At 57.5% G+C, this 57,671-nt stretch carries 45 protein-coding genes and 5 tRNA genes (1 of these 50 running past the window's edge); 40 read left to right on the top strand and 10 right to left on the bottom strand.

The window, feature by feature from the left end; genetic code table 11:
- The first annotated feature begins 12 nt into the window (after positions 1-12).
- The 3 genes from def (at position 13) to ABHT90_RS01050 (ending at position 3,229) form a co-directional block, all read left to right on the top strand.
- Positions 13-549 (top strand): peptide deformylase, encoded by a 537-nt coding sequence (gene def / locus ABHT90_RS01060; protein WP_346981322.1) that lies wholly within the window; start codon positions 13-15, stop codon positions 547-549.
- Positions 550-911: 362 nt separating this feature from the next.
- Complete coding sequence (fmt, locus tag ABHT90_RS01055; protein ID WP_346981321.1) at positions 912-1,832, top strand: methionyl-tRNA formyltransferase; 921 nt, start codon at positions 912-914, stop codon at positions 1,830-1,832.
- Entirely contained in the window at positions 1,829-3,229 is a 1,401-nt protein-coding gene (locus ABHT90_RS01050; protein ID WP_346981320.1) for an RsmB/NOP family class I SAM-dependent RNA methyltransferase, read from the top strand. Before fmt ends, ABHT90_RS01050 begins: the two co-directional genes overlap by 4 nt.
- Before the next feature lie 449 nt (positions 3,230-3,678).
- Here ABHT90_RS01050 and ABHT90_RS01045 read toward each other — a convergent pair whose 3' ends face one another.
- The 7 genes from ABHT90_RS01045 to glgB all read right to left on the bottom strand — a co-directional run bounded on the left by ABHT90_RS01045 (position 3,679) and on the right by glgB (position 17,058).
- Positions 3,679-3,915, bottom strand: coding sequence for an FmdB family zinc ribbon protein (locus ABHT90_RS01045; protein WP_148331383.1), 237 nt, complete (start codon positions 3,913-3,915; stop codon positions 3,679-3,681).
- Between the two features lie 88 nt (positions 3,916-4,003).
- Positions 4,004-7,300, bottom strand: a complete 3,297-nt coding sequence (locus ABHT90_RS01040) for a 4-alpha-glucanotransferase (protein ID WP_346981319.1) — start codon at positions 7,298-7,300, stop codon at positions 4,004-4,006.
- Between the two features lie 218 nt (positions 7,301-7,518).
- Positions 7,519-9,801, bottom strand: coding sequence for a glycogen synthase GlgA (gene glgA / locus ABHT90_RS01035; protein WP_346981318.1), 2,283 nt, complete (start codon positions 9,799-9,801; stop codon positions 7,519-7,521).
- Between the two features lie 90 nt (positions 9,802-9,891).
- Positions 9,892-11,019: a glucose-1-phosphate adenylyltransferase subunit GlgD gene (gene glgD / locus ABHT90_RS01030; RefSeq protein ID WP_346981317.1), complete on the bottom strand. Its 1,128-nt coding sequence runs from the start codon at positions 11,017-11,019 to the stop codon at positions 9,892-9,894.
- 4 nt (positions 11,020-11,023) lie between these two features.
- The gene (locus tag ABHT90_RS01025) at positions 11,024-12,172 is read right to left on the bottom strand and encodes a glucose-1-phosphate adenylyltransferase (RefSeq protein WP_346981316.1); all 1,149 of its coding nucleotides are present in this window, start codon (positions 12,170-12,172) and stop codon (positions 11,024-11,026) included.
- Positions 12,173-12,278: 106 nt separating this feature from the next.
- On the bottom strand, positions 12,279-14,705 hold the full coding sequence (locus ABHT90_RS01020; RefSeq protein WP_346981315.1) for a glycogen/starch/alpha-glucan phosphorylase: 2,427 nt from the start codon (positions 14,703-14,705) through the stop codon (positions 12,279-12,281).
- A 94-nt stretch (positions 14,706-14,799) separates the two neighbouring features.
- Complete coding sequence (gene glgB / locus ABHT90_RS01015; protein WP_430393357.1) at positions 14,800-17,058, bottom strand: 1,4-alpha-glucan branching protein GlgB; 2,259 nt, start codon at positions 17,056-17,058, stop codon at positions 14,800-14,802.
- Between the two features lie 331 nt (positions 17,059-17,389).
- On the opposite strand from glgB, the gene ABHT90_RS01010 reads away from it, so the two are divergent.
- The 20 genes from ABHT90_RS01010 (at position 17,390) to ABHT90_RS00920 (ending at position 38,720) form a co-directional block, all read left to right on the top strand.
- A complete protein-coding gene (locus tag ABHT90_RS01010) occupies positions 17,390-18,079 on the top strand; it encodes an HAD family hydrolase (RefSeq protein ID WP_346981314.1) in 690 nt (229 codons plus the stop codon).
- 9 nt (positions 18,080-18,088) lie between these two features.
- The gene (locus tag ABHT90_RS01005) at positions 18,089-18,730 is read left to right on the top strand and encodes a thiamine diphosphokinase (protein ID WP_346981313.1); all 642 of its coding nucleotides are present in this window, start codon (positions 18,089-18,091) and stop codon (positions 18,728-18,730) included.
- A 70-nt stretch (positions 18,731-18,800) separates the two neighbouring features.
- A tRNA-Ala gene (locus ABHT90_RS01000) sits at positions 18,801-18,876 on the top strand.
- Between the two features lie 773 nt (positions 18,877-19,649).
- Entirely contained in the window at positions 19,650-20,195 is a 546-nt protein-coding gene (loaP, locus tag ABHT90_RS00995) for an antiterminator LoaP (RefSeq protein ID WP_346981312.1), read from the top strand.
- A gap of 66 nt (positions 20,196-20,261) precedes the next feature.
- Complete coding sequence (locus ABHT90_RS00990) at positions 20,262-21,011, top strand: sugar transferase (RefSeq protein ID WP_346981311.1); 750 nt, start codon at positions 20,262-20,264, stop codon at positions 21,009-21,011.
- Positions 21,011-22,177, top strand: a complete 1,167-nt coding sequence (cps2T, locus tag ABHT90_RS00985) for a beta 1-4 rhamnosyltransferase Cps2T (protein WP_346981310.1) — start codon at positions 21,011-21,013, stop codon at positions 22,175-22,177. The genes ABHT90_RS00990 and cps2T overlap by 1 nt, the downstream gene beginning before the upstream one ends.
- Positions 22,178-22,180: 3 nt before the next feature.
- A complete protein-coding gene (rfbA, locus tag ABHT90_RS00980) occupies positions 22,181-23,080 on the top strand; it encodes a glucose-1-phosphate thymidylyltransferase RfbA (RefSeq protein WP_346981309.1) in 900 nt (299 codons plus the stop codon).
- Between the two features lie 12 nt (positions 23,081-23,092).
- Positions 23,093-24,112: a dTDP-glucose 4,6-dehydratase gene (rfbB, locus tag ABHT90_RS00975; protein ID WP_346981308.1), complete on the top strand. Its 1,020-nt coding sequence runs from the start codon at positions 23,093-23,095 to the stop codon at positions 24,110-24,112.
- A gap of 11 nt (positions 24,113-24,123) precedes the next feature.
- Positions 24,124-25,605, top strand: coding sequence for a sugar nucleotide-binding protein (locus ABHT90_RS00970; RefSeq protein WP_346981307.1), 1,482 nt, complete (start codon positions 24,124-24,126; stop codon positions 25,603-25,605).
- Positions 25,602-26,714 (top strand): glycosyltransferase, encoded by a 1,113-nt coding sequence (locus tag ABHT90_RS00965; protein ID WP_148346688.1) that lies wholly within the window; start codon positions 25,602-25,604, stop codon positions 26,712-26,714. The genes ABHT90_RS00970 and ABHT90_RS00965 overlap by 4 nt, the downstream gene beginning before the upstream one ends.
- Before the next feature lies 1 nt (position 26,715).
- A complete protein-coding gene (gene wecB, locus ABHT90_RS00960; RefSeq protein WP_148346689.1) occupies positions 26,716-27,849 on the top strand; it encodes a non-hydrolyzing UDP-N-acetylglucosamine 2-epimerase in 1,134 nt (377 codons plus the stop codon).
- Complete coding sequence (locus ABHT90_RS00955) at positions 27,846-29,183, top strand: glycosyltransferase WbsX family protein (protein WP_346981306.1); 1,338 nt, start codon at positions 27,846-27,848, stop codon at positions 29,181-29,183. Before wecB ends, ABHT90_RS00955 begins: the two co-directional genes overlap by 4 nt.
- Positions 29,180-30,535, top strand: coding sequence for a glycosyltransferase family protein (locus ABHT90_RS00950; RefSeq protein ID WP_346981305.1), 1,356 nt, complete (start codon positions 29,180-29,182; stop codon positions 30,533-30,535). The genes ABHT90_RS00955 and ABHT90_RS00950 overlap by 4 nt, the downstream gene beginning before the upstream one ends.
- A complete protein-coding gene (locus tag ABHT90_RS00945; protein ID WP_346981304.1) occupies positions 30,532-31,818 on the top strand; it encodes a hypothetical protein in 1,287 nt (428 codons plus the stop codon). Before ABHT90_RS00950 ends, ABHT90_RS00945 begins: the two co-directional genes overlap by 4 nt.
- A gap of 8 nt (positions 31,819-31,826) precedes the next feature.
- Entirely contained in the window at positions 31,827-32,906 is a 1,080-nt protein-coding gene (locus tag ABHT90_RS00940; RefSeq protein WP_346981303.1) for a polysaccharide pyruvyl transferase family protein, read from the top strand.
- The gene (locus ABHT90_RS00935; protein ID WP_346981302.1) at positions 32,899-34,404 is read left to right on the top strand and encodes a lipopolysaccharide biosynthesis protein; all 1,506 of its coding nucleotides are present in this window, start codon (positions 32,899-32,901) and stop codon (positions 34,402-34,404) included. The genes ABHT90_RS00940 and ABHT90_RS00935 overlap by 8 nt, the downstream gene beginning before the upstream one ends.
- A 9-nt stretch (positions 34,405-34,413) precedes the next feature.
- Positions 34,414-35,628: a Coenzyme F420 hydrogenase/dehydrogenase, beta subunit C-terminal domain gene (locus ABHT90_RS00930; protein ID WP_346981301.1), complete on the top strand. Its 1,215-nt coding sequence runs from the start codon at positions 34,414-34,416 to the stop codon at positions 35,626-35,628.
- A gap of 200 nt (positions 35,629-35,828) precedes the next feature.
- Complete coding sequence (locus tag ABHT90_RS00925; protein ID WP_346981300.1) at positions 35,829-36,779, top strand: macro domain-containing protein; 951 nt, start codon at positions 35,829-35,831, stop codon at positions 36,777-36,779.
- Entirely contained in the window at positions 36,733-37,281 is a 549-nt protein-coding gene (locus tag ABHT90_RS09980) for a TIR domain-containing protein (protein ID WP_430393355.1), read from the top strand. The genes ABHT90_RS00925 and ABHT90_RS09980 overlap by 47 nt, the downstream gene beginning before the upstream one ends.
- A gap of 296 nt (positions 37,282-37,577) precedes the next feature.
- Positions 37,578-38,720, top strand: a complete 1,143-nt coding sequence (locus ABHT90_RS00920; protein WP_346981299.1) for a hypothetical protein — start codon at positions 37,578-37,580, stop codon at positions 38,718-38,720.
- Positions 38,721-38,872: 152 nt separating this feature from the next.
- Here the strand turns inward: ABHT90_RS00920 and ABHT90_RS00915 are convergent, their stop codons facing one another.
- The gene (locus ABHT90_RS00915; RefSeq protein ID WP_346981298.1) at positions 38,873-40,393 is read right to left on the bottom strand and encodes a hypothetical protein; all 1,521 of its coding nucleotides are present in this window, start codon (positions 40,391-40,393) and stop codon (positions 38,873-38,875) included.
- A 170-nt stretch (positions 40,394-40,563) separates the two neighbouring features.
- Here ABHT90_RS00915 and ABHT90_RS00910 point away from each other — a divergent pair, with 170 nt between their 5' ends.
- Positions 40,564-40,773: a hypothetical protein gene (locus ABHT90_RS00910; RefSeq protein WP_195503976.1), complete on the top strand. Its 210-nt coding sequence runs from the start codon at positions 40,564-40,566 to the stop codon at positions 40,771-40,773.
- Between the two features lie 7 nt (positions 40,774-40,780).
- Here the strand turns inward: ABHT90_RS00910 and ABHT90_RS00905 are convergent, their stop codons facing one another.
- Complete coding sequence (locus tag ABHT90_RS00905; protein WP_346981297.1) at positions 40,781-41,578, bottom strand: hypothetical protein; 798 nt, start codon at positions 41,576-41,578, stop codon at positions 40,781-40,783.
- A complete protein-coding gene (locus tag ABHT90_RS00900) occupies positions 41,571-42,686 on the bottom strand; it encodes an AAA family ATPase (protein WP_346981296.1) in 1,116 nt (371 codons plus the stop codon). The genes ABHT90_RS00905 and ABHT90_RS00900 overlap by 8 nt, the downstream gene beginning before the upstream one ends.
- 528 nt (positions 42,687-43,214) lie before the next feature.
- Between ABHT90_RS00900 and ABHT90_RS00895 the strand changes: the two genes are divergently transcribed.
- The 16 genes from ABHT90_RS00895 to ABHT90_RS00820 form a co-directional block, all read left to right on the top strand.
- Positions 43,215-44,309: a hypothetical protein gene (locus ABHT90_RS00895; RefSeq protein WP_346981295.1), complete on the top strand. Its 1,095-nt coding sequence runs from the start codon at positions 43,215-43,217 to the stop codon at positions 44,307-44,309.
- 595 nt (positions 44,310-44,904) lie between these two features.
- Positions 44,905-46,530, top strand: a complete 1,626-nt coding sequence (locus ABHT90_RS00890) for a reverse transcriptase domain-containing protein (protein ID WP_346981294.1) — start codon at positions 44,905-44,907, stop codon at positions 46,528-46,530.
- Between the two features lie 118 nt (positions 46,531-46,648).
- A complete protein-coding gene (locus ABHT90_RS00885; protein WP_346981293.1) occupies positions 46,649-46,813 on the top strand; it encodes a hypothetical protein in 165 nt (54 codons plus the stop codon).
- A 111-nt stretch (positions 46,814-46,924) separates the two neighbouring features.
- A complete protein-coding gene (locus ABHT90_RS00880; RefSeq protein WP_346981292.1) occupies positions 46,925-47,707 on the top strand; it encodes a dCTP deaminase/dUTPase family protein in 783 nt (260 codons plus the stop codon).
- Positions 47,708-48,064: 357 nt separating this feature from the next.
- Positions 48,065-48,853, top strand: a complete 789-nt coding sequence (locus ABHT90_RS00875; protein ID WP_346981291.1) for a DUF3825 domain-containing protein — start codon at positions 48,065-48,067, stop codon at positions 48,851-48,853.
- Positions 48,854-48,991: 138 nt separating this feature from the next.
- A tRNA-Val gene (locus ABHT90_RS00870) sits at positions 48,992-49,066 on the top strand.
- Positions 49,067-49,447: 381 nt separating this feature from the next.
- Positions 49,448-50,605 (top strand): hypothetical protein, encoded by a 1,158-nt coding sequence (locus ABHT90_RS00865; RefSeq protein WP_346981290.1) that lies wholly within the window; start codon positions 49,448-49,450, stop codon positions 50,603-50,605.
- Between the two features lie 421 nt (positions 50,606-51,026).
- Positions 51,027-51,099: transfer RNA gene (locus ABHT90_RS00860), tRNA-Ala, on the top strand.
- Between the two features lie 200 nt (positions 51,100-51,299).
- Positions 51,300-51,375 (top strand) — tRNA-Ile (locus ABHT90_RS00855).
- 624 nt (positions 51,376-51,999) lie between these two features.
- Positions 52,000-52,072 (top strand) — tRNA-Ala (locus ABHT90_RS00850).
- Between the two features lie 75 nt (positions 52,073-52,147).
- Positions 52,148-54,181, top strand: a complete 2,034-nt coding sequence (locus ABHT90_RS00845) for an ABC-F family ATP-binding cassette domain-containing protein (RefSeq protein WP_346981289.1) — start codon at positions 52,148-52,150, stop codon at positions 54,179-54,181.
- Entirely contained in the window at positions 54,168-54,464 is a 297-nt protein-coding gene (locus ABHT90_RS00840) for a hypothetical protein (RefSeq protein WP_346981288.1), read from the top strand. The genes ABHT90_RS00845 and ABHT90_RS00840 overlap by 14 nt, the downstream gene beginning before the upstream one ends.
- 9 nt (positions 54,465-54,473) lie before the next feature.
- Positions 54,474-55,157, top strand: a complete 684-nt coding sequence (locus ABHT90_RS00835) for a site-2 protease family protein (protein WP_346981287.1) — start codon at positions 54,474-54,476, stop codon at positions 55,155-55,157.
- A gap of 84 nt (positions 55,158-55,241) precedes the next feature.
- The gene (locus tag ABHT90_RS00830; RefSeq protein ID WP_346981286.1) at positions 55,242-56,051 is read left to right on the top strand and encodes a segregation and condensation protein A; all 810 of its coding nucleotides are present in this window, start codon (positions 55,242-55,244) and stop codon (positions 56,049-56,051) included.
- Between the two features lie 11 nt (positions 56,052-56,062).
- Positions 56,063-56,782 carry an SMC-Scp complex subunit ScpB gene (scpB, locus tag ABHT90_RS00825; RefSeq protein WP_346981285.1) on the top strand — a complete coding sequence of 240 codons (720 nt, stop codon included), beginning with the start codon at positions 56,063-56,065 and terminating at the stop codon, positions 56,780-56,782.
- A protein-coding gene (locus tag ABHT90_RS00820; protein ID WP_346981284.1) for a pseudouridine synthase crosses the window boundary here: on the top strand, positions 56,769-57,671 show its 5' portion. 63 nt of this gene lie beyond the right edge of the window; only the first 903 of its 966 coding nucleotides appear in the window; its start codon is at positions 56,769-56,771; its stop codon lies beyond the right edge, outside the window. Before scpB ends, ABHT90_RS00820 begins: the two co-directional genes overlap by 14 nt.

The raw sequence follows: 57,671 nt of genomic DNA, 5'->3' as shown, positions 1-57,671 counted from the left end.
GAAAGGATGGCCATGGAAGCCAACGGAATCGTACTGTCGCCCGACCCTCGTCTGCGCCAGGAGTGCGCCGTCATCGAGGAGATCACCCCGGCGATCGAGGCGCTTGCCGATAAGATGAAGAAGATGATGTTCGACAACGGCGGTTGCGGTCTTGCTGCCCCGCAGATCGGCGAGCTCATTCAACTCGTCACCATCGACTGCGATTACAGCGACAAGAATGACTATGACCCGTACGTGCTCATCAACCCTGTCATTGTTGAGCAGAGCGATCATTTGGTGCCGTTTAGCGAGGGCTGCCTGTCCATTCCCGGCATTAGCTGCGAGATCGAGCGTCCCGATCACGTTGTCGTCGAGGCGTACGATCTGGATGCCAACCTGATTCGCTATGAGGCCACGGGCGACCTGTTCTGCGTGTGCCTGCAGCACGAGATCGATCACCTGCATGGCAACACCATGTTCGAGCGCCTTAAGCCCATGCAGAGGCTCAAGGCCGTCAAGGAGTACCAGGACGCCCTGGCCCGCGGCGCTCGACCGGGCGAGACGGAGTAGGTCCCACCGTCCCCTTCCGCCGCAGGGCTTAGGTTTTGCTCCATGCTCAAACAGTCCTGCTCGCACGAAGAGCACATTAAGTGCTCTTCGGCTCGTGCGGAACTGCGCGTGGAGCAATAACCTAAGCCCTGCGGCGGAAGGGGACTGCGTTTTCGTGCTCCTTTTCGCCCGGGTGCCGTCGGGCCAGGGAAGGGCGTCTTCGCTGATAATTGCTTTGTTGGAAGAGCTGCTTTTATTGCGGCTCTTTCTTTGGTTTTGGGTATATTTGTTCTTGTTGAATTGTTATTGCGGATGGGCTGGGTACTTGGCTTTCCGCTGTTATTTGTAGCCGTCTCGGCTTTGGTTGAGGGGAGACGTTCTTTATGCGAATTGTGTTTATGGGTACGCCTGATTTTGCTGTGCCTTCGCTGACTTCGCTTTTTGAGGCTGGGAACGAGATTGTGCTTGTCATTACTCGTCCCGATGCTGTTCGCGGGCGTGGTAAAAAACTGGAGCCTTCTCCTGTTAAGGCCAAGGCGCTTGAGCTTGGCCTGCCGGTTGTTGAGGCTAATCGTATGACGCCGGACGTTATCGATCAGCTCGAGGCTGCGGATGCCGATATTTTCTGTGTGGCTGCCTATGGCTGCATTTTGCCTGATGAGGTGCTGCATATGGCGCCGCTTGGTATTGTGAATGTACATGCGTCCTTGCTGCCTCGTTGGCGTGGCGCTGCTCCTATTCAGCGTGCCATTCTTGCTGGTGATGAGGTTGCTGGCGTTTCCATTATGCGCATTGGGCATGGCGTGGATACGGGCGCTTATTGCGCGCAGGCGTCTACGCCGGTTGCCGGTAAGCATGCCGAGGCGCTCACGATGGAGCTTGCTGAGCTTGGCGGCAAGCTGCTTGCCGATACGCTTCCTTCCCTTGCCGATGGTACTGCCGTGTGGACTGAACAGGATGAGTCGCTTGTTACCCATGCCGCCAAGATTTCTAAGCAGGAAATGCGTCTGGGTCCTCAGATGGCGGCGCTTGATTGCGTGCGTCATGTGCTTGCCTCGTCCGACACCGCTCCCGCTCGTTGCGTGATTGCCGGCAAGACCGTGCGCGTGCTCGATGCCGCGCCGGCAGATGTGTCGCTTGGCGAGGGGCTCGTCGCCGTTCAGGCCAAGCGCGTCTACCTGGGACTTTCCGATGGCGCGGTTGAACTGCTCGAGGTTAAGCCCGATGGCAAGCGTGCCATGTCTGCTTCTGCCTGGGCTGCCGGCCTGCAGGGTGCCGACCTTACGTGGGGTGTGCTGTCATGAGCAAGTTATCTCCCGCGCGCAAGCTTGCGCTCGATGTGTTGATGGAGGCCGATCGCCGCGGTATGTACGCACGCGACGTGTTGTCTTCGCGTGCTTCCGCCAAGGCTATTGACCAGCGCGATTCCGCTTTTGCCGCGCGTTTGGCGCTCGGTGTTGCCGCCACGCAGGGCATTTTGGACGAGTTGCTCGATCAGTTTTTGGATAAGCCCAAAAAGGTCGCGCCGCGCGTTCGCATGGCGCTTCGCATCTCGGCCTTCGAGATGCTCTATCTGCATACGCCGGGCCGCGTTGCCGTGAGCCAGGGTGTTGAGCTGGTGCGCAGCGGTGCTAAGTCTGCCGCGGGCCTGGCTAACGCGGTGCTGCACAAGGTTGCGGACAACGTGGAGGATTTTGCCACGGCATCTGACGTGGATGAGTCCGAGCGCCGTTTGGTTCGCCTTTCGCGTTTGATGGGTCTTCCTCGTTGGCTGTGCGCTCGTATTATGGCCTCGTTCGATACGCCCGAGGGCGCGCTCAACTTTGCCGGTAATCTGGCCCCCGCGCCGCTTGCACTGCACGAGAATGCGTTTGCGACCAAGGCCGACCCGTATATCTCGCAGCTCGTTGCGCCTGCCTTCCCGGGCTGCCATGCTCCGGTCGATGCGCAGGTCACGGTTGCATCGGGCGTGTTTGAGCGTGCTGCCGCGGTTGCCTCGGACCTCAACGCTCAGCTTATCGCTACTGCCGCTACACGTCCCGGTCGTTGCCTGGAGATTGGAGCCGGTCGCGGCACCAAGACCTATGTGATGATGTGCCAGGCCAAGCGTGCCGGGTACGAGCGTCAGCATACCGCGCTCGATCTGCACGATCGCAAGTGCGATCAGAATCTCGCACGCCTGCATAAGGCGGGTATAACGGGTGTTCGTACGGTGTCGGGCGATGCCTGCGAGCTCAATGAGGTGCTCACGTCCTTTGACGCGATGCTCGGCGAGCCCGCCCTGTTCGACACGGTGTTTATCGATGCGCCGTGCTCTGGCACCGGCACCATGCGCCGTCATCCCGAGATACCGTGGCGTCTGACCGAAAAGGATGTGACGGTTGAGCTGCCCAAACTGCAGCTGACGATGCTCAAAGAGGCCGCCGCGCGCGTTGCCGAGGATGGCGAGCTCATCTATGCGACGTGCTCGGTCTTTGATGAGGAGAACGCGCAGGTTGTGGATGCGTTTTTGGCTTCGCCAGAGGGCGCGGGCTTTAGCCTGGCACCCCTCTCCGAGGCGCAGATTCTGCAGCTCCCCGAGTTTGAACAAGCCAAGAAGCTCGTCTCCGTACGTCAAAACGACCGCGGGCTTTTCCAAAGCGTCCCCGTAAACGCCGACTCCTACGATGGTCACTTCTGCGCCAGACTAGTCCGCAAATAACTTCAAAGTTGCGGTGAAATAGGGATTGAAAAGCGCCTTCTGCCCATCAAACAGTCCTTATTTCACCGCAACTCAGAAGGTCGTGCGAGTGGAGATCGCAATATCGGTAAAGAGTGGGAAAAATGGCCCTGTTTCATACTTGCTGTTATCAAAAGTAGGGCGGATTACGGGGCTAGATTGGTGATGCCCGACCACAGCAAATATGGCCTAAATAAAACCGCAGGTAGATGGCTTGTTGAAATTTGTTATTTACCGGAATGGATAGAGGTTGCCAACTCAGCCCCGTAATCCGGCAGAGTTTTGAAATGATACAAACTTTGCATCAGCCCGAAATCCGATCTAAAGAAAAGTTGCGGTGAAATAGTTCCTGCTTGACCTTTGGATGGGCTGATTCAGGAACTATTTCACCGCAACTCATCAGGAAACCTGGGTGTCTGGATCGCTTGCCGCTAGTGGTTATGCGGGCAGTTGGCGCAGCAGCCGCTGGTGGCGTTGGTGCTGGAACCACCGCTTCGCTGGTCGGTGTTGTAGAAACCGCTGCCTTCGAACTTAATGCCGCTGGCCGAGAACGTCTTGGATGCCGGGGCACCGCAGCTAGGGCATACGACCTCGGGCGTCTCGGACATGGGGTGCTCAACCTCAAACACGTTGCCGCAGCTCGTGCACTTGTAATCGTAGCGCGCCATAATACTTCCTTTTCAGCACAAAGCGGGCAGATCGCTCTGCCCGCAAAAATTCAAACAGCTGTAACTGTACCCTATATCGGGGGTTTTATCACGCTTCGCCCCAGAATCTATGAGTGTTGCGCAGGAGCTTCGCAGTTTTCTCCTCGGCTGCAGCAACGTCGGCCTCGTCAGCCTGCCATGTCCAGTTGCCTGTGGCTACACCCGGCACGTTCATACGTGCATCGTCGCCCAGTCCCAGCACGTCCTGCAGCGGCATCATCACGAGCGGTGCACCGCTTGCCAGGGCATTGCCCATGAGCTCGCTTGCCAATGTAATGCCGCTCGGCTCATCGCCGCCTGCAAAGGAGCGCGTGCACCAGCCGGCAAGTGTCGAGGTGTCGTGCGTCGAGGTGTACAGGATCTTTCCCGGTGTGGGGTGAATTCCGCAACGAACGTCGTAGTCGCTAAACTCCAGCACGTCCATGCCGGGGAAGCCGCAGGTCGAAGCCATGGCGCGAACGCCGGGCGTCAGGTAACCCAGGTCCTCGGCGATAAAGTTGAGCGGACCCAGCTCTTCATAGGCGGTCTGGAACAGGTCCTTGCCCGGGCCTGCCAGCCAGCGGCCGTCGGCACAGGCCTTACCGGCGGGAATGCTAAAGTAGCTGTGGAAGCCCAGGAAGTGGTCCAGGCGCACGCGGTCGTAGAGCGAAAACGCACGGCGCAGGCGGTCGAGCCACCAGCGATAGCCGTTCTCCTTCATGCGATCCCATCGGAAGGTGGGGTTGCCCCACACCTGGCCCTCGGGCGCAAAGTTGTCGGGCGGCGCGCCCGAAATCTCAATCGCCTTGCCGGTATCGGACAGCCAGAAGTTCTCGGGCTCGCTCCACGCGTCGGCCGAATCGTCCGAGACATACATCGGGATATCGCCGATGACCTCGATGCCCTTCTTGTGCGCATAGTTCATGAGCTCGCACCAGGCAAGGTCAAAGCGATACTGCATGTACGCCTGCAGCTCGGCCTCGTCGTGGAAGCGCTTGTCATCGATCAGATACTCGTTGTAGCGCGCGACATCTGCCGGCCAATCGTGGCGCGACTCGCCCTCAAAGTACTTCTTAACGGCCATGTAGACGCAGTACTTCTCGAGCCAGTCGGCGTTGCGATGTTTAAACGCCGTGTACAGCGGGTCGGCATCCTCGCCGCCGTGAGCCTTCCATGCAGCAAAGTCGGCGGCCAGCTCCTCGTGACTCTCGGGTAGCAGATCAATATTGCCTGCAAAGGCCGAGGGGCCGGCGTAGGGGGAGCGGAAGAAGTCCGTGGGGTTGACGGGCAGGACTTGCCAGTAGCGCATGCCCATAGCGGCCAGATGGTCGATAAAGCGACGCGTGGGCGCACCGATTGTGCCGGGCTTGCCGTCATCGGTCGGCACCGAGGTGATGTGGCACACAACGCCCGCGCCATGATCGAGCGGCTCCTGCAGGCGCTTCTCGGCATGGTGATAGATGATCGAAGAGCCCAGCGGGTACAGGTCGAGCGTGACGGTACCGTTGTGGATCTCGCACTCGTGACCGCTGATCACGTCGCTCGCGCATTCGCCGAGCGCCGGAATCGTCACGCGGTGCGAATTGCGCAGACTGCGGTTGATGATAACCGTCGCGGCCTCGCCGTCTTTGCCCGTGCGGGTGTAAGCCAAGACTTCGTCGTTGAGCGCAAAGGCCTTGATCTCGCCATCGACCATAAAGGGCAGCGCACGGCGCACGGCAGACGCGTTCTTAACGATGGCCAGTGTGTCGAAGTCGTGGAGTTGGTCCTTGGTCGGCAGGGTACGGCGGTTGCCCGGATCGGTGAGGCCCTCCAAGCCGTATTCATCGCCGTAATAGATTGAGGGTACGCCCGGGAAGGTCATCTGCATGAGCGTCGCCAGCCAAAAACGGCTCTTGGCCAGACCCATCGAGTTCTCGTCCAGGCGCCATTTGCTGCGCTCGCTCTCGGGCAGCTGCGACTCGTCGGGGCCACCGCCGAGCACCGAGATGATGCGCGGACGGTCGTGGCTCGAAAGCAGATTGAGCGCGCAGGCCAGTGCCTCGCGCGGGTAGTTCTCGCGCAGGGTTTCGATATCCTCGGCTGCCTGGTAAGCGTTCTTGTAGCCCATCAAAAAGCCGATGACCATGTCGCGGAAGGGGTAGTCCATGGCGGAGTCGAGCTCCGAGCCCTGCAGATAGCGACGCAGGTGGCCATAGCTGATCTTGTTGGAAGCGTCCTCCCAGACTTCGCCGAGCAGCAGTGCGTCGGGCTTCTCGGCGAGCACGGCCTTTTTGATTTCGGCCAGGAAGTCGTCGGAAAGCTCGTCGGCCACATCGAGTCGCCAGCCATGGGCACCGGCGCGCAGCCATTTACGGATCACGCCGTCCTTGCCCAGGAGCCGCTCGCGCACCAGTTCGGAGCTCTCATTGATGGCGGGCATGTTGCCCACGCCCCACCAGCAGTCATACGAACCGTCCTCATGGAAGTAAAATGCATCGCGCCACGGCGAGTCCTCGCTCTGCCAAGCACCGACGCCGGGATAATTGCCGTAGCGGTTAAAGTAGATCGAGTCGTCGCCCGTATGGTTGAACACACCGTCTAGAATGATGGAAATGCCAAGCTTCTCGGCCGCCTCGCACAGCTCGGTAAAGTCCTGCTCGGTGCCCAGAATCGGGTCGATCTTGGTGTAGTCGGCCGTGTCGTAGCGGTGGTTACTCGCGGCCTCAAAGATTGGGTTGAGGTAGATGGCCGTAAAGCCTAGCTCGGCAATGCGGGGCAGGTCATTTTGGATACCCTTGAGCGAGCCGCCGTAAAAATCCCAGGTCTTGATGGAGCCGTCTTCGGCACGCTCGTACTCGGGCGGTTCGTTCCAGTCCTCGACCATGCGGCGCTGGATTCCTTTGCGCGGTTTTTCAACTTCGGCAAGCGTACGCTCGTGCCAGTTTTCGTCGCGGGCATAGCGGTCGGGGAAGATCTGGTAGACCATGCCACGCTCGTACCACTCGGGACGAACTTCGCGGTGCTTGTAGACGGTGATCTGGAAGGACGGGACCTCGGCGTAGTTGTAAGTTACGCCCTCGCCACCGGTGCGACCCTGCGGTGCGCCCAGACGGACCTCGGGCTGGCCCTCGATGTTGCAGATAAAGCTGTACCAGATAAGACAGGGCTCGGCGCACTCAAGCTCTACGGTAAATATGCCGTCGCCCTCGTGCGTCATGGGATACAGAGACTCACCGATTTCATCGACCCAGGTACGCAGGGTAAGCGTTGCCTGGTTGGGGTCGGCATCCTCCAAAATCACCGAGAGCGAAACGGAAGTTCCAGTGGTCACAGCGCCAAACGGAGTGCGAAACTGCGGCAGACGGCTGTTGTGAATCAATCTCATAATTCGGTCCAGTTCAATAGAATCACGGCCTGCGGGCCATGGGCTTTACGCACAGCATATAAGTATATATGTTGCACACAGGCTGTATAAACAACATCCGTTTACCATCGGCGAACGGTTGTCCTAGAAAATCGTTTTACCAACTATCAACAGAGAAGGGGCGCCCGGTTGGAGCGCCCCTTACATAGGGTTTGATTAGGTTTTGGATCGTCTGTGGGCTAGCGGCGCTTGCGGGTGGCCGTGGCCTTGCGGACGGACGTCTTCTTGGACGGAGCCTTTTTCTCTGCCGGAGCGGCGGGGGAGGCCGGGCTCTCCTTGGCGGGCTCGGGCTTAGTCTCTGCCTTCGGTGCGGCCTTGACCTCAGCGGCCTTCGGCGCCGGCTTAATCTTTACCTCGGCCTTGGGCTCCTCTTTGGCAGCAGCTGGCTTAGTCTCTGCCTTGGGAGTCGTGGTCTTTGCCGTGGTCTTCTTGGCCGTCGTCGTGCGCTTTCGCGTGGTGGTCTTGGCGGCGGGCTTGGTCTCGACGGTTACCTCCGCCTTGGACTCTGCAGGCGTCTCCTCGACCTTGGCTGCCGGCTTTGCGGCTGACTTGGTCGTGGCGGCCTTCGTGGTCGTCAACTTCGTTGCCGTGGTCTTCTTGGCTGCCGTTGTCTTCTTGGCAGCAGTCTTTGCCGGAGCCTTGGTGGCCGGCTTGGCCTTAGCGACCTCGGCCTTTACCTCGGGAGCAGCCTCGGCTTCGGCGGCCTTCTTGGCAGCGGCGGTCGTGCGCTTGCGCGTGGTCGTTGCCTTGGTAGCGGTGGTTTTGGTTGCCGCCGCCTTGGTCGCAGTAGCCTTCTTGGCTGTCGTCTTGCGAGTCGTGGTCTTCTTTGCCGCAGGCTTCGCAGCAGGCTCGGGCTCAGGAGCAACCTCAGCCTTCACCTCAGGCTCGGCCTTTGCGGGCTCAGCTTCATCCGGCTTCTCCTCGGCCTTGGGTTCCTCAGCGGCCACCGGCTCAGCAACAGCCTCTGGCTCGTCGACAACCGCCGCCGGCCTCTCAATCTCCGGATGCATAAAGAAGTACAGGTCCAGATACTTGTCGGCCGAGCGCGTCCAGCTAAAGTCCTGGCTCATGGCCTGCGTGACTAGCTGGTTCCATGCCTCACGGTTATCCCAGAACAGGCGTGCTGCGCGGAACACCGCGTCGCCCATCTCGTCGCCGTTAAAGTTGGTAAACGAGAAGCCCGTGCCCTCGCCGGTAAACTCGTTATACGGGATCACGGTGTCCTTCAGGCCACCGGTCTCGCGCACGATGGGCAGTGTGCCGTAGCGCATGGCGATGATCTGCGACAGGCCGCAGGGCTCAAACTTCGAAGGCATCAGGAACATATCGGCGGCAGCGTACATGCGCTGCGACAGCGCCGGATCGAACTCGATGCGCGCGGCCATGGTGCCGGGGTACTTGTCCTGGAAGTAGCGCAGACCGTCCTCGTAGTCGCGGTCGCCGGTGCCCAGCACGGCCACCTGAACGCCGCCGGACAGGATGCGGTCGAGCGCGTACATGACCAGGTCCATGCCCTTCTGGCGCGTCAGGCGCGTGACCATCACCATAAGCGGGCGGTCGTCGCGCACCTCGAGCCCCAGTTCCTCCTGCAGCTTGGCCTTGCACACGGCCTTGCCGGAACGGTCGTCAACCGTGTAGTTGGCGGCAATGCGCTTGTCGGTTGCCGGGTCAAAGGCCGCCACGTCAATGCCGTTGAGGATGCCCTGCAGCGCGTAGGAACGCTCGCGCAGTACGCCGTCCAGGCCCTCGCCAAACTCGGGCGTCTGGATCTCGCTCGCGTAGGTGGGGCTCACCGTGGTGATGGCGTCGGCATAGTGCAGCGCGCCCAGCATGTAGTTGATGCTGCAGGCGTCGCAGCGCAACTGCGTGGCGGCCGCCGGAATATGCGCCACACCCAGGATGTCCTCCATCACGGTGTCGCTAAACTGGCCTTGGAACGCCACATTGTGGATCGAGAACACGGTCTTGACGCGGTCATAGAGCGGCAGGCCCTGGTAGAACTCGCGCAAGAACACGGGTGCCAGTGCCGTTTGCCAGTCATTGCAGTGCAGGATGTCGCACTCAAAATCGGCCGGCAGGTGCTGCAGGCTCTCGGTGATGGCCTTGGAGAAGAACGCAAAACGCTCGCCGTCGTCAAAGAAGCCGTACGGATAGTCGCGCGCAAAGTAGCGCTCGTTGTCCACGAACATATAGGTGACGCCGTCGTGCTCGAGCTTCTCCAGCCCGCAGTACTCGTTGCGCCAGCCCAGGCTCACGTAAAAGTCGGCAAAGTGCTCCATCTGCGCCTTGTACTCGTCCTTGATGGTGGCGTACTTGGGCACCATTACGATAACCTCGGCGCCGGCGCGCACAAGCGCCGCAGGCAGCGAGCCCGCCACGTCGCCCAGGCCACCGGTCTTAACAAACGGTGCGCACTCGGCCGAGGCAAACACGATCTGCATCTTTTTGCTGGAATCTGCCATATTGTCTCCCATGTTGCAATTCGAGAATAGCCGCCTGGCGCTAACCGGGCGGCTATTCTACCTGTTACGAGCGATGTTGCGGTGCCAACGTTAACGTACGATGGTGGTGTCGGAAGTTAACGGAGCCTTGCCCAGCACCAGGATGTTCTCGGGCGTGCCGCGAAGCTCGGTGTTGGTGGGAACCACGTTGTTCTTGTCCAGAATGGCGTTCTCAACGCGTGCGCCGCTCTTGATGACACAGCTCTGGTTGATGATCGAGTTGGTCACCGAGGCGCCCTCCTCGACCACGACGCCGCGCGACAGGATCGAGTTGCGCACGGTGCCCTTGATGATACAGCCGGCCGAGATGATCGAGTTGCACGCGTGGCTGCCGGTCGCATAGCGCGAAGGCGGCACGTCGTGAGCCTTGGTCAGGATCGGGCGCTCGGGGTCAAAGAGCTGGTCGGCCACGGTTTGGTCAAGCAGGTCCATGCTGCGGCGATACAGCGACTTCTCACTAAACACGCCCACGACCTCGCCCTTGTACTCGTAGCTGCACACGTCGATGTTGCCAAAGTCGCCCTGGAGTGCCTCGAGCAGGTCCAGATAGTCGGCGGCCTGGTAGTGGTCGATAATCTCGAGCAGCGTCTCGCGGTTGACGATGCAGCAGTCCATAGAGGCGTTGTCGCCGTACGCGACGCCAGCGCTCACGCCCGTCAGGCGACCGTTCTCGTTAATCTCGAGTTTGGTCTCGTCATCGACGTTGCGCGTGGCCTTGCAGTACACCACGGTCATCTGGGCACCGGAGTTCTCGTGCGCGTCGATGATGGTGTTGAGATCCATGTTAAAGATGATGTTGGTGCCCATCATCACAACATAGGGCTTGTCCGAGCGCTGGAACAGCGTCTTGTTGGAGATGATGTCGCGCAGCAGGAAGCGCATGCCGCCCTTGGTGGTGCCATACGCGTTGCCGGGCACCATGAACAGGCCGCCCTTCTTGCGGTCCAGGCCCCAGTCCTTGCCCGAGCCAACGTGGTCGATCAGCGAGCGGTAGTTGCCCGGCATGACGACGCCGACGGTCTTAATGCCGGCATTCATCATGTTGGACAGCGGAAAGTCGATCAGGCGGTAGCGGCCCAAAAAGGGAACGGACGCGATGGGGCGGTCCTTGAGCAGGACGCTGCCGTAGCTCGAAGAGTAGTTAGCGGTGATATAACCGATGGCCTTGCGATTGATCATCGGATCATTCCCCCTTCCCGATAACGACGTCATTTCCAACGACGGCCGTATCCTTGGTGGTATCGACAGAGCCGAGCTTCACGCCCTCTTCGACCGTGGAGTTCTCGCCCAAAATAGCGCGGCAGATGTGCGCGCCGCTCTTAACGTGCGCACCCGGCAGCAGCACGGAGTCCTCGACCACGGCGCGCTCCTCGATGATGACATCGGTCGAAAGGATCGAGTGGCGAGCGGTGCCGTAGATCTTGCAGCCGTTGGAGACCAGGCAGTCGTCCAGGCGGCCGTCCGGGCCAATGTAGTGCGGCGGACGCGTGGTGATGTTGGACATGATGGGGAAGTGCTTGTCGAACAGATCGAACTCGGGGTTGTTGCCCAGCAGGTCCATCGAGGTCTCGTGGAAGCTGGCGATGGTGCCGACGTCCTTCCAAAAGCCGTGGAACTCGTAGCTGTACAGGCGCTTGCCCTCGCCGAGCAGCTTGGGGATGATGTCCTTGCCAAAGTCGTGGCTCGAGCGCTGGTCCAGAGCGTCCTCTTCGAGCGCCTCGATCAGCACGTCGGCCGAGAAGATGTAGATGCCCATGGACGCGAGATTCGAATCGGGCTTATCGGGCTTCTCGGTGAACTTGATGATGCGGCCGTCCTCGGGGTCGGTGGTCAGGATGCCAAAGCGGCTGGCCTCCTCCCAAGGCACGGGCATAACGCTCACCGTGAGGTCGGCGTTGTTCTCAATGTGCGTCTTGAGCATCTTGCGGTAGTCCATGCGATACAGGTGATCGCCCGAAAGAATCAGGACGTACTTGGGGTCGTTGGCCTTGATGTAGTCCAGGTTCTGCGTAATGGCGTCGGCCGTGCCCGCATACCATGCGCCGCCGGTCTGCGTCTCGTACGGCGGCAGGATCGAAACGCCGCCGTCGCGGCTGTCCAGATCCCACGCCTCGCCGGAGCCCACGTAGGCATGCAGCAGGTAGGGGCGATACTGCGTCAGAACGCCCACCGTGTCGATGCCCGAGTTGGAGCAGTTGGAGAGCGAAAAGTCGATAATGCGGAACTTGCCACCAAAGCTAACCGCCGGCTTAGCGATCTTTTGGGTGAGTGCCCCCAATCGGCTGCCCTGTCCTCCTGCGAGGAGCATCGCGATGCATTCTTTCTTACTCATCGATTTCTCCTTCTGTCATCGATGTTCCTAAACCCATTAGCGACGGGCGCGGCGCTCGGTCGCGCCCGTCGAGTAATGCCGTGCTGGCAAAGGGAGCTCGCGGCCTTTAAGCGTGCCAGATCTCGTCGCGGTACTCGCGAATGGTGCGGTCGCTCGAGAACCAGCCGCTCGAGGCGGTGTTGAGCAGGGCCTTGCGGTTCCAGGTCTCCTGGTCGCCGTAGCTGCCGGTGAGCTTCTCCCATGCATCCACGTAGCTGCGGAAGTCGGCCATGACCAGGTCGGGGTCGTTGTTGTTCATGAGCTCGTTGTAGATGCTCTCGAAGTTGCCCGAAAGACCCGCAAAGGTGCTGTCCTTGAGCTCGTCCATCACGCGGCCCAAGCGCTCGCGGTCGCCGTTGAGGGTATCCCACGCAAAGTAGCTGTTGGATGCCCAGAGCTGCTCGACCTCTGGGGCGGTCAGGCCAAAGATGGCCTCGTTCTCGCGGCCGGCCAGGTCGGCAATCTCGATGTTGGCGCCGTCGAGGGTGCCCAGCGTAATGGCGCCGTTCATCATGAGCTTCATGTTAGACGTGCCCGAGGCCTCCTTACCGGCCGTGGAGATCTGCTCCGAGATCTCGGCGGCGGGGTAGATGAGCTGGGCGTTGCTCACGCGGAAGTTGGGGATAAAGCAGACCTTCATGACCTCGTTCACGCGCGGGTCGTTGTTGATGACGTCGGCCACGGAGTTAATGAGGCGGATAGTCTCCTTGGCAAAGGTGTAGCTCGAGGCAGCCTTACCGCTAAAGATGAAGGTCGTCGGCGTCACGTGGAAGTTGGGATCGGCGATGCGACGGTTGTAGATGTCCATCACCTTCATGATGTTCATGAGCTGGCGCTTGTAGGCATGGAAGCGCTTCACCTGAACATCGAAGACGGTGTTGGGGTCAATGACCAGACCGGTCTCGGCCTTAACGTAGGCGGCCAGGCGCTCCTTGTTGGCGCGCTTGGAGGCACCCACGGCCTTCAGGAACTCGGTGTCGTTCTGGAACTCTTTGAGCTTCTCCAGTTCAAAGGCGTCCTTGAGCCAGCCGTCGCCAATGGCCTCGGTCACGAGCTTGGCGTAGGTGGGGTTGGACTCGGCAAAGAAGCGGCGGTGCGAGATGCCGTTGGTCTTGTTGTTGAACTTCTCGGGCGTCAGGGCATAGAAGTCCTTGAGCACGATGTTCTTGATGATGTCGGAGTGGATCTTGGCCACGCCGTTGACGCTATGGCTGCAGATCACAGACAGGTTGGCCATGCGAATCTCGCCGTCCCACAGGATGGCGGTCTGGCGCAGACGCTCCTGCCAACCCTCCTGCGTGGTGTCGAACGACTCGTGCCAACGACGGCTGATCTCGTCGATGATCTGGTACACGCGGGGGAGGAGCTTGGAGAACGTACCGATGGGCCACTTCTCCAGGGCCTCGGGCAGGATGGTGTGGTTGGTGTAGCTCACGACCTGCGTCACGATGTTCCAGGCGTCGTCCCACTCGAGCTTCTTCTCGTCGATGAGGATGCGCATGAGCTCGGGGCCGCACATGGCGGGGTGGGTGTCGTTGGTGTGGATGGCCACAAACTGCGGCAGCAGTTCCCAGTTCTCGCCGTGCTCCTTCTCAAAGGTGTCGAGCAGGCTGTAGATGCCGGCCGAGACAAACAGGTACTCCTGCTTCAGGCGCAGCAGACGGCCGTGCTCACCGGCGTCGTTGGGGTAGAGGATGGCGCTGATGGCCTCGGCCTCTGCGCGCTCGGCATCGGCCAGGGCATAGTCGCCGCGGTTGAAGGCCTCAAGGTCAAAGTGCTCCTCGACCGGCTCAGCGGCCCAGACGCGCAGCTTGTTGACGGTCTCGCCGGCATAGCCCACCACGGGGATGTCGTAGGGGACAGCCAGGATGTCCTGCGTGTCCACCGTGCGGTAGAACGTGCGGCCGTTCTCCTCAAAGCCCTCGACATGGCCACCAAACTTAATGGTCACGGCCTTGTCCTGACGACGGACCTCCCAGGGATAGCCGTGGGTGAGCCACTCGTCGGTAGCCTCGACCTGGCTGCCGTTGACGATCTCCTGCTTAAACAGGCCGTAGCGGTAGCGCATGCCGTTGCCGTAGCCGGCGATGCCCTCGGCTGCCATGGAATCCAGGAAGCATGCTGCCAGACGGCCCAGGCCACCGTTGCCCAGCGCCGGATCGGGCTCCTGGTTCTCGATGACGGACAGGTCAAAGCCCATGTCGTCGAGCGCCTCGGCGACCATGTCGCGCACGCCAAAATTGAGCAGGTAGTTGTCGAGCAGGCGACCGATCAAAAACTCGATCGAGAAGTAGTACACGCGCTTTTTGCCCTCGGCGGTGGCGCGGGCGTCGCTCTTGGTGGCAACGGTGCGGGCCTTCTCGGCCACGAGTTTGGCCAGGGCGTTAAAGCGGTCGAGGTCGCTGGCGGTCTCGACGCTCTTGCCGCTGATGCTCATGACGGCATCGCGATAGAGCTCGGTAAACTCCTGCTTGTTGTCGAAGATCTTATTCATACGTTCCTTTCCCCCGGGGATGATTCTCCCGGAACGGTTATGACTTGTATCCTACGCCCTGTCGGGGCGGGCAATTACAGCTGTAACGGCTTTGTTACGCATCCTTGGCAGACGGCTTAACAGAAGCAGACTTGGCCTTGGTAGCGGCTTTTTTGGCAGCCGGCTTCTTGGCCGCGGTAGCCTTAGCAGCGGGCTTTGCGGCGGCCTTGGCCTTTGCCTTAGCCGGAGCCTTCTTAGCGGCCGCGGGCTTGGGCTTCACCGAGGACGTGCGCTTGCGCGTCGCCTTCTTGGGCTCTTCGACCACCGGCGGCTTGTAGCTGCTGGGACCGCGGCGCTTAAGCACCACGCCAGCCAGACCGGGCACCTTAATCTCGATGGAGTCCATCTGCCCGTTCCAGGGATAGGGCTCGCTCGAGCAGGTGTAGGGCTCCTCGCCGGCATAGCCGCTGCCGCCAAACTCGGGACGGTCGGAGTCGAAAATGACCTCCCAGTCACCCTCGCGCGGCACGCCCACGCGGAAGCTCTCATAGCTCGCCGGGTCAAAGTTGATCAGGATCACCAGGTCGTTGTCGATGTCCTCGCCCTGGCGCACAAAGCTCACAATGGACTGCTTGGAGTTGTCCGCATCGATCCAGGTAAAGCCGTCGTCGGTGTAGCCGCGCTCGTACAGGGCGGGCTCGGAGGTGTACAGGTGGTTGAGCGCCTTGATAAACGCCTGATGATGACGGTGGGTCTCGTACTCCTCGGTCAGGAACCACTGGATGGACTCGTAGTAGCGCCACTCAATAAACTGGCCGATTTCGTTGCCCATAAAGTTGAGCTTGGCACCGGGATGCGTCATCTGGTAGAAGGCCAGCGTGCGCAGACCGGCAAACTGGCGCCACCAGTCGCCCGGCATGCGGCCGATCAGCGAGCACTTGCCGTGCACGACCTCGTCGTGGCTCAGCGGACAGATAAAGTTCTCGGTAAAGGCATACATGATGGAGAACGTGAGCAGGCCGTGGTTGCCGGGGCGCCACGGAAAATCGGTCTGCATGTAGTGCAGGGTGTCGTTCATCCAGCCCATGTCCCACTTGTAGTGGAAGCCCAGGCCGCCGTCCTGCGGCGGATAGGTCACGAGCGGCCACGCGGTGGACTCCTCGGCCATCATCATCACGTCGGGGTAGTGCGCCTCTACAGCGCAGTTGACCTGGCGGATAAACGCGCTGGCGTCCAGGTCCTCCTCGGTACCGTACTTGTTGAACTTCTTTTGGCCGGGGTCGTCGATGCCAAAGTTGAGGTACAGCATGCTGGACACGCCGTCCATGCGAATGCCGTCAACGTGGAAGTTCTCGAGCCAGTACAGCACGTTGGAGACCAGGAAGGAGCGGACCTCGCCGCGGGCGAAGTCGAACTTGTGCGTGCCCCAGTTGGGGTGAATCTCGTGCTCAAACAGCATGTGGCCGTTAAAGGTGGCAAGGCCGTGGGAGTCGGCGCAAAAACCGCCGGGTACCCAGTCCATGATCACGCCGATGCCCGCCTCATGGCACGCATCGATAAAGTGCATGAGCTGCTGTGGGTTGCCGTAGCGCGACGTGGCGGCGTAGTAGCCGGTCGTCTGGTAGCCCCAGGAGCCGTCGAAGGGATGCTCCATGAGCGGCATGACCTCGATATGCGTGTACCCCATGTCGCGCACGTAATCCACGAGCTCCACCGACAGGTCGTCGTAGGTGTAGAACTCGCCGCGCTGCGCGGGGAAGGGATCCATGGGGCCGGGGTAGTTGCCGTACTCGTCCGGCTCGCCCTGCGGCGCGGCGCCGTGCCGCTTCCACGAACCAATATGCACCTCGTAAATGTTGAGCGGCTGCGACATGTGGTTGTGGTCGGTGCGGCGCTTGAGCCACGTGGCGTCGTTCCACTTGTAGCCATCGAGGGTCCACAGCACGCTGGCGGTACCCGGAGGGCATTCAGCCTTAAAGGCATACGGGTCGGCCTTATAGAGCTTTTCGCCCTCGTTGGTCTCGATAAGGTACTTATAGAGCTGGCCTTGCTCGGCGCCAGGAATAAAGCCTTCCCAAATAGCGCTTGTATGCATGGGCACCAGCGGGTTGGCTCCCTCGTCCCAGTCGTTAAATTCGCCAATGACATGGACGCTCTTTACGTCGGGCGCCCAAACGCAAAAGCGCCAGCCACGCGTACGGTTCTGCGTGTCGGGGTGAGCGCCCATCTTTTCCCAGCTGCGCTCCCACATTCCAATGCCAAACAGGTAGACATCGTCCTTGGAGAGCTCCGGTGCGTGCGGGGCGGCTTTACGAGTAGCGGGCTTTTTGGTTGCTGGCTTTAGCTTTGTATCGCTCACGTTTGATCCCATCATGACGCGGCAGCGTGTTGCCTTGGTGACTAGATGCGAAAGGTCCAAGGCTGCACGAATCGAAGGGACGGCGATAGTTCTATGATTCGTTCCACCTCGCGTGCTCGGTGGAACTTTCGGCAGAAACTACGATAACACCTGTGCGTTAGTTTTATGGACGAAAGTGGATTTGCGGGCGCGTTTAATCGGTAAGCGCCATGTTTATACCACTGGCAGAATTGCCGTGGTAAAACTCTTGACAGTTTTACCAATTAGGGTTTCAAAACTGATAGGCTGACGTTTGGTAAAACGTTTTTAGCAGGTTGTTTACCATTTGACATCGAAAGGCTCGTTTATGAACCACATCGCTGCTCCAAGTGTTGCTTTTATTTTCGATTGCGACGGAACACTGGTTAATAGCTCCCCCGTCTGGGGCCATGCGCAGACCGAGTTATTGCGCCGTCATGGCATTGATGTAACGGTCGACGATTTTGCCCAGTTTGAGCACCTTTCGCTGGAGGACGAGTGCCAGGCCTACCACGACACGTGGGGCATTGGCGCGAATGGCGAGGAGGTCTACCGCGAGCTGTGCGAGATTTTGATTGATGGGTACTCCAAGGTGCTGCCGCGCGAGGGGCTCCTCGCGTTTCTGGAGCAGGCGAAGGCGGTGGGCATTGCCATGTGCGTGGCCACGTCCACGCCGGCCGAACTGGTGCAGTCTGCCCTTGCGGCTGCTGGCCTTGATCGCTATATGGAGTTTATTACCACGACGGGCGAGGCAGGACGCTCCAAGCAGTTCCCCGATGTGTACGAGCTGGCGCTGAGTCGTCTGGAAGAGCGTCATGGGCTCAAGTTTGAGCGCGCGTGGGTGTTCGAGGACGCCGTCTTTGGCCTTAAGAGCTCTGGTACCGCCGGCTTTAAACGCGTAGGCATCTATGACTCGCACGGCCGCATGAAGCGCGACGAGGTTCGCGACAACTGCGACATTTTTATCGATAGCTATGAGGACCTGGATCTGGCCAGCGTGCTTTCGTTTGAGGGATAGGCGAGAGCTGTGGCTTTCAAGGTATTGGTGGTCTGCGGCTCGCCCGTGGTGGCGAGCGAGGATTTGCTAAGTCGGCTGGCGGGGGAGTGCGACCACGTTGTCGCAGTGGACCGCGGGCTCGACGCGCTTCTGGGCGCCGGTCTGGGCTGCGATGTGTATGTAGGAGATGCCGATACGGTGAGCGACGCGGGTCGCGCGTTGGTCGATGCTGCAACTGACTTTGAGGTGGAGCGCCATGACCCGTACAAGGACTATACCGATCTGGCGCTGGCGCTCGATTCGGTCCGTCGTCGCTGGCCGGGTGCCGAAGTGGTTGCGACCTGCGCCACCGGCGGCCGCCCGGACATTGCGCTTTCCGTACTGGGGCTGCTCGCAGGCTACGAGGATGCCCCTATCTGGATTGCCGAAGACAAGGTGGTCGCCCGTATTCTTCGCGCGGGCGAATTGTGGGCCATCGAGGGTGCCGAAGGCAAGACGTTCTCCATCATCGCCATAGCCCCCAACACCGAGGTAAGCGAACACGGCCTAGAATGGGAGCTAGATCACAGCCCCCTGGGCTTGTTGGCCGACACGGGCATCAGCAACGTCGTCAGGTCAACAGCCACGATCCAAGTCCACGCCGGCACCGCCATCGCTTACCTATATCAATAGGCATTTAGAATCTAACCCAAAATAGTCCTTGCACGCCGTGCCAACTTCCCCTATAGTATCTTCACGTCACGGGGGCGTAGCTCAGCTGGGAGAGCGCTTGACTGGCAGTCAAGAGGTCAGGGGTTCGATCCCCCTCGTCTCCACCATCGTGAATTCAAAGGCCTTCGGGATACCGAAGGCCTTTTTTCATGTCAAAATACCTCGCTACACAAACCGATACCCACACCAACAAAAAGTTGCACAATTTATTTCCCATGTGTGTACATAGTTTGTTATCCAATCGCAATTACCAGTGAAGCTCGCTGCTCCATTTGGGCTTCAGGAACGACTCTAATTACTGTTTGCGTCCCAATAACCTGCGTCAACGTGAACAACATCCCAAAACAACCCCCTTTAGCACGTTAAATGAACGATATGTTGTCCAACGCAGCCCAAATCAGTTTCGCTAACAGCTTGTGCTAGGATACCTAACGTTACATGAGTTCAACTGTGCTCACGGTTCCAATAGGCCACGTAGCGCAGGGTCGATCAGCATCCGGCCGTAACGGCGGTGCCAGAAACACCACGAGCTCCAATAAAGAAGTCATGCAACTTTTTTTGCATCGAATTAATTCTTAGGTGTAAATAACTATTGTTTGCATGCTAAAGCGTAGCAGTACTGCAGCTGTTTGCGTGCGTTCCAGTTTTGTACCCGCTTGACTGGGCCGCTCGCAGCCAGCTGGAGACGCGTTCATTTTGCGATACACGTCCGCGTCTCTAGCAACTGCACTTATACATACCGTTCACGGTGGGGCAGAGCCACGTGCTTGTCTAACTGGGCTCAGGGTTTGAATATGGAGCGCCTTCTCGCACAAGCGCCCTGGCGAAGCCATACCCAAACCCCGTGAGCCGCACGTAAGACAGCAAGGGGGTGGTGCTCGTGTGGTATGTGATCCAGGTCATTAACGGTCGAGAAGACGTAATGCGCGAGCGCATCGAGCGTATGGTGCCGGCTAGTGCCATGCAGGAGCTCCTTTATCCCCAATTTCAAACCGAGATCAAGCTTCACGGCGAATGGGTCAATACGATCAAGCCGCTCTTTCCCGGTTACCTTATCTGCGACACGTCAGATCCCCGCACCGTGCAACAGTACTTGCTACGCATGGACGACTTTGCCCGGGTGCTATCCCAGGACGGTCAGTTTGTGCCGCTGGCAAAAGAAGAGGTCCAGCTTATTGACAGTTTTACGCACAGGGGAGACCGCGTAGTGCCCATGAGCGAGGCCCTAAAGGACGGCGACCAGGTCGTAGTGACGGCAGGTCCGCTGCTGGGCCGCGAAGGCCTCATCAAAACCATTAACAGACGCAAGAGCACTGCTTATTTGGAGCTCGATCTGTGCGGCCGGCGCGTGACTACACGCGTTGGTCTTGCCGTGCTTTCGGCGGAGCAGCGTGTAATGCGAAACCTTAAAAAGGCGATCGCCTAGCTGCTGGCGATTTCCGCAAAGGACAGGGAGGATCCCCGACCCGCGGACGAAATCTTGGAAGAAAACGTGTCAGATAAAACTCAATTTACAACGGATGCGCCCGTGGGGGCCGCACTGATTGCTCAGGCCATGGACCGACATGAGGGTGCTGGCCGCTACAAGGCCATGCAATCCATCATGGACTGGGATCGCTCGCGCCTGGCCTACCGGGCCGTCAAGCGCACATTCGACATCGCGTTTAGCGGCTGCGTGCTGGCCGTCATCGCCGTACCCAGCCTTGTGCTTGCCGCGGCCATTCGCCTTGAGAGCGAGGGCAACCCCTTCTACAGCCAGATCCGCGTGGGCCAGACCCACCGCGATGGCAGCCTGTCCACCTTCCGCATGTGGAAGTTCCGCTCCATGTACAAGGACGCCGACGAGCGCCTGGCAGATCTCAAGGAGCAGAACGAGATCCCCGGTGCCATGTTCAAGATGAAGGAGGACACGCGCGTCACCAGGATCGGCAAGTTCATCCGCAAGCACTCCATTGACGAGTTCCCGCAGTTCCTGAACGTGTTTCTGGGTCAGATGTCCGTCGTCGGCCCGCGCCCGCCGCTGCCGAATGAGGTAGCTGAGTACACCGAGTACGACCTGCAGAGGCTAGCAGTGAAACCAGGTATTACGGGGCTCTGGCAGGTTACGGAGCGCAACTCCACCGGTTTCGACGGCATGGTCCGCCGGGACCTCGAATACATAGCCAAGCGCGGAGTCATCACGGACTTCAAGATCATCCTCCTAACGGTTCTTGAGGTCTTTAACGGGAGCGATGCGTACTAATGCAGCATGTTTTCATCATCGGATCCAAGGGAATTCCGGCAAACTACGGCGGCTACGAGACGTTCGTGGAGAAACTGACCGAGAATCAGGTATTGCCCGACATCAAGTACCACGTGGCGTGCGCTGTGGACTCCGCCGAGGAGGTCGGCGAGTTCGAGCACAACGGAGCGCATTGCTTCAAGGTACTACGCAGGCCCGTCGGAGCCGCTAGGGCGATCTTCTACGACATAGACGCCCTCAAGTGGTGCACCGCCTATATCGAGAATAACCGTGTCGAGCATCCCATCGTCTACGTGCTGGCCTGTCGCATCGGACCGTTTTTTGGAAAGTACGTAAAGAGGATCCACGCCCTTGGTGGCAAGGTCTTCGTGAACCCCGACGGCCACGAGTGGAAGCGCGCCAAGTGGAGCGCGCCCGTCCGCAGGTACTGGAAAGTCTCGGAGCGCGGGATGGTCAAGCACGCCGACCTGATGGTGTGCGACTCCAAGAACATCGAGAAGTACATTCGAGGGGAGTATGTCGACCTGCACCCCGAGACGACCTTCATCGCCTACGGGGCCGACATCAGGCACTCAGCGCTCGCGGACGACGACCCCAAGTTCACTGGATGGCTCTCCGAGAAGGGCCTCGAGCCTTTCGGCTACTACCTGGTCGTGGGACGCTTCGTGCCTGAGAACAACTACGAGACCATGATCCGGGAGTTCATGGCTTCCGACTCCAAGCGGGATTTCGCGCTCGTGACGGGAGTGGACGACTCCTTCCTCGCGGAGCTCGAGCGGAAGACGCACTTCAAGTCCGACCCACGCATCAAGTTCGTCGGGACCGTCTACGACCAGGAGCTCCTGAAGAAGATCCGTGAGCAGGCTTACGGCTACTTCCACGGCCATGAGGTCGGGGGTACCAATCCGAGCCTCCTGGAGGCGCTGGCGTCCACGCGCCTCAACCTCCTTCTCGACGTCGGTTTCAACCGCGAGGTCGCTGAGGACTCGGCCCTGTATTGGAGCAAGGAATCCGGAGACTTGGCTGAACTTATCAATAGCGCCGACGTGATGGATTGGAAGTCGATCGAGGAGCTCGATACGGCATCGACTTCCGTTATCCGCGACCGGTATTCGTGGCGGTCCATCACTGACAGCTACGAAGACCTTTTCCTCGGAAGGAGATAACCAGTGAAAGGCATTATCCTCGCCGGCGGGTCCGGCACGCGCCTGTACCCGCTCACGCTCGTGACCTCCAAGCAGCTGCTGCCGGTCTACGACAAGCCCATGATCTACTACCCGCTTAGCACCCTCATGCTGGCGGGCATCCGGGACATCCTGGTCATCTCCACGCCGACCGACCTGCCCAACTTCGAGCGCCTGCTCGGGGACGGCTCCCGCTTCGGCGTGAGCCTCTCCTACGCCGAGCAGCCGAGCCCCGACGGCCTCGCGCAGGCCTTCACCATCGGCGAGGAGTTCATCGCCGGCGAGCCGTGCGCGCTGGTGCTCGGCGACAACATCTTCTACGGCAACGGCCTGTCGCGCCACCTGACGCGCGCCGCCCGGAACGCCGAGTCGGGCCGCGCCACGGTCTTCGGCTACCACGTTGACGACCCCGAGCGCTTCGGTGTCGTGGAGTTCGACGGGGAGGGCCGTGCCGTCTCCATCGAGGAGAAGCCAGCGGAGCCCAAGAGCTCCTACGCCGTCACCGGCCTGTACTTCTACCCGGGCGACGTGGCCGCCAAGGCGCATGAGGTCGAGCCGTCGGCCCGCGGCGAGCTGGAGATCACCGACCTCAACCGGATGTACCTGGAGGAGGGGACGCTCTCCGTGGTCACCCTGGGCCGCGGCTACGCGTGGCTGGACACCGGCACCATGGAGAGCCTGCACGAGGCCGCGGAGTTCGTCCGCGCCGTGGAGCACTCCCAGGACCTGCCCGTGTCCGTCCCCGAGGAGATCGCCTGGGAGAACGGCTGGATCACGACCGAGGGGCTCAAGCAGGCCGCCGAGGCCTACGGCAAGTCGGTCTACGGGCAGCACCTCAAGAAGGTCGCCGCCGGCGAGATCGTCAACAGCCCGCGCGAGTACTAGGAGGAACCCCTCATGTCTGAGATTTTCGAACCCAAGAATATCATCGTCACTGGCGGCTGCGGCTTCATCGGCAGCAACTTCGTGCACTACGTGGTCAACAACCACCCCGGGGTGCACGTCACCGTCCTGGACAAGCTGACCTACGCCGGCAACCCCGAGAACATCGCGGGCCTGCCCTCCGACCGCGTGGAGCTCGTCGTGGGCGACATCTGCGACGCGGAGCTCCTGGACCGCATCGTCCCGGGCCACGACGCCATCGTGCACTACGCCGCGGAGTCCCACAACGACAACTCCATCGCCGACCCCGAGCCCTTCCTGCGCACGAACGTCGAGGGAACCTTCCGCCTGCTGGAGGCCGTGAGGAAATACGGCGTCCGCTACCACCACGTGTCCACCGACGAGGTCTACGGCGACCTGGCGCTCGACGACCCCGCCAAGTTCACCGAGGAGACGCCGTATCACCCGAGCAGCCCGTACTCGAGCACCAAGGCGTCCTCCGACATGCTGGTCCGCGCCTGGACCCGCACCTACGGCCTGCGCACCACGATCTCCAACTGCTCCAACAACTACGGCCCCTACCAGCACGTGGAGAAGTTCATCCCCAGGCAGATCACCAACATCGTCGACGGCGTGCGCCCCAAGCTCTACGGCCGCGGCGAGAACGTCCGCGACTGGATCCACACCGAGGACCACTCCAGCGCCGTCTGGGACATCCTCACGAAGGGGCGCATGGGGGAGACCTACCTCATCGGAGCCGACGGCGAGAGGAACAACATCACCGTCCTGCGCATGATCCTCGAGGCGATGGGAAAGGACCCCGAGGACTTCGACTGGGTCGCCGATCGCCCCGGCCACGACCGCCGCTACGCCATCGACAGCACGAAGCTGCAGCGCGAGCTCGGCTGGAGGCCGGCCCACACCGACTTCGCCGAGGGGCTCAGGGCCACCATCGACTGGTACGTGGAGAACGAGGCCTGGTGGCGCCCGGCCAAGGAGGCCACCGAGGCCAGGTATAGGGCCCAGGGCCAGTAGGGGAGACTAGCATGGCAGACATCGCATTCGAGAAGGACCTCTCCGTCACGGAGACCGGCATCGGGGGCCTGAAGGTCGTCGACCTCGCCGTCCACGGCGACTCGCGCGGCTGGTTCAAGGAGAACTGGCAGCGCGCCAAGATGACCGCCCTGGGCATCCCGGACCTCAAGGTCGTCCAGAACAACATCTCCTACAACGACAGCCGCGGCGTCACCCGCGGCATCCACGCCGAGCCCTGGGACAAGTTCATCTCCGTGGCCCGCGGCTCGGTATTCGGCGCCTGGGTGGACCTGCGCGAGGGCAGCGTCACCTACGGCAAGGTCTACACGACAGTCCTGGACCCCTCCAGGGCCATCTACGTCCCGCGCGGCGTGGGCAACTCCTTCCAGGCGCTCGAGGACGGCACCGCCTACACCTACCTGGTGGACGCCCACTGGTCGCTGGAGCTCAAGAGGACCTACACCTTCGTGAACCTCGCCGACCCCGAGCTTAACATCCAGTGGCCCATCCCGCTCGAGCAGGCCACCGTCTCCGAGGCGGACAAAAACCACCCGATGCTGAAGGACGTCGTCCCCATGGCGCCGAAGCGCACCCTCGTCACCGGCTGCAACGGGCAGCTGGGCCGCGCGGTCCGCGCGCTGGCCGAGGAGCGCGGCGTGGCGAAGGACTTCGACTTCTGCGACATCGACACCTTCGACATGTCCGACCCGGACGCCTACGCGCAGTACGACTGGTCGCTCTACGGCACCGTGATCAACTGCGGCGCCTACACGGCCGTGGATAAAGCGGAGACCCCCGAGGGCCGCGCGGCCGCCTGGAAGGCCAACGCGACCGGCCCGGCCCTCCTCGCCCGCACCTGCGCCGGGCACGGGATCACCCTCGTGCACGTGTCCTCCGACTACGTCTTCGACGGCACGGCCGAGGTGCACGACGAGGAGGAGCCCCTCAGCCCGCTGTCCGTCTACGGCCAGACCAAGGCCGCCGGCGACATCGCCGTGGCCGGGTGCCCGCGCCACTACATCATGCGCAGCTCCTGGGTCATCGGCGAGGGGCACAACTTCGTCAAGACCATGAGGGCGCTCTCCGACCGCGTCGCCGACCCGGAGGACAAGTTGGAGCAGGTCACCGTCGTGGACGACCAGCTGGGACGCCTGACCTTCACGCGCGACATGGCGCAGGCCATCTTCCACGTGCTGGGGAGCCGCGCCCCCTACGGCACCTACGACTGCACCGGCTCCGGCGCCGTGAAGTCCTGGGCCGACATCGCCCGCGCCGTCTTCGAGGCCGCCAACGGCAACGGCGACAGGGTCGTGCCGGTTTCGACCGCCGACTACTACGCGAGCGCCGCCGGCCCCGTCGCCCCGCGCCCGGTCCACTCCGCGCTCGACCTGTCCAAGCTTGAGTCGGTCGGCTTCCACATGCCCGACTGGGAGGATGAGCTTGAAGAATACCTGTTTGGCTCTTCTGAAAAAGCAAATATGGAGCAGCTGTGAAAGTACTGATGCAGACCCGCCAAAACGTTTTTGATCTAGCGGGCGGTGACACGACACAACTTGTAAAGACGAAGGAGGCCCTTGAATCAAAGGGTATTGATGTCGACCTGTCCTTGGACTTGCGACCCGATGTTTCTGGATACGATGTGGTCCACTTGTTCAACCTCACGCGGGTCCAGGAAACTTTCATCCAGTCGAAAAACGCCAAGGAGGCCGGAAAGCCTGTCGTGCTCTCCACGATTTACTGGCCGACAGACAGCTTCGAAAAAAGCGCAGCAAACGGCCTGAGAGGTTTTTTGGGAAAACATCTTAGCGTCGATGGAATGGAGCGCCTCAAGGCCTTCGGAAAGTACGTCTTGCGTGGGGAGCGCAGCGAGGGTGCACGCTACCTTATGACACATAGCTTCCAAAAGATGCAGCTCGAGATATTGGACAACTGCGATGTGTTCCTGCCGAATGCAAAGACCGAGATGGACCAGATAGCGGCTCATCTCGGCTTTCGCACCGACAACTATGTGGTCGTCCCCAACGCCGTCGACGTCGCGAGCATTAAGGCCGCGAAAGAGGTTGAATCAACAGGATACGAGCGATTCAGTGGATGGATTGTTTGCATCGGCCGCATCGACATTCGCAAGAACCAGCTCAACCTAATCAAGGCGGTGGAGGGGTCGGATTACAAGGTCGTCTTTGTGGGAAAGAAGTCTCCCGGGCATATCGAGTATGCGAACAAGGTTGTGTCGGAGATAGAAGCCAATCCGAACATGGAATGGATCGAGCAAATTCCCAACGAAGACATCTACAAGCTGTGCCGCGAATGCCGCGTGAGCGTGTTGCCTAGTTGGTTCGAGACGCCGGGCCTCGTGAGTCTGGAGGCAGCCGCTATGGGGTGCAATATCGTGGTATCTCCCAAAGGAACGACGCGGGATTATTTCGGTGACAGCGCGTTTTATTGCGATGTCAGCAGCCCTTCCTCCATCAGGGCTGCGCTGGATGAGGCTTACGCCGTCAATTACGACGAGGTTTTCGGCCGAAAGGTAATTACGGAATACACGTGGGAGAAGGCTGCTGAGAAAACTCTCGACGGCTATCAACTTGCTTTGAAAGGCTGATATGAAAAAAGTTATGCTCGTCTTCGGCACTCGCCCGGAGGCCATTAAGATGTGCCCGCTCGTGAACGAGCTGAGGGCGCGCCCCGACGAGTTCGACACTGTTGTGACGGTCACCGGTCAGCACCGTGAGATGCTGGACCAGGTGCTTCGCGTGTTCGACGTCAAACCCGCCTACGACCTGGCCGTCATGAAGCCGGGACAGACTCTGTTCGACGTTACGTGCGACGTGCTGCTCAAGCTCAAGGCGGTCCTCGAGGACGAGAAGCCCGATGTCGTGCTCGTACACGGCGATACCACGACCAGCTTCGCCGCTACGCTCGCGTGCTTCTACCTGCAGATCCCCGTGGGGCACGTCGAGGCCGGCCTGCGCACGCACGACATCTTCAGCCCCTGGCCGGAGGAGTTCAACCGTCAGGCGGTCGACATCGTGAGCGAGTACTATTTCGCCCCCACTGAGGCCAGCAAGAAGAACCTTCTGGACGAGGGCAAGCCGGAGTCGAAGATCTGGGTCACCGGCAACACGGGAATCGACGCCCTTCGCACCACCGTTCGCGATGGCTATACCCACCCCGAGCTCGAGTGGGCGGAGGGCTCCCGCCTCATTCTCATCACGGCGCACCGTCGCGAGAACCTGGGCGAGCCCATGCACCGCATGTTTCGCGCCATCCGCCGCGTGATGGAGGAGCACCCCGACACCAAGGCGATCTACCCCATCCACATGAACCCGCTCGTCCGTAAGGCGGCGCACGAGGAGCTTGACGGCTTCGACCGGCTGCATATCATCGACCCGCTCGAGGTTCTCGACTTCCACAACTTCATGGCCGTCAGCCACATCATCCTCACCGACTCGGGCGGCATCCAGGAGGAGGCCCCGAGCCTGGGCAAGCCCGTGCTCGTCATGCGCGACACCACCGAGCGTCCCGAGGGCGTGGCAGCAGGCACGCTGAAGCTCGTCGGCACCGAGGAGGAGGCCATCTACCGCGAGTTCAGTAGGCTTCTTTGCGACGACGAGGAGTACGTCGCCATGTCCCGCGCCTCCAATCCCTACGGCGACGGACATGCGAGCGAGCGGATCGCGGAAGCTTTGGGTCGTTCTTCTCTCGAGGCTGGAATACGTGATGGTGAATGTCGATGAATCTTTTTAACTGCGGACAAATCAACGAGAAGCTTAAAGATTTGTTTTGGAAACTCCCGTTGAGCGCTGAATTTAAAGAAAACCTCAGAGTCAGGCGTTATGAGCGTATTCTCGAACGCGAAGCGGCAGCCGATGCGGGCTCCTTGCGTATTGTGGCTGATAATGACCTTTTGAGCTCTTACGCCGAGTATGTCCTAGAAAGTTATGATGCGCGTGCCGAGGGCTACGTCGGCTATCGAAGGCATGATGAGGCTAAGTCGGACGTGCTGTTGGTGGCATATTATTTGACGCAATTCCACCCCAATGCTCAAAATGACTCCTGGTGGGGACGAGGAACCACTGAGTGGAACAATGTTTGCAAGGCCGTCCCTCAGTTCACGGGGCATTATCAGCCAAGGAAGCCCGGCGAGCTCGGCTATTACGATTTGCGCTTGAAATGCAATATGCAAAGGCAGATTGAGCTTGCGAAGAATTATGGCGTAGGAGCTTTCTGTTTTTACTACTACTGGTTCGATGGTGGTCAGAGACTTCTCGAAGGACCTTTAGATATGTTTCTGGATGACTCAAACCTTGACATGCCTTTCTTTTATTGCTGGGCGAATGAAAACTGGACAAAGCGATTCAGCGGTACGAGCAACGATGTCTTGATGGAGATCACCCAGAGTTCCGAGAACTACACCGCCTTCATGAGGGATGTTGTCCATGATTTCAGCGATGAGCGATATCTCCGAATAGACGGCAAGCCCGTCCTATCCGTGTATCGCCCATCGCTTATTCGAGATCCGGAGCATGTGATTTCTGAGTGGCGCCGCATTTGTAAGGACGAATGCGGCTCAGAACCCTATCTTATTGCCGTGCAAGAGCGTGATACCAACATTGATTGGTCGGCAGTTGGCTTTGATGCCGAGAGCGAGTTCCAACCCAAGCAGGTGCAGCACAACTGTCGCAACATAACCAAACAGGTGCGTCCGTTGCGCGAAGATTTCGGCGGTACCGTCTACGACTATGCGGATTTGGTCGAGAATAAGCGATATGCGACTTGGAGCCGCGATAAGAAGGTCTATCCCGCCGTTATGCCCATGTGGGACAACACGGCCCGAAGGAATCACAGAGGAACGATTTTTCACGGGAGCACGCCTGAGCTATATGGACGATGGCTTGCGGACACGATTGACGAGGTGCGCCGTAGGCGCGACTTAGACAAGAAGGTGGTCTTTCTAAACGCTTGGAACGAGTGGGGAGAAGGTGCCTACTTGGAACCTGATTCACTGTGGGGGTATGCATATCTTGATGCGACATTGCGGGCCATCATGCAGGATGGGCCGAACGAATGAAAAAGAAGAAACTGTTCATTGCCATAACGCTTTCGAACTATCTTATTGACCGTACGGGTACGCCGAAGGTCGTTATGAGTCATCAGGTTGCTGCCAATGACGCTGGCATCAAGTATGTTGCCTTATTTCCCATTGGCGGTTCTTCTAAATTTGTAAAGAGGCTTTTCAGCAACTCATTCGGTGTGATATGCGATGGTAAGTTCGCAGGAGTTTTCAGCCTTGAAGCTTTCTTGGCTAGGGTAGGACGTTTGCTCGATGGCGAGTATGAACTAGGATGCATTTACATCCATCACTTCATGGGATGGAACCTTGAATCGATTGCTGGCATAGTATCTTCGTATCCTAAGGTCCAGCTGGTCGTATATGCGCATGACTACTACCTGTGCTGCACAAACTATAATTTGATACAGGATGGTACTCAATTATGCGGATCTGCTAGATTGGGCGACGCACAATGCGCGGGATGTGCCTATTACGCTGACAGCATTATTCGTGAAGATTGCATCTGGAGGTTTCTGCACAACGAGCTTCATCGCATAGTATTTGCTTGCCCTTCAAGCGTTGTCGAAAGAATGGTGCAATCTTTCCATCCGGAAGCAAAGGGGCATTGCACGGTAATTCCACATCAAAGATACGTCGGGATTTATCTTGACAACAAGGAGATGCTTCCTCCCAATCATGCGATCAAAGTTGCATATCTTGGGAAACAACAGTCTATAAAAGGCTGGGACTGTTGGTGTCGCCTTGTTGACGCGTTTCGTGGCCAGGGAAAATATGAATTCGTTGTGTTCAACAACGAGACGAAGCCTTTACCTAGCGGAATGAGACGGGTCTTCGTCGAATTTTCACCAGGAAAACCCAATGCTATGATTGACGAGCTGCGACGCGAGAATGTGGATGCTGCTTTACTTTGGTCTCAATGCCTAGAGACGTATTCGTACACCTGCATGGAGGCATATGCCTCAAATGCTTTTATCATCACTTGTCCATCAAGCGGTAACATAGCTGAGTTTGTGAGTATGACGCATTGCGGCCAGGTTCTTTCTTCGGAGCAGGAGCTGTGTCAGCTGCTCGACGAGCCTGATAAGTTGCTGGAGTTGTTGAACGGGTTCCGCGCTAATCACGATGGGGGCGCGATGGCCCTCGCGACCAATGACGCATTCATTGCTTTGGCGAAACCGAGCAGGCCGACTGCGCAAAATGCCGTCGAAAATGAGAGGCAATGCCGAACCAACAGATTCCGGCTAGACAATTGCTTCTCTTTGCCGCTGCGTATTTTCTATTCATGTCGGGAGCGAAAAAAAATCGAGGCTGCAAATTCACGGAAACGAAAACAAGAGTACGCCATATGAGTATTCTTGAGAAAAAAACAGGGTCGGGGATAGATGCACTGATAATCAGTCTGATTATGGCTAAGGTTTTTCTGCTTGAATACCTTGGTATGGCCGGAATCATAAATAACGTTATCTTTCTTCTCATTGGAGTTCGCCTTATCTTCAGTGGCTGGAAGATTCCGAAGAAGCTGCTTTTCCTCGTCTGCCTAATTACGATGCTCCTTGTTTTGAGTTACTCTGCTGGGAGCATAGTTCCCGGTAAGACCTCATACAACCTTAAAGCCATACAGACCTTCTTTTTCTATGCGCTCTTCATCGTGATGCTGAAGACCAACGGGTCAGATTTGCTGGATTTCGGCAAGCAGCGATGGATTGTTTTCTTTAACGTTGTCTATGCCGTCAACTGTATAGTTATCCTAATTCAGGTCTATTACCCATATTCTCTTATGGCGGCCGCCCCCATGACGGGCCAAATTCCCTTCTATGAAGACCTGATTTCAGGTCTTTTCATGTATGCTTCGACCCATGCCGTTGCGTTGTTCTCGTGCTTCGTTTTGCTCATTGATTTGAACAGCATACGGGATGTAAGCGGGGAGTTGCGAATCCCCGTCGTTTGTTGCGCGGCGGCGGTTCTTGCTAGCTCACTTGGTATTGCCGCCTTGAACGACAACAAGGCTTTGTTCGCCTTGATGCCCATCGTTCTTCTGCTTTTCTATGCCGAAGGTTTGTCATCGATCAATTTCATGAGAATCGCCAAGGGCCTGATGTTTCTTGCTGTCCTGCTGGGAATTGTCTTCTTGCTGTACATATGCAATTCATCGTTCGCAAACTTTTTTGATGACAATGTCCTGTCGTTATTTGACCTTGTGGAAAGCTCTAGTTCGATAGGAACCGATGCGGTGGGCAGTGGAGAAAGAATTGCAATAATCGGTTATGCCTTAAATTTGGCGTCAAGCTGGCTTTTTGGTATCGGTTTGGGCGCAGCAACATTCCACGAGGGCGCCTTCTGCGGGTTTACTCATTTCGGCCAAGCTGATTTTGGATCGCTGGTCATCCTTCTGGGCGTTTGGTTCCTTATTGCCCTGTTTGCTTTCTATGTCTTCTGCGTGTCTTGCGGGTGTCGGGGGCGCAGACCATACGTTCTTTATCTTTCCCTTGTTGCGCTTGCGGCAACTGCGACAATCTACACTCAGTGTTTTACGAGGGCAAATAATGCCTTGCTGTTCTTGCTTATAGGGCTTGCGCTCGTCGAAAGGTGGAAGTCCATTGCTCAGAGTACGTCGGCCCTTTCTAAGGAGTGACTGGTAATATGAAGGTCGGAATTGTTACTTTTACCTTTGGGGACAATTATGGTCAGCGTCTGCAGAATTATGCTGTTCAGGAGCTGCTTCAAAGAAGGGGAGCGGATGCGAGCACGATTCGCCAAAGCGAGCCACGTTGCAGCTTAAAGCACCAGGTTAAAGTTTTTCTTGTCGATAGCTTCGCTGGTAAGAGGGGGGCCAAACGAGCGAGGCATTCAGCGTTTCTTCGATTCGATGAGGAACATATTAAATATGAGCCGAATTATTCTTTGCCGGATTTCCCGCCGAGAAAATCCGATGGTTTCGACGCTTTTGTAGCGGGAAGCGATCAGATTTGGTCCCCTTACATTCCTGATAGCAATGGTGCTATGTTTCTTTGTTTTGCCGAAAGTGTCAAGAAAGTGTCTCTCTCGGCTAGCATTTCTGCACCTGAGCTGCCCATGGAGAAAAAAAGCGCATACAGGGAAAGACTCGCTGCGTTTGATTTCATATCGGTTAGGGAGAAGAACGCCGCAAGATTGATTAAGGAATGCGCTGGGTTGGACGCGGAGGTTTTGATCGATCCAACCCTTATGCTTGACGCTACAGATTGGGATAAACTCGCCGAAGCGCCTGCGGTTTTACTTCCTAGGCGCTATGCCCTGAAGTACTTTCTCGGTAGTGATTCTCCCAAGGTTGCGATGTTCGACGAATATTGCAAACGAGCGGGATTGGAGGTCGTAGATCTTCTGGGGGATCCTCGGTTCTTTGCCTGTGGACCTTCTGAGTTCATCTACCTCATAAGGAACTCCTCGCTTGTTGCTACTGATTCTTACCACGGAAGCATCTTTACGCTCCTATATCGTAAGCCGCTTCTGATGTTCGAACGCGCAGGTTCGCAATTCGACATGAGCGATCGGTTCGATACCTTGGCTGAGAAGCTTGGCCTAGGTAATTGGCGTGAAGCAAATTGGAATTACCTCGAAAGCGGGGAGCCAAAATCCTTTGATGTTGAGGATAAGCTTCGAATTGAACGCGCAAAATTCGATTCTTTCCTTAATCGATCCCTGTTCAGCAAATCGAGAAAAGAAATTGTCTATCATGGTTAGCCAACGTAAGACCGGTGCGATACTCGGCTATGCAAACATCATAGTCAAGAACCTGGTCAACCTCGTCTATACGCCCATGCTGCTGGCATTCGTGGGCCAGGCTGACTACGGCGTATACCAGACGTCCAACTCGTTCGTATTCTCGCTTACACTTCTAACCTTCGGCTTTTCCGAGGCCTACATCCGCTTCTATACGCAGGAACGAGCGAAGGGTAGCGAGGGCGACATTCGCAGGCTCAACGGCATGTATCTCATGCTTTACATTGCGGTCTGTGTTGTGGCCCTTGCGCTGGGCCTACTCTTTTCTGCTAATGTTGGGACATTTTTCTCAGATAGTTTCACGGACAACCAGGTGGGACTCGCGGGTAAGCTCATGGTGATAATGTCGTTCAACGTCGCCGTGACGCTTTTTTCAACCGTCTTCGATGCGTACATTCTTGCCCATGAACAGTTCAAGTTTCAACAGTCGAGGCAGATGTTCACATCTTTGGCGACTCCTGGCGTGGCTTTCGTGCTGCTCAATCTTGGGATGGGGGCGGCGGGCGTTGCGACGGCGCAGCTTGCAGTTTCATTGACACTGTTGGTTCTGAACGCCAGGTTCGCAGTCTTAAAGCTTGGCATGAGATTTGATGTTTTCCACTTTGACGGGTCTCTCTTCCTCTCGATTGCCGCGTTCAGCGCGTGGATATTTGGTAATCAGATTTGTGAACTGGTTAACCAGAGTGTTCCAAATATGTTACTTGGCGCTCTTACGAGTGCCGTCACCGTATCAGTGTTTGCAATTTCAATTCAAGTTCGTAGCGTCTTCGTTTCCCTTTCAACGGTGATGTCGAATGTCTTTGTTCCAATGATCAATCGTATCGTAGCCACAAGCGATGACAACACTAAACTCACCCGACTCATGACGCGCGTGGGTCGCTACCAGATGTTCCTATTCTGCTGGGTGTACTGTGGATTCGTCCTTCTCGGGCGCTTCTTCATTGCCAAGTGGGCGGGCGAGGGCTTCATGGACGCCTACTGGCTTATCTGCGCCATGGCGCTGCCACTGGGAATTCCCCTGTGTCAGAACACAGGAATCGAGATTCAGCGCGCCAAGAACAAGCACAAGGCTCGCTCCGTCGTTTATCTCTGCATGGCGGGCATCAACGTTGTGTTCACTTGGGCTATGTCACCTGTTCTGGGTTATTGGGCTCCGGCCATCGCCTACATTCTGAGCATTTCGTTGGGCAACGGCCTCTTTATGAACTGGTATTACCAGAAGAGGATTGGGCTCGATATGGTTTTCTACTGGCGCCGCAACCTTCCCGTGCTGTTGGTCTCCGCTTGCGTCCTCGCAGCATGCCTGCTGGGATCAGCCTTCGTGCCCGTCACTGGATGGGCGTTGTTCCTCTGCTGGGGTGCTGTCTACACCGTCCTGTTCATGGCCGCTATGTGGGCGTTCGTACTCGATGCCGACGAGAAGAACATGCTCGCTGCTCGCCTGCCGTTCCTTCGTTAGGAGTTCGCTGTGTCTTATGACGAGATGAAGATATCCAAGCTCGGCGAAGCCTGTTGTGGCTGTGGTGCATGTGCCGCGAAGTGCCCCAAGTCGTGCATCTCCATGCAGGAGGATAAGTTTGGCTTCCTACATCCCGTTATCGATGCAGGCGCCTGTCTGGGGTGCCATGCGTGCGATTCGGTATGTCCCGCGCTTGGCGGGGGCAAGTGCGACGAAGCTCTCGGGATCCGCTGGGCCAAGGGCAAGTCCAGTGAGCTGTTGGAGGCTTCCTCCAGTGGCGGCATCTTTGGCCTCCTAGCAGAAAGTGTGATCGCGGGCGGCGGTGTTGTCTGCGGAGCCGCCTGGGCCGACGGTTGCCGCCACGTCGAGCATGTGCTGGTCGAGGACGTTGTCTCTCTCGATCGTGTCATGCGCTCCAAGTACGTCCAGAGCCGCGTAGGCAGGGAGGTCTACGCGGGGGTTCGCGATGCAATCCGCTCGGGTCGCCGTGTGCTCTTCGCTGGTACCGCGTGCCAGGTCGCGGGCCTCAAGCGCTATCTGGGAAAGACGGGGGGGAGCGCCCTTCTCCTCACCGTTGACGTTATCTGCCACGGTGTCCCGGCGCCGCGCCTATGGTCGGAGTGGATTGACTACAAGAATGTGCTCCGCGATTCGAACGTCTGTGACGTTAATATGCGGAGTAAGACAACCGGATGGTTGTCTTACTCCGCTATGTACGAGTACATAGCGGAGAAAGACCCATTCTCGTCTTGCGAGTCCACCATTTTCAATCAAGACTGGTACATGAAAGCGTTTCTGGCCAATGCGTCGCTGAGGCCCTCTTGTTTCATGTGTCCTGCCAAGAGAAGTTGCGGCTCCGACATCACCCTCGGCGACTTCTGGGGTTTCCAGGGCATCCATCCTGAGGTCGACTACTCTAAGGGTGTCTCTGCGGTTATCTGTAATACCGATAAGGGTATCGCAGCTTTTCAAGGAATTGCGAACTCCATTGACTGTGGCGATGCGACCATCGAACAGGTTCTTGCTGGCAATCCTAGCCTGGTCAAATCGGTTGCCCCGTATGCGAAGTGCGATGAGTTTATGACAGATTTTGCTTCAAGGATGGGTATCGAGGGACTGATGGCTAAGTACGACTTCAAGTCGTCTCTTAAGCAGCGCGTCCGCGGCAAACTCGGAGCGATCAAACGCAAGGTGCTCAAGGTTGCTCGCGAGGGCATTCGCTAGCGGCATGCGACGGGCAGCTGCAAGTGGTGCGTGAGCCCTCCAAAGTTCAAAACGTCAGATCGTACCCTCAGATTGCTCTAGAAGTACTTAGTAATAGTGAATATCGGCAATATGGAAGGGGCCTATGAGCAGCTGCTGGTGCATCCCATCGTATTAAAACCAATTTGTTACTTCTTGGGGTACAAAAATGAGCAGGCTACATGAGGAAAATTGGCAAACTAGATGAATGCGAAAAGGCTAAGATGGAATCAGCATTTAATTTCGTCTGTGGAAGAGTTCGCTTGCTAAAACAAATTATTCATATAGTTACATGGTCGCTTGTAAAAAAGTCTTTTAAATGGTCGTTTGCAATCATTGGTGCAATTTCGACGATTATGGGAGTTGCGGGCGTGTCTCTCATCGACCTGCTTCCGAAAGATTCGGGATGCCCGTTTAGGCTCTTTGTGCTCGTAATCCTATTTGTCTTACTGGCCTTCTTCGCAGCGATCGTCACATACCATCACAATAAAGACGGAGTACATTTGGTTATTAACGGAATGGACGTAGACATTGTGGTCGACGACCTTTTTTATACTGAGGGCGTTAAGGTCATTCCGTTCAATGAATATTTCGACATTAAGGTTGACGACAGGGTAATTTCAAAAAATTCCCTTAACGGCATTTTTATTGAGAAGTATGCCGACCGGAACGCTCTCAAGCAGGCTGTCGAAGAAAGGCAACCGAGTTTGCTGAAACCCTTTAAGGCTGGGGATGGCCGAATTTGCTATCCTCTCGGCACTATTAAGGATTGCGACGGATTCGCCATGCTCGCCTTCACCCATATGGATGAAGTGAATCGTGCTTATCTTCGTCGTGGTCAGTATGAGGAATGCTTGCTTAATATGTGGGACGAGCTCGATCGGATGTATGCAGGCAGGCGAATCGTACTTCCGTTGTTGGGGTCTGGAATAACAAGGTTCGAAAACGGAAAACCCTCAGAGGATGATCTTCTTCGTTGCATGCTTTGCACCCTGAGGGCTTCGAAGCATCATTTTAAGGAAGGCGTTAATGTCGTGTTAACGAAGAAGACCGCTGCACGCATGAGGTTATTCGAGGTTAACGGTTATGCAGAGGCCTGGAACAATAGGATTGGAGAGAAAGATGGTTTATAGGACAAGAACCTACATCGCCGCAGACTGGGACGGTGATCGAGATGCGGTCGAGCAGCTGCATAAATGGAACGACAGCAATTATTGGGAGCTTTCGTTCCCGGACGCTCACGACCTACAGCAGTCGCGCGACTCCAGTTTGCCATGCAGCATAAAGAGCTCTCTGAAAAAGAGAATGGATGGATCTAAACGATTCGTACTTATCGTTGGAGACTCGAGCGACTCCGTAACTAAAGGAAGCTGTCAGCACTGTGGAAGCTATAATTCATGGACTTCAAGCTGCGCTCGTTCGCATAGCGTCGACTATCGTAGCTTCATTAAATACGAATGCGATAAAGCCGTTCAGGCCGGCATCGACATCGTTGTGCTGTACAACTCCGCACGCGTCACAAGGTCGAAATGTCCTTTAAAAGTTAGATTCGAAGGAAATCATGTTCCTATGAAATGCTGGAAAGATGGTGTACTCAAATGGGATTACGACGCTGTCAAAAAAGCACTCCAGTAAAGACTTTCCACGTGCAGTGCTGAATGATGGGGCAAGAGGCCTTACCGGAAAGTTTGTTTAAATCCATCCAAATTGTCATGAAACACGCGAAAAAAGGGCGTGCTCTTGGTGGCCTACGCGATTATGTTAGGCATAATCTCCTTTCACCGACTGGCAAAACGATTTACACCTAATTATTGGCGCTGCTCAGGGACATTTTCTTTGTTTACGGCTTGATCTCGCTAAACTAATAACTGCTGCTACCAGGGCATTTTCTGGTGCACATTCTATTGGCTCCTGCGAAGATCGGAGCGGGTATGTTTGCTGCCGAGTCCTACACCAGCCGTCATTACATTGCGATTGTTGTCATGGCCTGCCTATGCGTTTTGCTGGGCGGGCCTTCTTATGCCGCGGGCGCGGAGAGCCTCATCATCGCGGGCGCGACGTACTACGAGCCGGGCGTGTCGGGCCCCGGCTGGGCGTGGACCGATGCCGGCCACCTGGAGCTTAACGGCTACGCGGGCGAGGCCATCGGCGCCGACGGCGACCTGGTCCTGACGCTTACCGGGCAAAACTCCGTGACGGAATCACATGTGCCCGATGCGGACATCACGCTGTGCGGCATGGAGGTGTGGGGCAACCTGACGCTTCGCGGCACCGGGACCCTGACGGCGACGGGCTCGCAGTGCGGGATCCACGTGTCACAGGCGCTCGTGGTGGACGGCTGCACCGTCGATGCCCGGGCAGGCGGGGCCGATGTAACGGACGAGGCGGTCGCCGGCGTGATCGCAGGCGACATGGCCGTGCGCGGCGGCGGACGCGTCGTTGCCGCGGGCGCCGGGTCCGGAGCGGGCGTGCGCGCTTACGGCGTGTATCTGCAGGATGCGGGCCTTGGCGTTGGTGCGGCCGACTGTCGTCTTTCCGTCGACGCATCGTGGCTTGATGCGACCGGTGCCGACGGCGGTGTTGCGTGCACGGGCGGGTCGCTTGTGTCCGCGCGGTTTGTGACGCCTGCTGGCGGAGCCTTTGGTGCTGGCTGCGTGGTGGATGCCTCCGGTGCGGTGGCGCCGCATGTGGTGATTGAGCCCGATGCGGCCACGCCTCCGGCGGGGGAGGCCGACGGGCGCGAGGTGCCCGGTGTCGCGGGCGAGCCGGCTGGTGGCGCCGGTCCTGCCGGTGGGCAGCCCGGTGCCGGGTCCGCGACGGATCCCGCCCTGAAGCCCGCGACTGCGACGCCCAAGACGATCACGACAACCAAAACGACAGGAAACAGGACCACGGTGTCCACGCCATCCAAGGCCAAGGCTGCCGGCGCCGCCACCGCCACGCTCCCCAAGACCGCCGACAGCAACTGGATCGCCGCCTCATTAGCGCTATTCCTGCTAGGAGCAGCGCTTATAGCTGCCGCGCACCGCTGCTCGGTATCGCATGCATCGTCATGGCGGTTGTTCCCGCTTTGAGCTACGCAGGCAACCGATTAAAAGCGAGTTTTATGTTTCCCAAAGTAGGGGCGCACCGGCTAACGCCGGCGCGCCCCTACTACTGAACGGACAGTTTTAATTACTAAGGATACGGCAGCAATCCGTACATTCCGCAGCAGTCGGGAACCATTCTATTCCGCCTCTACGATTTCGTCTGCATTGCCTTCGGTTTCGTTGTTCGGCTCATTTATCTCAGTGTTCTTGGCCACCGTCTCTGTGTCACCGTCTTCTGCAGGGAGGTAATACATTAAGCCAAATAGCTCATTTATCGCTCTGCGAGTATTTGCAGCTGAGACACCGATGCGCTTCAGCTGCATTGCATAGACAAGATAGCGTAGAAGCAGCAAATCAAGAATGGCAGCACCTTTGAAATCCTTGTCAATGTTTCCATGGGCAAAGTCATTTCTTTGCTCAGCCAGCCTGCTTCCAATGACTTCGTAGGAAAATTCCTCATCATTCCTTTTGTATAGACCTTCCCCAAATACCCCAATCATTTCATGAAAATCTCGACCAGCCTGTACTATCTTCGATTCCAGATTGCTAAAGCCGATGCTCTTCTTTGCATATTTCAATATCTTTTTAGCTTTTCCGGAGCTTTGGTTAATGCATTCATCCATCTGAGCTGATGCTCGTTGCTCAGCAGCCACTCGAGCTTCTGATTTGACAACTCCGCTTGGATACGCTTGGTCAAATTCCCATTCAAATGCTGCGGAAGTCAGCACGAAGTCCGATGCATCGAGCGTATGTCCCTTTTCGCATGTTTCAGGAATATGCCTTAGGTAGATTTCTCCGTCTGCAATCGCTCCAAACATTTTAATCTCATACGGGTCCAGCAAAGACAGCTGAATATATCGACCTTTTTCAAGAGGCTTGGTATCAAATGGCTCTGAGGATCTCGCTAGCTTGAATTCAGCTGTGCTGGGGTAATGCGAGTCGTCGTACATAGCCTGCAGGCTGCAATCCTCAATTAGTGTGTTTTTGCTGAATGTCAGATATTTGAGGAAGTCTTCTGCTGCATGCCACAGGCGATAGAAAAACCAGTAATCGTCCGTTTCATCAAACTCGAAAATCATGCTGGAATTAAGGGTGATGGGTGGAGTACTAATTTTCATACTGCATGTCCACCCAACTGAGAAATACGCCGCGATATCTCTGCCCTCAAAGCGAAATGCTCTCTTCACGGTCGAAGTTCTGTCGAATCCATTTGTCCTGATAGAGATGATTCCCTTTTCTGTAAGGTCGTCAGAATCAAATACCTGCGAGAATGCCCTATTAACCGGATGAATGTAATTCAAGGCCCTGCCGGATAGAGTCATCCTGCAAAAACCATTGGTATTCGGGCTACATTCCAGATACCCAGCAACGTTGATATACAGAGTCGAATTTCGACTTCCGACAGTCGATTCCTCCCTGGTCAAAAAGATCAATCGCTTGCTTGTCTCGTTGCAGAAGCCGTCAAGATAAGGCACATCAACAGTCAAAGGGTCGCCGGATGTATACACACCGGGGCAAATTTCTTTTTTTAGCCAACCCCACATAATGTCATTCTTGCATTCTTTTGGCGGGATGAGAACAAGCTCAGAGCCATCGAACACAAAGACAAAATCAACATCTTTGAATTTTAGAGTTCCCGAATACGTGTTGTCTGTCATCTTATTTACCCCTCATAATGACCTTTCCAGTCCTTGTTCGCAACCTTGTCGCCGATCCTCTCGAGATCGACGCAGGCGAAATGCCAGTCTCCTAACAGCTTGTCCAAGCTGGGCTTAACGGGTTCCACATCACCTGCGTGAACCCGAAGTCGGAGTGGGGGAAGCTGATAGTGAGGTACTTTCCCGAGCTCGCGCCGCTGCAGGCGATTCGGAACAACTATCCGAAGACCCCGCTCACGCTCGACCGCGTTGACGTGGGAGGTCGCGGCGGCATCAGGCAAGAGAACATCATCGACTGGATGCTGTCCGGGGCATGGCCAACAACGTTTCTTATGCCGAGTTCACAATTTAGACAGGAGAACCTGTACCCGCGAGATTAATTGCGTCTCATCCATTTCCTCGGGGGCAATCATCGAACTTAAGGTGGCGCATCGGAGCCATGGAATTAAAGAACTTATCACCGAAATAGTCGAGCAGAAACTCTGGAAAAGCCGATAGCACAAACACCGAACCGTCCTCGATCCGCATCCTTTTCTCCTCGCGGAAGATCGCATCGACCGTAACCAGCTCTCGATACGTCTCAAATGAAACCTCATCGAGACCGAGCAGGCACTTGCATCTCAATACGAAGGCAGCGATTGCTTCTTTCCATTGGGGAAGCTCCATGTGCTTCCCCACGTTAACGTTTCCCTCTCCCGACTTATTTTTATATTGAGCGATTTCCGAGTTGTCAACAAAACAGCCTGAATGCGCCTGGCACTGCCCTGCGCGATAATCGTACAGTGCCTCGACCATCGGGTAGCTTATATAGAGCTTTCCGCTCTCGTGCTCGTTATCGAATGCGAGGAGCATCGCCTCCACAAGGGCATCGGACTCGCATCCAGGCGCATTGTTCTGATGAGAGTCGTAGTCAAAGAAGAGAAAGACCTCATCAACAGAATCCCTCTCCACGCCCTCTAGACATTTTGCAGCAGAAGGCACCGTTTCTCTCAGTACCTCCACAACATCCAGATCGAAGTCCTCCTCTGCAAGCCGCTCGTAAAGCATGTAGATGTTCTGCGCCGCTGGCAGACAGATCACCCTCAGGTCATCTCTCCCTTTCAGAAAAAGATCCTTCATCTTCTCCGCAAAGCGCAGGTCACGCGACTCTCCTTCAACGATGAAGAGCGTGACCGGGCTAGCCATCGAAAGCACCGGCCTTAAACATCTTCTGGAGGTTATGCGCCAATCTGAGCTCCTTGGGTGTTAGCTTTTCCAGCGAGCGAATCTCCCCCTCCTTGAGAATGAAATAGACATCGGGGCGCATGAGGTCGTTCGTCAAAAGGTCCGTGTTGTGCGTCGTAATGAAAACCTGGACACCCTCAAGGTCCCGTAGCATCTCCACGATCGACCGGGACAATTCAAAGTGATAAAAGGCATCGAATTCATCGATAAAGACCAAGGAAGCCTTGCTCATCTTGATATACCAGTAGTAGTACAGAGCAAGTGACATGGTGCCTGTCGAGGCGACCGACGCAAACGGAACGGTACCGCCCTCGAACCTGCAATAAAGCTCGGGAACTCCATTCACGTCCACGGATACGAGGTTCAGGGAGATTCCCTGCTGGCGCAAGAATTCTTGGAAGTCCTCCATCTTTCCTTCGCGAATAATGCCCTGGGTAAAGATATCCGAGCCAACCGAAAGCCCCTGATATCCACGCTCATCGAGCGAGTAGAACATGAGCATGTTGTCGGCAAAGGAGGTGAAGGCTCTAAACGCCCTGGCAGACGGCTCATCTCGCAGTATTGCATTGCTCTTGACATATTTGACACGCGACAGCCTGTCGGACTCAGTGGGGAGATCGGTAGAAAGCGAGAGGGACTCGGCGCCCGGCAGGTCAACATGGCCCGTTTGAGCGTCGAACCTGTAGCTCAAGACCTCCACGCCAGCAATGTACAGACTCTCGTATACAAGCGTCTGTGGGTCGGTTTTCCCGTAGCGGTATACGACCTCGATATTGTCGAAGACAAAATCGTATTGAAACTCTGTAATTGAACTCTTTGAATTAAGGCACCGGTATGGCGAGTATTTTTTGAGCAGCTTTTCCTTGTCGGTCAGATGCAGAACAATGTCGAATATCGCGAGGGCGAAATTGGACTTTCCACTGCCATTCGCACCATATATGATGCCCTTTGCCTTAATGCCATCCTGAATTACCTGTTGATTGAATGAATAGTTGGCGGGATCGGATAGATCAAATGTAATTCGCTTATTGAAGCACTTGAAATTTGAAACCGAAAACTTCTTGAGCATGGCACGGCTCCTCTGCTTTCTGAGTCTATTTGAAACACAGGATAAAGTAGCTTAGCAAATTGGTCAATTTGCCCGTATTTTTAATACGGATATTCCGAAGAAAAACTACGGAAGTACGCGATATACGCCGGGCCTGTCCAACCGATCATAGTCTTCGCAGGGCAAGACTTCTTCGCGCGCGAGGGAGAATGTGATCTCGATCGTTAGGCGCACGCTGATAAAACTAGGCGGTACCGTCTCAGCGACCCCGCCTTACAAATCCGAAGGTTTTTCATCTAAATCTATTATGAACCATCTTTTATGGACTATCGGAACCATTTATCAAACAACATCATCAGAAACGTGAAGGGCGAATTCGGAAGCTGATTCTCCCTTTCACCGGCTGGCAAAACGATTTACACCTAATTGTGGACATTGCCCACGCGATTTCTCTTTGCTCCCGCATCGATCTCGCTAAACTAATAGGTGCTGCTACCAGGGCATTTTCTGGTGCACATCCTATTGGCTCCTGCGAAGATCGGAGCGGGTATGTTTGCCGCCGAGTCCCACACCAGCCGTCATCACATCGCGATCGCTGCCATGGCCTGCCTATGCGTCTTGCTGGGCGGGCCTTCCTATGCCGCGGGCGCGGAGAGCCCGTTCATCGCGGGCGCGACGTACTGCGAGCCGGGCGTTTCGGGCCCCGGTTGGGCCTGGACCGATGCCGGCCATCTGGAGCTCGACGGCTACGCGGGCGACGCCATCGGCGCCGACGGCGACCTGGTCGTGACGCTTGTGGGGCAGAACTCGGTGGTCGAGTCGCAGGCGCCCGATGCGGACATCTCGCAGTGCGGCATGGAGGTGTGGGGCGACCTGACGCTTAGCGGCACCGGGTCCCTGGCGGCATCGGGCTCGCAGTGCGCGATCCACGTCTCGCGAGCGCTCGTTGTGGACGGCTGCACCGTCGATGCCCGGGCGGACGGGGCGAACGTCACGGGCGAGGCCATGGCCGGCGTGATTGCTGGCGACATGGCCGTGCGCGGCGGCGGGCGCGTCATTGCCGCGGGCTCCGGGTCCGGAGCGGGCGTGCGCGCCTGCGGCGTGTATCTGCAAGATGCGGGCCTTGGCGATGGTGCGACTGGCTGTCGGCTTTCCGTCGACGCCTCGTGGCTTGATGCGACCGGCGCCGATGGCGGCGTTGCGTGCTTGGGCGGGTCGCTTGTGTCTGCGCGCTTTGTGGCGCCTGCTGGCAGGGTCTTTGGTTCTGGTAGCGTGGTGGATGCCTCCGGTGCGGTGGCACCGCATGTGGTGGTTGAGCCCGATGTGGCCACGCCACCGGCGGGGGAGACCGACAGGGGCGAGGTACCGGGCGATAGCGCGGGCAAGTCTCCCGGCGATGCTAACCCCGCTGCCGGAGAGCCCACCACAGGGCCCACGACAAATCCCGCGCTGAAACTCGCGGCCGCGCCAACCAAGACAACAACGACAGTAACCAAGACCACGGTGTCCACGTCCCCCAGGCCCAAGACCGCAACCGCAACCACTGCGGCGCTCCCCAAGACCGCCGACAGCAACTGGATCGCCGCCTCTTTATCGTTATTACTGCTGGGAATGGCACTTTTTGGTGCCGCATATCGCTGCTGAGGTGCCAATTTTTCAGAAGTGTGCGGTGATCGATTTCTCATCTATTTGCTAATCACCGATTATCGCTAATCGATGACCTTACAACTGGCAGCATGCCGTCGCATCACCAAGAAGATCATCTCTCAGCATTTGCGGTGCACATGTCGGCTATAAGTTCAATTCGCGACATTGATAGCGCCCTATGACAAACAAGAAAGATTTCTTCTCTCCATTCATATTCATCTTCAAGGACGACATCGTCTGAATGCCTATTCTGGATGGAAATCCAAGGCAAACACGTGAGCACGGAAACTCAGACTGTAGCAACGATGGAATCTGGAGGCTACTGTTTCCACCTGAAAGGACACGAGGGGGCTCATTGCACAGACGACACCGCGGAAGGCGCGCCAACATCATACTTGCCCCATCGCGGAGTTATAAAGCGCGGTTCAGCCTTTGCGCAAAATTAAAGACTGGTAAAATGACCCTATAGCCGGTTCGAATTAGCGTTTGCGCATCGCAATCGGAAGTGCTTTGTTTGCACATTATATTCTGCTACGTGTCTATCAGGTACGACTCTACGGAGGAACCGGCTATTAACTTTAAGGATAATCTGATGCTCAACGAACTTCAGTCGAAAGGCGATCTGGCTGGGTTTCTTGGCCTGTCCTTGGAAAAGCTTGATCTCTTTGTATATCCAACTTCCATGTATGACCTATATAGAAATAGATTGGTCCCAAAAAGAAACGGTGGCTATCGAGAACTATTAATCCCAAGATCTGATTTAAAAAGGGCTCAAAGACTCATCGCCTCTGAGCTTGAAAAAGGCTATAAGCCATTGCCTTGTGTCCATGGTTTTGTCAAAGGACGGTCAATAAAAACAAATGCTGAAAATCACATTGGCTCGCAAGTAATTGTTGGCCTGGATATTAAGGACTTCTTTCCTTCTATCTCGTCAAGACGAGTGTACGGGCTTCTTGTTTCCAAGAAGCTAGGTCTAACCCCTGAAGTTGCATTCTGTATTTCAAGGATTGTTGCGACACCGAAAGGACTCCCTCAAGGCGCTCCCTCATCTCCTATTATTTCGAACATGATTTGCCTCGGTATGGATAAACAGCTAATGCACCTATCGCGAGAATATCGATACCAATACTCTCGATATGCCGATGATCTTACGTTCTCATTTAATAGTTCTTACTTCTTTTATCGAAATTTTTATTCAGGTGGAAAGCTCAGGTTGCCCAATAAGCTACGAAACGCAATCACTAACTTCCATGGAATCGAATCGTTTGAGCTCAACGAGGATAAATCGTTTTACAGTTGCAGTTTTTCAAGACAACTGGTCACGGGCGTTGTCTGCAATCAAAAGACAAATATAAAACGCGAGCAATATCGGCGACTCCGCTCAACACTCCATCGACTGAGCAATGGCGACATTGAAGGCGCGATGGGCTGCTATTACGGTAAAACCATTGCCAAGCTTACCGATGCAGAAAGAGGGTCGTTTGAAGCGTCTCTACGCGGAAGTCTTGATTTTTACAAATCTCTTATTAAGGATCCCTGGACATCGGGTCCACTTATGCGTTTAGGCAGCCTGTACAATAAAACGAAACCAGAAGACACACCTGTTTTCCCAGTTGCACTTCAGCAAGACTCGCTTCTATATCTAGAAGGAGAGGATGACAAGCAAAACTCATTTGAGGGTCTCGGGTTTTATTTGGCTGGCTACGGTCTTGTTACGGCCTGGCATGTGATATGCGATGCCGTTTCCCGTGATAAAAATAGCAGGGAAATTAAATTATTCAGCTCAGATAAGACGCCGCTTGCAATTTTTAGGTTTGGAAATGAGGTGGTTCAGGATAACAAACGCGATGCCGCAATATTACAAGATGTTCCTCCTGCGATCTTAAAGAACATTCCCCTTCTTCCATCAAATATGGATTTGCCTACCAAGGGCGACAGGATTTCTGCTTACCAACACCATTTTTCCGAATCTAGATTCAGCTTTGAGCTACACAGCGGAGATTTGCTCAGGGTTGGGGAACCAAGTGAAGAGGGCACACTTTGTTATGCGAATTGCTCATTTCGCCATGGAATGAGTGGTGGCCCGGTGTTTAATGGTTTGGGTCAGGTCGTCGGCATAGTACATACTGTAACTGAGCATGGAACACTTGGCTCATTTCTCCCCTTAAAGGATTGTATCCGCTCAACTGATGTGTATGGAGAATGGCAACTCTTCTAACTAGGTTGCCAAGCACTCTAGCCCCGAAACTCTCATCGCGGAAGGCTCGAAACAAGGTGTCTGCCGCTTTTACCTAAACGGCAACGACAGGGAAGGCCATAAGAGGATACTGAGTTATATGCTGGATAACGGGCTAGTCAGGAAGACAAAGAGCGGCGAGCTGTATAACATTTCGTTCGAGTACGACTCTGAGACCTATTCAGGAAAGTACAAGGGGAACGGCTTCTCAGGAAAGATAAAGCTCGCGGACTTCGTAGACCTTGAGACGGGAGAGTTTATTTAAGGGTGCGTGCCGAATAGAGAAGTTGAACTTACTTCCCCTATGTCCCCTTTGGGGACAGCCACCAGTGCAATACCTCAGTGCTATACTCGTTGTCCTAAGGAAGTGGTTCATATGTACTTGAGCGATACTAAGATTCAAGAGCTTATCGACAACAAGGTGCTGCTCAATGCCGATGCTTCGAACATCGGCCAGGTTACGTATGACTTGCGCACCGACGGATTCTACATTAATGAAAGCAAGCAGTTCGAGGTCGAGCTTGGCCCCGGAGACTCGACTTTTGTCTCTTGCGTTGAATGTGTCGCGCTACCCAATAATCTGACTGCTAGCGTACTTCTGCGCAATTCGCGCATTCGCCAGGGGCTTTCTTTGGATGCACCGCTGTATTTCCCCGGTCATGGAACTAGGCTGTTCTATCGTGTTACAAACGTAAGCGGCAGCACCATTACCCTCGATAAGTCTAAGGGCATCGCGCAGGTCGCATTCCAGCACGTCGAAGGCACGGTTGCCCATCCCTACCATGGAGCCTTTTCCGATGAGCTTAACTTTAATGGGCTCGCCGACTATTCCGACGTCTATGCCGGAGAGCTCAAAAAGGTTGAAGACGAAAAGGAAGAAGTTGCCAATATCGAATCTCGTATTTACGGTAATGTGCTGGCACTCTTTGCCATCTTCGCCGCGATCTTTACGCTCGTGAACGTTAATGCCGGAGGGATCTCTTCCGATATTTCGACCGTCCGTTTCGTTGCGCTTGACCTGCTGATTATCGGCGGATTTCTGGTCCTTGCGTCTGCAATCGAGGCTTTTCTTGTTAAGGACAAAGAGAAAAAGGCACAACTTCCGCTCGGGATAGGTGTCGCGTGCATTGTCGTTGCTGTTGTCCTTGCATTGCTCTAAGTACTTAGAGGATTAGGGGAAAGCAATATAGGTTCTGAGACGGGGTGCCCCGGCGTTGGCCGCGGCACCCCTGTTTGTTGATCGGTCTTCCATTTTTCAAATTACATGGCCGCCATAGCAGCCCCAAGACATCTGCTATTTAAAAAAGCATGTCGCGAAAGCGTAAAACCGGGGTCTGGTCGACAGATCTCGGTTTTCCCGCACTTCGCTCGGATCCGCGACCTCGTATTCGGAAGCCGCTCCCGCGACGAGCTCGTCAAAGAGCTAAGGCGCAATTGCGATGTGCGTGCCGGCGACCCGTCGCGCGTATAGAATCTAAGCATCCGCACAACAGCAATGAAATTGATTGGACACCACATGGAGATCCCCAGCACCCTGTGCAGCAATGTGTACGACTTCGCGTTTTGCCCCGAGCCCTGCTACGACCGCCTGGTCGACCTCGCCGACCCCGAGGACTGGGGTCCCGGCAACCGCATCCTCAAAAACTACCTGTCGTTTTCGTTTAGCCGCGCGGTGTTCCTGACCGAGCGTGACTTGGACCAGACCGGGCCGTCCAACCTGCCGCTGGTGCTCGACAATGACCGCTGCCTGTTCAATACCGGCCTGTACACGCGTCGCTACGAGACCATCTACGGCCTGTTTGAGCCCAACACCAAGCCCGACGCGCGCCAGCGCTGGTTTTTGAAGGGCTTCTTTAAGGAGAGCGACCCCATGCTGGTCTCGTTTGAGTACCTGCCGTGCCGCGTGCGCTTTGCCGAGGACCCTTCCGAGCTGGTCTTTGACTACCGCCCGCCCATCCGCTCCAACATCGACCACATTCTGGGCGACGAGGAGAACCTGACTCGCATCCCTGCCAGCCTGATGGGGGAGGGCAACTCGCTGCTGCTGCGCCGCGCCTTTGAGGGCGCCGTCGTCGAGGCCGCCCGTCGCGCAGCAGCCAACTACACGCTCGCGGTACCGCAGTTCTATGGCGGCCGGATCCAGCTGCTCTTGCCGCTGTGCCTGACTGGCGACAAGCCCGAGCTGGCGCTGACCATCCAGCGCGAGGACGGCTTTTACGCCGCGCGCACCTGCCTCACGCTCGATATGGCCTACAACAACGCGCGACTCATTTGCCGCCCCGAGACTTCGTGGATTAAGCGATAAATGCTGGTTTAGCTGCGGGTTTGCCGATTGCTTTTGTCGCTTTTGCTTGACTGGCACCCACGAATTTAAAATCGAGGGCAAAAAGTTCTTGGTAAACCACGCGCGGCTATGATAGTATCTCTTTTGCCGAAAGGCGACGGGCGATTGGCTCAGGGGTAGAGCATATCCTTCACACGGATGGGGTCACAAGTTCGAATCTTGTATCGCCCACCATCTAAAGCGCAGGTCAGAGGTGTTAAGCTTCTGGCCTTTTTCTTTTTGACACCAAAACTGACACCAAAAATCAATTGAACTTTGCTACAACGGCATAGCCCGCCTGCGGTTCTTTTACTGACTTCCTGCGCGTTTTTAAATCGCGAATTCAGTAGTTTTCCTGTCCAACCTTGTATATGGCACTAAGAATTGTGGAGACAGGGACCAAACGAGCAGCTTCGCTACCTGCGCGTTTCATCTCTCTCGCTAACTTTCGACGCAACCCGTCCATCTTTTGGTCAGTATTTGGTTTGCTTCCGGTACTTACCCGCATGACGGCCCCGTAGATAATCGCCTTGCCCGCAATCCGTACGGCCTACGGCCGATACCAGGGGAGGCCTCATGGACGATATCGTCTGCGCAAACACCGCATTCCGTTACTGGCGCTGCCCACCGCAGGTGCGCGACCTCTACCCGCGCCTACCTAACTCCGAAGACGGCTGGCGAGCTCTATCCCAAGCCCCTTTCGTAACCGACGTCCTCAAGACCCCGATTATTACCACAACAGTGCCCGGTGGCGTTAACTACCATTCGGGATTACGGACAACAATCCACTGTGATGATGCTTCTGGGGTGGACAGTACGCTGGATACCGCGATGAGATTTAGGGTTACCAATCCACTTGCGACGCTATTTACCATGGCGCGCTTTGTGTCTCCAACCGATCTTGTCCTTGCCATGTACGAATTCTGCGGATGGTTCTCAGTCTTTGAGCCTACCGCCGCAGCAGAAGCGGAACTAGACAAAGCCAAAGACGCTGCCGAGAGTGCAACCACCGAATCCCTCTTTGACCTCGATGAAAGCCAAGAAGAACCACAATGGAAACGCGTTTACGCGCGCATAAAAGTCAAAGAACAGGTAAATGCGAAGGGGCCCAACGGACAAAAGAAAACGAATGAGGTCACAAAGCTAAAGGGCACTTCGCTCTGGATGAGGAAGCCGCTCATCGAATTACACGAGCTTCATGAGTACGCCAATAAGATGAAAAAAAGAAAGTGGGGTACAAAGTTTTACAAAGCCGCGCAGCTGGTGACGGGTGTAGTCGCTTCTCCGCTCGAAGTTGCAGGAATTTTATTGCTGTCGCTTCCTTGTTCTCGCGGCGGTGCCGGCTTTAGAAGCGTTTACGTCAACGACCTTACACCGCTTACCGCATCGGCGCAGAGCATTGCAGGGCAAAAAGTCTGCTACGGAGATATCGTGATCGTGAATCCAACCATAATGAAGGCAGGCATCGTGGAGATTCAGGGAGAGGTCATCCACGGATCAGGCGCCGTGCTCGACCACGATGCCAAACGCATGACGGCGCTGCAAAGTATGGGGTATGACGTCTTCCTGGTTACGCACGACATGCTTAACGATGCCGAGCAGCTTGATGCGATCGTGCGAAGTCTTTGCTCACGTTTGGAATTGCGCTATAGGTGCAAAACCAGGGCGCAAAAGACGGCGGAAATGGAGCTACGAGCCAACGTGCTGTGCAATTGGCTGGAAATCGGTCGTTAGACGGGTGCCCTGCTCACTTCCGGGCGCCCTCGGCCGACTGCGCGCGATGCCGCCGCCACGGAACCGGCCCATCTACTACGTTTTACTCCGACCCCTCGACCATGACCCGTATTTCGCGAAAACCGCAGGCCGTCTACCTGCGGTTTTATTTTTGGCCGAGACGCCATGGTCGGGGGATGCCGCCCAAACGTAGTAGATGGGCCGGTTTCGTGGCGGGAGCTCCCCGGGGGCGGCCGGGCGGGTGCCGGGAAGTAGGGCGGCGGCCACGCCGCCGCCCGCGGGGCGTGACCCGCGGGCCGGATCGGACATCGCGGGCCTCTTATTCTTGAGTCCGTCCAGCATCCGCGCTCGCGCCGCCGAAAGTTTTTCTGAAATTGTCCTTGCATCGGCGGGGGAGTTCCCGTATAGTACTTCTTCGCACGGGGGCGTAGCTCAGCTGGGAGAGCGCTTGACTGGCAGTCAAGAGGTCAGGGGTTCGATCCCCCTCGTCTCCACCCGAGCATTGAATGAGGCTCCAACGCAAGTTGGGGCCTTTTTTTATATAGGCACACAAGGTCAAAGGCGGCACCATGATCCTCCTGGTCGACAAGATCGTACGTTGAACGGGTGTCTCGTGCATGGTAGTATTTCACGACGTGGTGCAACGCTACTCTGCATGGAAGTCCTCCATTGCCTTTGCAACCACTAATCACAAGGGCTCTTGGCGCAACGGTTAGCGCAGGGGACTCATAATCCCTGGGTTCTGGGTTCGAATCCCGGAGGGCCCACCAGAGAATCAAGAGGCCGGGCAAATAGCCCGGCCTCTTTTTGTCAAAGTTCCCACTTCACATGCCTGCCAAATTGCTTTGATAAACGTTTCCGGTTCAAATCCACGTAATTGTTAGTGCTGTTTGACAAGTATCATTTCAAAACTATGTCGGATTACGGGGCTGGACCAGGACAGGCCGTCCATACCCTGCATTTCGCGGAATTCGCAAGTCGTCTACCTGCGGTTTTGATTTTACCGATTGCGGCATGCTCGGGGGTTCCCGGCCTGGCCCCGTAAACCGGCATGGTTTTGAGATCGCCGGGCGGGCGGGGGCGCGGTTGGCCCCGATAATGGGCCCGGCGCCGGCGGGATGGCCGTTGGGCGGATGGCGGACCGCGCCGCGGATGCGAGAAACGGCGGTCCGCGGGATTCGAGATGTCCCAAGGGCGCCGGAGAGGAGGGCGGCGGCAACGCCGCCGCCCTCGGGGCGCGCCCCCGCGGGCGAAAAGGGCATCGCGGGGCCTCGCGGCCCGTTCCCGCGCCTGCGTCCGCGGCCGGGCTGCGTTCCCTCGCCGCCGCCCGCAAAATATTTTCCAAAATTGCCCTTGCATCGCCGTCCGAGTTCCCGTATAGTACTTCTTCGCACGGGGGCGTAGCTCAGCTGGGAGAGCGCTTGACTGGCAGTCAAGAGGTCAGGGGTTCGATCCCCCTCGTCTCCACCCGAGCATTGAATGAGGCTCCAACGCAAGTTGGGGCCTTTTTTCATATAGGCACACAAGGTCAAAGGCGGCACCATGATCCTCCTGGTCGATAAGATCGAAAAAAGCTTCGGCGCGCGCGTCCTCTTTAGCGGCGCGTCCTTCCAGATCAACCCCGGCGAGCGCTTCGCGCTCGTGGGCCCCAACGGAGCCGGCAAAACCACCATGCTCAAAATCATCATGGGCATCGACAGCCCCGACGCCGGCCAGGTCCAGTACGCCAAGGACTGCCAGGTGGGCTACCTAGAGCAGGAAACCAACCTGGAGCACAAGGACACCACCATCCTCGCCGAGGTCATGGCCGCCGCCAAGGAAATCCGCCGCATGGGCGAGCGCGCCAACGAACTGCAGGCCCAAATCACCGAGCTCTCCGAGCAGGGCAAGGACGTCGACGCGCTCCTCAACGAGTACGGCCAGGTCCAGGACCGCTTTGAGCACCTGGGCGGCTACGAGCTCGAGAGCAACGCGCGCAAAATCCTGTCCGGCCTCGGGTTTAAGGTCACCGACTTTGAGCGCCCCTGCTCCGAGTTCTCGGGCGGCTGGCAGATGCGCATCGCGCTTGCGAAGCTCTTCCTGCGCCACCCCGACCTGCTGCTTCTGGACGAGCCCACCAACCACCTGGACCTCGAAAGCGTCCAGTGGCTGCGCGGCTTTATCGCGAACTACGACGGCGCCGTGCTTATCGTCAGCCACGACCGTGCCTTCATGGACGCCTGCGTCGACCACGTCGCCGCGCTCGAGAACCGCCGCGTGACCACCTACACCGGCAACTACAGCAGCTATCTTAAGCAGCGCGAGGACAACCTGGAACAGATGCGCGCCAAGCGTGCTGCCCAGGAGCGCGATATCGCCCACATGCAGGTCTTCGTCGACAAGTTCCGCTATAAGCCCACCAAGGCCGCTCAGGCCCAGGAGCGCATCCGCAAGATCGAGCAGATCAAAAAGGAGCTCGTCATCCTGCCCGAGGGCCACAAGCACATCGACTTTAAGTTCCCGGACCCGCCGCGCTCGGGCGACATGGTCGTGGGCCTGGAGGGCGTGTCCAAGTCTTACGGCGACAAGCACATCTACAGCGACATCGACCTCAAACTGTACCGCGGTGAGCACGTGGCGCTCGTCGGACCCAACGGTGCCGGCAAGTCCACCCTCATGAAGATCCTCGCCGGCCTTGAGCCGCCCACCACGGGCATCCGCGATCTGGGCACCAACGTGGGCATCGCCTACTACGCCCAGCACGCGCTCGAGGGCATGACCGAGTCCAACACCGTCCTGCAAGAGATCGACACCGTCACGCCCAAGTGGACCGTGCCGCAGCAGCGCAGCCTGTTGGGCGCCTTCCTGTTTAGCGACAACGATTCCATCGAAAAGCAGGTCCGCGTCCTCTCCGGCGGCGAAAAGGCGCGTCTGGCCCTGGCCAAGATGCTCGTGGCGCCCGAGGCGCTCCTTTGCCTGGACGAGCCCACCAACCACCTGGACATCGACTCGGTGGACATGCTCGAGAACGCTCTGCAAAACTTCCCCGGCACCATCGTGCTTATCAGCCACGACGAGCACCTGGTGCGCGCCGTGGCCAACCGCGTGATCGATATCCGCGACGGCAAGGTCACGGTCTACGACGGCGACTACGACTACTACCTCTACAAGCGCGAAGACCTCGCAGCCCGCGCCGCCGCCGAGGCGTCCACGGAGAGCGTGCCTGCCGCGGCCAAGTCCACCAAAGCCAGCGCCGGCCAGGCCGACACCCCCGCCGCGGCGCCTAAGCCTGCCGAGGGCAAAAAGACCAAGGAGCAAAAGCGCGCCGAGGCCCAGGCCCGCGCCGCGCTCAACAAAAAGCTCAAGGGCGTGCGCAACCAGCTCAAGAAGATCGAGGCCGAGCTCGACAAAAAGCGCGCCCGCTATGACGAGCTTATGGAATTGATGGCGAGCGAGGAGCTTTATGCCGATCAGGACAAGTTCAACGCCGCGCTGGGGGAATATAACGGGCTTAAGCAAGAGCTGCCCAAGCTCGAGGACGAATGGCTGGAGCTTTCCACCCAGATCGAAGAGGAGACCGCGCGTGAACTCTCGTAAGGCCGCTGCCGTGGCGATGAGCATCATCGCCATCGCTTGTCGCATCTGCGGCATCTTTATGAGCGCGATGACCGTGCTGCTGTGCTTTAGCGGCCTCACCGCCAAGCTGCAGATCGTGGACTTTGTCGTAGAGCTTTCGCGCGCGCTGCCGAGCGCCATCGCCGGGTACGGTGTCATCACATCGCCTTTTGGCGGCGTGTTCCGCCTGGATTACGCCATCGTGGCCGTCATCCTGTTTGTGGCCGACTACCTGCTCACGCGCGCCTCGCGCCGCGTCCGCTAGGGGATCGCCATGTCCAGCAGCTACTTCATGAACTTGCTCGCGAGCGCCGTCGCCGTCATCGTCGGCATCGTGATCCACGAGAGCGCGCACGCCGCCGCGGCCTGGGCACTCGGCGACAAGACGGCCCGCTCGCACGGCCGTGTCTCGCTCAACCCGCTCAACCATATCGACCCGTTTGGCACCATCATCCTGCCGCTGCTTATGCTCGCGGCCGGCGGCCCGGTGTTCGCCTTTGCCAAGCCGGTGCCCGTCTACCTCAACAACCTTAAGCACCCCAAGCGCGACGAGGTTCTGGTGAGCGCAGCCGGTCCCGCATCGAACATCGCGCTGGCATGCCTTGCGGCCGCTCTCATGCACGCAACGTACAGCAACCTCTATACCAGCATGTCCTTTGCCGTGGCGTCCCAAATCATGAACTTCGGTGCCACCTTTATCGTGGTCAACCTGTCGCTCGCGTTCTTTAACCTCATCCCGATCCCGCCGCTCGACGGCTCGTCGATCATCGTGCCGTTCCTCAAAGGTAAGGCGCTTGCCAACTACTATCGTCTGCAACAGTACGCCATGCCGATCCTTATCATCGTGCTGTACCTGCTGCCCATGTGGACCGGCATCGACGTGATTGGCCGCTATTTCGACGTTACCGTGTATCCGCTTGCTGAGCAGCTGCTCAACTTCGCAATCGCCGGCATCTAGGGTAAACTTACAGGTCGACCGTGCAAAACGGTCGTAACATGCACCCAAACCGCGCCGTGAAGGCGCCGTCAAAGGAGGTCGAAGATGTCGTATCGCGTGTCGACGCAGGTCTACAGCGGACCGTTCGACCTGCTGCTGCAGCTGGTAACCCGCCAAAAAGTAGATATCGGCGCCATCTCGATCAGCGAGGTGGCAGAGCAATACCTGGCCGAGGCCGAGCGCATCGAGGCGCTGGACCTGGACGTCGCAAGTGACTTTTTGCTGGTCGCGGCAACCCTTTTGGACATCAAGGCTGCCTCGCTGGTGCCCCAGGAGGCCCCCAGCAAATCCGCCGACGATGACGAGGACGACGAAGACCTCGAGGAACTCAGCGCGCTCGACGGCGACGCCCTGCGCGAGGTCCTGATCCAGCGCCTGATTGCCTACAAGCAGTTTAAGGGCGCGGCGGCGGCCCTTGGCGCGCGCATGCAGGCCGAGAGCCGCATGCATCCGCGCGTGGCCGGCCCCGACCCCGAGTTCCTGGGCCTTATGCCCGACTATCTGGCTGGCATCACGCTGCGCGGCCTTGCCGTCATCTGCGCCGACCTGGACGGCAAGCGCCAGACCTTCCTGCTGGAGGCCGAGCACGTGGCACCGCATCGCGTGCCGCTCGACCTGACGGTGGCCTCGGTCGACCGCTTTACCATGGCGCACCAAACCTGCACCTTCCGCGAGCTGTTGGACGGCGAGGCCACCACTGAGCAACTCGTCGTCACTTTCCTGGCCATGCTCGAGCTCGCCAAGCGCGGCTCGCTCACCCTGAGCCAGGACAAGATTTTTGGAACTATTCAAATCAACCGCGTCGAGGGCGCCGAGGCATATGTGCCCGGCGAGGGCCCCGAGCTCACCGAATAGGAGCGGCAACCATGTCAACCCTTTCCACGCTAGAGGCAAACAGCCTCAAAGGCGCCCTCGAGGCGCTGCTGCTGGTGTCAAGCGACCCGGTGAGTGCGCCCGCGCTGGCCGGCGCACTGGATATCGCCCCCGGCGAGTGCGCGTCGCTTTTGGCCGAGCTCAAGGTTGAGTACGAGGAGGCCAACCGCGGCTTTCAGCTGCGCGAGGTCGCTGGCGGCTGGCGCCTGTTTACACACCCTGCCTACCACGACGTTGTCGAGGCCTATGTGCTGAGCTGGGACACGCAAAAGCTGTCGCAGGCGGCGCTCGAGACCCTGGCTGTCATCGCTTACCACCAGCCCGTCACGCGCGAGGTGGTCAAGGGCATCCGCGGCGTCAACTCCGACGGCGTCATCGCGTCGCTCGTGGACAAGGGCCTGGTGCGCGAGCTCGGCCGCGACCCCCAGCGCGGTCAGGCCATCATCTACGGCACGACCAACGCCTTCTTGGAAAAGTTCGGCTTGCGCTCCACCCGCGACCTGCCCGACCTGGAGCAGTTTGCCCCCGACGAGCAGTCGCGTCAGTTTATCCGCGAGCGCCTGAGCGGCCGCAGCATTCAGTCCACGCTCGAGGAGCAGGCCGAAGATCTGGACGAAGAGCGCGAACTGATTGATACCGATGTTGAGGTTACCGATGGCGAGGAGCTTCTGCCCACCGGCGATACCTCGGAGGATTTGCATGACGAAGACTAACGAAGTAGGGGAGACGCGCATCGCCGGCGCCCCGGGCACGCCGGCGCCCGACGCCCAGCCCGTCTATCCGCACACCATGCGCCTGCAGCGTTTTTTGGCGCGCGCGGGCGTGGCGAGCCGCCGCGGCTCGGAGGACCTGATGACCGCCGGCCGCGTGACCGTCAACGGCCAGGTCGCGACCGAACTGGGCACCAAGGTCGATGTCGACCGCGATCACATCGAGGTCGACGGCATGCCCGTCAAGCTCGACCAGGGCGCCGTGTACCTGATGCTCTACAAGCCGACCGGCTACCTCACCACCATGAGCGACCCGCAGGAGCGCCCTTGCGTGGCCGACCTGGTCCCCCGCGACCGATTTCCGGGGCTCTTCCCGGTGGGCCGCCTGGACCGCGACACAACGGGCCTTTTGCTCTTTACAACCGATGGCGACCTGTCTCAGGACCTGCTGCACCCCAGCAAGCACGTCTACAAGACCTACCAGGCACTCGTGGATGGCCAACTGACCGATCGAGACTTGGAACCACTCCGCCGCGGCATCGAGCTCGACGACGGCATGTGCCAGCCGGCAATCTGCCGTATCATCACCGCGCACGAGGCCGAGGCCGTAGCGCCCCAAGGCGTCAAGCCCGGCACCACCGCCGTGGAGGTCATCATCCGCGAGGGTCGCAAAAACCAGGTTAAGCGCATGTTGAGCAAGATTCACCATCCGGTAATCCGTCTGCATCGCTGCAACTTTGCCGGCCTTGAGCTCGAGGGCGTGGCCAAGGGCTCGTGGCGCGAGCTATCCGACCGCGAGGTGCAGATCCTCAAATGCGGCGGCATCCCGCCCAAGCAGGCCAGCTCCAAGCGCGTCGCCGCGCCGGCGACCAACACCGGCAGCCGCACGCGT

The sequence above is a fragment of the Collinsella aerofaciens genome, assembly GCF_039758815.1.
GTDB classification, from domain to species: domain Bacteria; phylum Actinomycetota; class Coriobacteriia; order Coriobacteriales; family Coriobacteriaceae; genus Collinsella; species Collinsella aerofaciens_BP.
This window is presented reverse-complemented; position numbering and strand designations above follow the sequence as displayed.

Bases quoted from the DNA above. Each gene is read 5' to 3' on its own strand.
- def (WP_346981322.1), top strand. From the start codon at position 13: ATGGAAGCCAACGGAATCGTACTGTCGCCCGACCCTCGTCTGCGCCAG.
- fmt (WP_346981321.1), top strand. From the start codon at position 912: ATGCGAATTGTGTTTATGGGTACGCCTGATTTTGCTGTGCCTTCGCTG.
- ABHT90_RS01050 (WP_346981320.1), top strand. From the start codon at position 1,829: ATGAGCAAGTTATCTCCCGCGCGCAAGCTTGCGCTCGATGTGTTGATG.
- ABHT90_RS01045 (WP_148331383.1), bottom strand. From the start codon at position 3,915: ATGGCGCGCTACGATTACAAGTGCACGAGCTGCGGCAACGTGTTTGAG.
- ABHT90_RS01040 (WP_346981319.1), bottom strand. From the start codon at position 7,300: ATGAGATTGATTCACAACAGCCGTCTGCCGCAGTTTCGCACTCCGTTT.
- glgA (WP_346981318.1), bottom strand. From the start codon at position 9,801: ATGGCAGATTCCAGCAAAAAGATGCAGATCGTGTTTGCCTCGGCCGAG.
- glgD (WP_346981317.1), bottom strand. From the start codon at position 11,019: ATGATCAATCGCAAGGCCATCGGTTATATCACCGCTAACTACTCTTCG.
- ABHT90_RS01025 (WP_346981316.1), bottom strand. From the start codon at position 12,172: ATGAGTAAGAAAGAATGCATCGCGATGCTCCTCGCAGGAGGACAGGGC.
- ABHT90_RS01020 (WP_346981315.1), bottom strand. From the start codon at position 14,705: ATGAATAAGATCTTCGACAACAAGCAGGAGTTTACCGAGCTCTATCGC.
- glgB (WP_430393357.1), bottom strand. From the start codon at position 17,058: ATGATGGGATCAAACGTGAGCGATACAAAGCTAAAGCCAGCAACCAAA.
- ABHT90_RS01010 (WP_346981314.1), top strand. From the start codon at position 17,390: ATGAACCACATCGCTGCTCCAAGTGTTGCTTTTATTTTCGATTGCGAC.
- cps2T (WP_346981310.1), top strand. From the start codon at position 21,011: ATGCAGCATGTTTTCATCATCGGATCCAAGGGAATTCCGGCAAACTAC.
- rfbB (WP_346981308.1), top strand. From the start codon at position 23,093: ATGTCTGAGATTTTCGAACCCAAGAATATCATCGTCACTGGCGGCTGC.
- ABHT90_RS00970 (WP_346981307.1), top strand. From the start codon at position 24,124: ATGGCAGACATCGCATTCGAGAAGGACCTCTCCGTCACGGAGACCGGC.
- wecB (WP_148346689.1), top strand. From the start codon at position 26,716: ATGAAAAAAGTTATGCTCGTCTTCGGCACTCGCCCGGAGGCCATTAAG.
- ABHT90_RS00955 (WP_346981306.1), top strand. From the start codon at position 27,846: ATGAATCTTTTTAACTGCGGACAAATCAACGAGAAGCTTAAAGATTTG.
- ABHT90_RS00950 (WP_346981305.1), top strand. From the start codon at position 29,180: ATGAAAAAGAAGAAACTGTTCATTGCCATAACGCTTTCGAACTATCTT.
- ABHT90_RS00945 (WP_346981304.1), top strand. From the start codon at position 30,532: ATGAGTATTCTTGAGAAAAAAACAGGGTCGGGGATAGATGCACTGATA.
- ABHT90_RS00940 (WP_346981303.1), top strand. From the start codon at position 31,827: ATGAAGGTCGGAATTGTTACTTTTACCTTTGGGGACAATTATGGTCAG.
- ABHT90_RS00935 (WP_346981302.1), top strand. From the start codon at position 32,899: ATGGTTAGCCAACGTAAGACCGGTGCGATACTCGGCTATGCAAACATC.
- ABHT90_RS00925 (WP_346981300.1), top strand. From the start codon at position 35,829: ATGAGGAAAATTGGCAAACTAGATGAATGCGAAAAGGCTAAGATGGAA.
- ABHT90_RS09980 (WP_430393355.1), top strand. From the start codon at position 36,733: ATGCAGAGGCCTGGAACAATAGGATTGGAGAGAAAGATGGTTTATAGG.
- ABHT90_RS00920 (WP_346981299.1), top strand. From the start codon at position 37,578: ATGTTTGCTGCCGAGTCCTACACCAGCCGTCATTACATTGCGATTGTT.
- ABHT90_RS00915 (WP_346981298.1), bottom strand. From the start codon at position 40,393: ATGACAGACAACACGTATTCGGGAACTCTAAAATTCAAAGATGTTGAT.
- ABHT90_RS00905 (WP_346981297.1), bottom strand. From the start codon at position 41,578: ATGGCTAGCCCGGTCACGCTCTTCATCGTTGAAGGAGAGTCGCGTGAC.
- ABHT90_RS00900 (WP_346981296.1), bottom strand. From the start codon at position 42,686: ATGCTCAAGAAGTTTTCGGTTTCAAATTTCAAGTGCTTCAATAAGCGA.
- ABHT90_RS00895 (WP_346981295.1), top strand. From the start codon at position 43,215: ATGTTTGCCGCCGAGTCCCACACCAGCCGTCATCACATCGCGATCGCT.
- ABHT90_RS00890 (WP_346981294.1), top strand. From the start codon at position 44,905: ATGCTCAACGAACTTCAGTCGAAAGGCGATCTGGCTGGGTTTCTTGGC.
- ABHT90_RS00885 (WP_346981293.1), top strand. From the start codon at position 46,649: ATGCTGGATAACGGGCTAGTCAGGAAGACAAAGAGCGGCGAGCTGTAT.
- ABHT90_RS00880 (WP_346981292.1), top strand. From the start codon at position 46,925: ATGTACTTGAGCGATACTAAGATTCAAGAGCTTATCGACAACAAGGTG.
- ABHT90_RS00875 (WP_346981291.1), top strand. From the start codon at position 48,065: ATGGAGATCCCCAGCACCCTGTGCAGCAATGTGTACGACTTCGCGTTT.
- ABHT90_RS00865 (WP_346981290.1), top strand. From the start codon at position 49,448: ATGGACGATATCGTCTGCGCAAACACCGCATTCCGTTACTGGCGCTGC.
- ABHT90_RS00845 (WP_346981289.1), top strand. From the start codon at position 52,148: ATGATCCTCCTGGTCGATAAGATCGAAAAAAGCTTCGGCGCGCGCGTC.
- ABHT90_RS00835 (WP_346981287.1), top strand. From the start codon at position 54,474: ATGTCCAGCAGCTACTTCATGAACTTGCTCGCGAGCGCCGTCGCCGTC.
- ABHT90_RS00830 (WP_346981286.1), top strand. From the start codon at position 55,242: ATGTCGTATCGCGTGTCGACGCAGGTCTACAGCGGACCGTTCGACCTG.
- scpB (WP_346981285.1), top strand. From the start codon at position 56,063: ATGTCAACCCTTTCCACGCTAGAGGCAAACAGCCTCAAAGGCGCCCTC.